This window comes from Kiloniellales bacterium, from assembly GCA_030064845.1.
Classification (GTDB): Bacteria; Pseudomonadota; Alphaproteobacteria; order Kiloniellales; family JAKSDN01; genus JASJEC01.
Genome location: JASJEC010000030.1, coordinates 1 through 56,701, shown reverse-complemented (window position 1 = coordinate 56,701; position 56,701 = coordinate 1). Strand labels below are relative to the sequence as shown.

The following is a 56,701-nucleotide window of genomic DNA, read 5'->3' as shown; positions in this document are numbered from 1 at the left end:
CGACCTTTCCTTCGGCGACCGCCGCCGCCGCCGCGGTTTCCGTGTCGAAAGCCTGGTAGACGGCTTCGGGCAGGTGCCGCTTCACCGCCGCTTCGCCGGTCGTCCCCGGTTTGGAGGCGACGCGGTACTTCGGGTCGTTCAGATCCCGATAGGAGGTCACTTTATCGGCCAGTTTCCCGTTCAGCAGCACCGTCTGGCCGACCTGCATGTAGGGATCGGAAAAATCGACCCGCTGGCGCCGTTCTTCGGTGATCGACATGCCGCTGATGATGATGTCGCAGCGACCCAAAACCAGCGACGGGATGATGCTGGTCCACCGCGTGTTGACCGGCACGAAGTCGACCCCCAGGTCCCGGGCCATGGCGCGGGCCAGGTCGATGTCGAAGCCGCCGAAGCTGGTCTTCTGCCCGCCCTTCCGTTCGTCCGCCGGCCGCAGGCTGCGCTCGCGCAGGCCCGAGCGCTTGCCGACCATCTCGAAGGGCAGGTATCCGGCCTCGAAGCAGACGCGGAGCGCGCCGCGCTCCAGAACGCCGTTCAAGGTCGAGCCGGGGTCGAGCGCCCTGTCCTGGGCGTTGCCGGGCAGGGCCGCCAGGCAGAGCAGCAGGAGGGCGAGACCCGCGCGGATCGGGCGCGTCATCGCCGGCCTCACTTCGCCGGGGCCGCGCCGGCCTCCGCCTCGCCGGCCGCAGTCTCGTCGAGCGGATGGATCGTCCAGCCGGTCCAGCCGAAGACCAGCGTGACCAGCGGCGACAGCCAGCAGAAGAAGGCGAAAGGCAGATAGGCGAGCGTCGCGACGCCCAGCGTGGCCGCCTGGTACACACCGCCGGAGTTCCAGGGCACGAGGTTGGCCGTCACCGTGGCGCTGTCTTCCACCGCGCGCGACAGGTTCTTGGCGTGGAGGCCGCGCTCTCTATAGGCCTGGGCGTACATCCGGCCGCCCATGACGATCGCCATGTACTGGTCGCAGAGAACCAGGTTGGCGCCCAGGCAGGTCAGGACCGTCGAGGTGATCAGCGAGGCGCTGGAGGTCGCCATCCTGAGGATTCTGTCGACGATCACCTTGAGCTGGTTGGTCGCCTCCATGATCCCGCCGAACATCATGGCGCAGATAACGATCGAGATCGCGTAGAGCATGGCGGTGAAGCCGCCCTTGCTGAGCAGGGAATCCACGGCCTCGATTCCGGTGTTGCTGGCGTAACCGCTGTAGGCGACGTCGAGCAGCTTCGGATAGGTGGCGCCCTCGAAGATCAGGCCGAGGATGACGGCCGAAGCCACGCCCGCGACGAGCCCGGGAATCGCGGGCGCCTTCTTGTAGGCGCAGACGATCACGAGCAAAGGCGGGATCAGGTGCCAGGGACCGATGGTGAAGTCCCGGTCCAGGGTGGCCAGGATTTCCTGAACCCTGGCCAGGTCCTCCTCGCCGCCGCCGAGGAACAGGCCGAGCACGACCTCGATGGCGAGCGTGAGCAGGATCGCCACGCCCGAGGTGTAGGTCATGTGGCGGATGTGCGTGTAGATGTCGGTGCCCGCCATGGCCGGGGCCAGGTTGGTAGTGTCCGACAGGGGCGACATCTTGTCGCCGAAGTAGGCGCCGGAGAGCACGGCGCCGGCGACCACCGGCAGGGGGAAGCCCAATCCCGCGCCGATGCCCATGAGGGCGACCCCGATCGTGCCGGTGGTGCCCCAGGAGGTTCCCGTGGCCAGCGAGGTGACGGCGCAGATGATCACGGTCGCGGGCAGGAAGATCTCGGGCGAAAGGATCTTGAGTCCGTAGTACAGCAGGGTGGGCACGACGCCGGACAGGATCCAGACGCCGATCAGGATGCCGATGATGATCAGGATGATGATCGCGTGGAGGGAGTTGGCGATCCCGGTGATCATACCTTCCTGGATCGTGTTCCAGGAGAAGCCGGAGCGGTAGGCGACGAGCCCGGCTACCAGGACTCCGAGCAGCATGGGAATATGCGGATCGGTGCCGTAGACCACGATGGAGAGCATGATCCCGACGACCAGCGAGAACAGCGAGATCAGCGCTTCCCAGAGATAGGGGTCGCGTTGTTCCTTGCTCGCGAACATCGGCGCCTCCCCCTCCGTTCCCCGAGAGCTCGCCGCATCGCCGAATCTGCGAGGTCGAGACCGCTCTCTCGACCAATGGTATCAGACTTGCGTTCTGCGCGCAGCGATCCTTATCGCTGACGGCGCCGGCTCAACCCATCTCCTCCGGCCTACCTCGCATCGCGGGCCGGTCCGAGGGGTACTTGTAGGAGGCATAGCGCAGAACCCAGACGGAGAGCGACAACATCAGGATACCGCCGATCACCACCAGGATCCCCCAGTGGGGGTTCTGGATCGCGTCCATAAGGTCTTCGTGGTGCTCCACGTTGACCATGCCGATCAGCAGACGGGTCATCGCGGTCAGCGCGACATAGATCAGGAAGCGCACCGGCATGTGGTTGGTGGTGAAGTAGATGCCCACCATGGCGCCCAGCTCGAGGAAGATGAACAGCAAGAGGATGTCCTCGACCGTCGCGTGGCCCTGGGACACCATCTTGAAGAACTCGAAGACCGCGGCCCACACGATGGTCCCGCCGATGGCGAACAGGGCCAGCAGGTGAAAGCCGTTGACCAGGCCCGTGCCGAACTTGTCGGCGAGCCGGTGGGCCATGGTGCCGAAGTCTTCGATTCGATCGGTCTGATTGGCCGTCTTTTCGACCTGTTTTTCCTCGTCCGCCATACCTTTCCTCTTCCTCTCTCAGTTGAAGTCCGCGAAGCGTGCAGGGCGCCTAGTCCTCGACAACAACCGCCGTTCCCGGCCCGGCGGCACCGAGCACCGCGAGCAGATCCTCGCGCGCGAGAGCGACACAGCCCTGGGTCGGGCTGTAATCGGGACGGGCGACGTGAAGGAAGATCGCGCTCCCCGCGCCGGGCACCGGCGGGTCGTCGTTGTGCCCCAGGATGACGATCACGTCGTAGATCTCGTCCTCGCGCCAGAGGACCTCGTGGCTCGCCTCGTAGGGCAGAGTCACCGGCCGGTTGTAGTGCGCGTCCTCCGGGTCGTCGCACCAGCCGTCCGCGGGGTCGAGCGCCGCGACGGGCAGAGCGGTGGGCGGCGCCGCCATGCGGTCCGGCCGGTAGAGCACGCGCCGCATGGGCCAGGACCCGATCGGTGTCGCGCCGTCGCCCTCGCGCTTGTCGCGCCGGCACCCGCCGGGCCCCAGGGCGCAGCGGTAGACCGTCTCGCCGAAACGGGCGACCCATGCGCCCTTCTCGCGACAGACGGTCAAATCCAGGCTCATGGCGAAGGGTGTCTCCCGCAAGCGCTCGACGACGCGGAATCGCCCTCCAGACTAACCCGCTTTCGCGATTCTAAGGTTAATGAAAATCGAAGCGGTCACGGAGCGGCGGCTGCACCCTCGTCGCCGCCGGTCTCTTCGCGGGCGCGCGCCTCGGCCATGGCCCGGTACTTGTCCAGGGCCTCGCCCATCTTGCGGGCGAAGGCGTCGCTGACCTGGGCGGGGCGATCCGGCGGCGGCGCGGCACCGAGCAGAGGCCTCGCCGGCTCGATCGTTTCGGCACCCGGCGACCCGCCGCCAACGCGCCCCGCGGCGAGCTGGCGGAGGTCGGCGGCCAGTGCACGCAGCGCCTCCTGGTTCTCCAGGCCGGGCGCCGGCGCGGCGGGTGTGGGCGCGGCGGCTTCAGGCCCGGGTTCGCTCGCCCCGGGTTCGGGCGCGGCGGTCTCCGGCCCGGGCCGGTTCTCGCCGGCGGCCAGGTCCTGGGTCTCGTCGGTCCCGCCGTCGCCGAAGGCCGCCGCGATCAGGGTGTCGCCCAGCGGCCGGCCGCTGATCTCGGCGAACAGGCTGTCGGCGGTCGCGAAGACGAAGCCGAGCGGCCCGGCGTAGATCATCGCGCCCATGATCCGCGCGGCGGCGGTGATCTCGTCGCCCGAGACGCTGCGGTAGAACGAGCCCACGAATGGCAGGTGGTGCAGGGGGTTGATCAGGTCGACCAGGTCCTCGAATCGCAGCTCGGCGTCGACCGTCGCGGCCTCTGCGCCGGGGCCCAGGGTCGTGACCTCGTTGGTCGCGCTGATCCGGTGATCCGCGAAGGCCTTGCGCCCGCCGCCGGGCGGCTCCGGCGGAGGCGGCCTCGAGCGCGCCAGGTCGGCCAGGCTGGGCCGGACTCGCGGATCTATGCCGGTTTCCATGCTCATGCTTCTGGGCTTACTGAAGCAAGAAGGGGGCCAAGAACGCCCCCGCGTGGGCGGCGGCAGGGCGGACCGATTTCGCGCCCGGGCGGCCATTTCGGCCCGGCAAGGCTTGCCGACCCGACGGGATCTGCTCTACCTGCCGGCGGGCTTTCGCTTTAGGGGAATGCCGCTCCACTTGGGCCGGCTCATGACCTCGACGTAGTCGGGGAACATCATGTTGAAGCTGATGCTGATGCGGATCTGGCTGCTCTGGTTGGACGGCACCGAGTGCACCAGCCAGGCCGGGAAGACCACCATCCGCCCAGGCCTGACCGAGATCGGCTGGGACGTGGCATTGAACGGGTTGGTCTCGGTCAGGCGCGGGGCGATGATCTCGGGCTGGGGCCGCGGATCGTGAAACGTGACCGCGTCCGCGCCCGGCTCGGCCATGACGTAGTAGATCCCGCTCAGGAAGTTGTTGGGGTGACTGTGGGCGATATGGAAGGCGCCGCGGGGATTCATGTTCGCCCAGCAGCCTGTGATGACGACGTCCTCGTAGTCGACCGCTAGTCGCTCCAGCACGGTCCGCGCCGCGCTATGGAACAGCGCAACCAGATCCTTGAACTCCTCGAACTCGTGCAGGTTCTGCTCGGTCTGCCAGTTCTGGCCCTGCACGATCCTGGGCCGCGGCGCGGTGAGCGCGTTGAGATCGGCGGCCAATTGCCGGTTCAGGGGCTCTGCCTGAGCGGCCGGCAGGTCGAAGATCCAGGCGGTGGTCGGAAACAAGGCTTGCGGCGTGACGGATTCGAACTCGGCCATGGCCCCCCGCTGAAGAAATCCTCAAAGGCATGCCGGGAGAAGATGCCCCTCCCGCCGTCCGGTTGCAAACCGGCAGTGGCGGCGGGATAGTGAAGCGCGCAGCGATCGTTGGAGAGCGTCATGGCCGGCGCGAAGGTGTTTCTCGACTACGACCAGGAGACGCTCGACGCGCAGCTCAACCTGCGCGCCCGCTGGCCCGAGCACCCCGAATACTTCCGCCGCTGGGCCGAGGAGAGCGCCGCGGCCAGGGCGCGTCTTCCGGCGCGCCTGGATCTCGCCTACGGGCCGACGCCCGGCCAGACGCTCGACCTTTTCCGAGCCGAAACGGAATCGCCGGCGCCCCTGCTCGCCTTCATCCACGGCGGCTACTGGCAGGCGCTCGACAAGGGCGACTTCAGTTACCTGGCGGCGCCCTATCTGGAGGCGGGCATCGCCTACGCCTCGCTCAACTACGACTTGGCGCCGGCCGTTGGGATCGGCGAAATGGTCCGGCAGATTCGCGCCGCCTTCGCCTGGCTCCACCGCGAGGCCGCGGCGCTCGGAATCGATCGGGACAGGATCTACGTCGCCGGGCACTCGGCCGGCGGACACCTCGCCGCGATGACCCTGGAGACCGACTGGCCGTCGCTCGATCGGGACCTTCCGGCGCGGCTGGTCAAGGGCGGATGCAGCGTCTCGGGCATCTACGACCTTGCGCCGGTCCGGCTCAGCTACCACCAGGCGGTCCTCTCCATCGATGCGCCGACCGCCGCCGAGATGAGCCCGGTGGCCGCCCTCCCGGCACCCGGAGCGCCGCTGATCCTGGCGGTCGGCTCCGAGGAAACGGCGGAGTTCCACCGCCAGCAGGCGGACTTCGCCGGGCTCTGTCGGGATGCCGGGCGTGCCGCCCCGACCGTCGATTTGCCGGGGCGCAACCATTTCACCGCAGTGGATGCCATGGCCGAAGCGGATCACGCCCTGTTCCGGGCGGTCCGCGATCTGATCCTGGCGGAAGCCGCTCCTTGAAGCCGCCCGCGCGCGGTGTTATCTGAGACCCCTGATGCAGTCGAGCAGGGCTAACCGCATGAATTGGAACAACAAGCGGTCCGCTCTGGCCGGCCCGGGGCGCACCGGCGACACGGTGCAGGGAAAATGGCCGGCAGGGGTATCCGTGGCATGAACGCCCCGACGGGAAAGAAGATCCTTCTCGTCGACGACGACGACGCCCTGCGGACATCGCTGGGCGAACAGCTGCGACTGCACGAGGAGTTCATCACCAGCGAGGCGGACAACGCCGCGAAGGCGCTGGAAACGGCCAAGGGCGAGTACTTCGATGCCATCCTGCTCGATGTCGGGCTACCGGACATGGACGGCCGCGACGTTTGCCGCCTGATGCGCCGCAACGGCGTCAAGTCGCCGATCATCATGCTGACCGCCGCCGAATCCGATGCCGATACCATCCTCGGCCTCGACGCCGGGGCCAACGACTATGTCACCAAGCCGTTCAAGCTGGCGGTCCTCCTGGCGAGGCTACGGGCTCAGCTGCGCCAGCACGAGCAGAGCGAGGACGCGGTCTTCACCATCGGCCCCTACACCTTCCGGCCAAGCGTCAAGCTTCTGGTGCACGGCGAGAACAAGAAGAAGGTCCGCCTGACCGAAAAGGAAACGGCGATCCTCAAGTACCTCTACCGCAGCGGACACATGGTGGTCGGCCGGGACACGCTCCTGGGCGAGGTCTGGGGCTACAACGCCGGCGTCACGACCCACACGCTCGAGACCCACGTCTACCGCCTGCGGCAGAAGATCGAGGCCGATCCCTCGAACGCCCGGATCCTGGTGACCGAGCCCGGCGGTTATCGCCTGGTGCCCTGATCCGGTGCGGCCGGGGAGGCATGGTTGAAGCAATTCGCCCCTTAAGGGAATCTCAGAGCGGCTCTGCTAGCATGCAATGGTCTGCATCTCGAGGCAGCGGGCCGTCCCGCCCGGCGTCCGGGCGCGATGTGAAATAACCCCTGGGACAGCGGCGCGCGGTGTCTTACATCTAAGGCCGATCAGAGCGAAAAGCGGGAAAACCGACCCTTGACCAAGCAGCGCAGCCTGTCCGTCCGCTTCTGGGGTGTCCGCGGTTCCATCGCCTGCCCCGGCGAGGAGTTTCGGCGCTACGGCGGCAACACCTCCTGCCTGGAGGTGCGCTGTGACGGACATCTGCTGATATTCGACGCCGGCACCGGCTTGCGGGGGCTCGGCGACCACCTCGCCAAGGACGGCGACCTGGTCTCCAACATCTTCCTGACCCACACCCATTTCGACCATATCGCCGGGCTGCCGTTCTTCGGCCCGCTGTTCAAAGCGAACAACCGGCTTCGTCTTTGGGCCGGTCACCTGCAGCCCGAGATGACGCTGCACGAGGCGATCAACCAGTTCATGGTGGCGCCGCTGTTTCCCGTTCCGCCGCAGATCTTCGCCGCCAACGTGTCGTTCCACGATTTCACCGCCGGCGAGACCATCGAGCCCTGCCGGGGGATCAAGATCCGGACCGCCGCGCTCAACCACCCGAACCGGGCGACCGGCTACCGCATCGACTGGAACAAGAAGTCGATCTGCTACATCACCGACACCGAGCACGTCGAGGGCCAACCGGACGAGAAGATCCTCGAGCTGATCGACCGGGCCGACCTGGTGATCTACGACAGCACCTATACCGACGAGGAGTTTCCCGACTACCGCTCGTGGGGCCACTCGACCTGGCAGGAGGGCGCGCGCCTTTGCGATCTCGCGGACGCGCGGCGCCTGGTGATCTTCCACCACGATCCAGCGCACGACGACGACTTCATGGACCGGGTCGCGCGAGAGGCCGAGGCCCTGCGGCCGGGCACGGTCGTCGCCCGTGAGGGCTTGGTCCTCGAGCCGTGAGCCCGTCCCCCACGGGACGGGCCTGGCGCCGGCGCGCCTGGTACGGCCTGCAGACCCTCTTCGGCGGCGCGCCGCGCGGCTTCTTCATCCCCTACCGCTATGCGGCCGACCTGCCCGGCGCGGGCCAGCGCGGACCCTATCCGGCGCTCGAAACGCTGCTCCGGGAGCGGGAGCCGGCGTTTGGGGAACTGCTCGACGAGGTCGACGGTCTGGCCGACGACCTCGAACGCATCGGCGACGCGCCGCCGCCGGCCCCGCGCTGGTCCCAGGACTGGTTCCCGCCCCTCGATGCTGCGGTCGCCTACACGCTGGTGCGCGGCCGTCGGCCACGCCGCATATTGGAGATCGGTTCGGGGCACTCGACGCGGTTTCTCTGCCGGGCGGTCGCGGACGGCGGTCTTGAGACCGCGATCACCGCGATCGATCCGGCGCCGCGCGCCGACCTGGCCGACCTGCCTCTGACGCTGCGGCGCGAGACCCTGCCGCTGGACGACCTGGCGCCGTTCGAGGATCTGCAGTCCGGCGACTTCCTCTTGATCGATTCCAGCCACATCCTGATGCCCGGCAGCGACGTGGACTTCCTGCTCTGCCGCGTCCTGCCTCTGCTGCCCGCCGGCGCCTGGGTGCAGTTCCACGACATCTTTCTGCCCGAGGACTACCCGGCGTCCTGGGCCTGGCGCGGCTACAACGAGCAGCTCGGTCTCGTACCCCTCTTGCAGGGCGGTGGCTGGCGGGTGCGCTTCGCCAGCCACTACGTCTCGACCGCCATGGAGGCGGCCGTGGCCGCCTCGGTTGTCGGCGGGGTGGCGGCCGTGCCGGGGGCCCGGAACAGCGCCTTTTGGCTGGAGAAATTGGCTTGAATCTTCCGCGGTTCACGCCTTTCTGAGATTCGTCCCGGCCGCGTCTGGCCTAGAATGACGTTCCAGCAAACTGCGTGGTGGCCTCCCCGTGCCCATGAAATGGTTCTCGAGCGAGAATGGCGAGGCTCTGCCCGAGCGCGTCCAGCTGGCGATCCGCGATCAGCAGGACCGCAGCGAGCTGCTGATTACCTGGTTCCAGTTCTCCGTGCTGATCGTGATCGGCACCTTCTACTTCTTCTCGCCCAAGACCTTTTCCGACGACGCGACGTTCGAGCCGGTGCCCTGGGTGCTGGCGATCTACCTCGCGCTCACCCTGGTCAGACTGTTCTGGGCGCGGCGGGGCAGCCTGCCATCCTGGTCGCTGGCCGTCTCCGTGGTCTTCGACATGACGCTCTTGATGGCGCTGATTTGGAGCTTCCACCTGCAGTACGACCAGCCGGCCTCGTTCTATCTGAAGGCGCCCACCATCCTGTGGATCTTCATCTTCATCGCGCTGCGAGCGCTGCGTTTCGAGGCGCGCTACGTCGTGCTCGCCGGCGCCGTCGCGGTCACGCTGTGGGTCGCCATGGTGCTCTACGTGGTCTACGGCGACCCCGAGGACATGATGATCACCCGTGATTACGTCACCTACCTCACCTCCAATTCGGTGCTGATCGGCGCCGAGGTCGAGAAGATCCTGACCATCTCCGTGGTCACCGGAATCATCGCCTTTGCGCTCATGCGCGCACGGGACCTGCTGGTGCGCGCCGTCGCCGAACAGACCGCGGCGCAGGAGCTGTCGCGCTTCTTCGCGCCGGAGATCGCCGCCAAGATCAAGGGCTCCGAGCGTGAGATCCGCGCCGGGACCGGCGAGCTGCGCGAAGCTGCGGTGCTCAACCTCGACATGCGCGGGTTCACCCGCTTCGCCGCCGAGGCGCCGCCGGACGCGGTCATGAGCCTGCTCTCCGAGTACCAGGCGCAGGTGATCCCGGTGATCCAGAAGCACGGCGGATCGATCGACAAGTTCCTCGGCGACGGCATCATGGCGACCTTCGGCGCCGCCGCGCCGACCGACAGCTACGCCGCGGACTCGCTGCGCGCGCTGCAGGAGACCATGGCGGCCGCCGGGCTCTGGGCCGAGGCCTGCGCGGCCGAGGGCCGGCCCTGCCCGCGGGTCAATGGCTCGGTCGCGACCGGCAACGTGCTCTTCGGCGCGGTCGGCGACGAGACCCGGCTCGAGTACACGGTGATCGGCGACGCGGTGAACCTCTCCGCTAAGCTGGAGAAGCAGAACAAGGAGCTGGGCGTCAGCGCGGTATGCGACCGCAGGACCTACGACCTGGCGATCGAGCAGGGCTACCGCGACGGTGCGGGCCTGCGCCAGGTCCCCGGTGCCCAGGTGGCCGGGGTCTCCCAGCCGGTCGACCTCGTCGTGGTAAAGGACTGAGCGAGCTGCGCAGTCATTAAGTACATATTTGTTTACCTTAAGAAAATATTTCGCCGTTTACTTATCTTTGCTATTGTAATTCAGGGCTTGTTCAAGTAATAAATTAATCACCCGTTAATAAAAGCACGCACCAGCTGGGAGCAAGTATGCTGAAGGCGGCCGAGAATTTGATCGCAGGAGAGGACGGGGCGATAGACGTAAACGCCGGGCTCTATTGTGCCATGGCTATGACCCTTCTCTTCTCGGTCGTTCAAATGTTTCTGGGAAACTGACCAGATCCAGGAGGCTTCTCGGTTGTTCTTCGAATCTTGCGACAACCTGGTGCTAATCAGCGCAGGGGCACAGCCAAGATCCGACGGAAGCCGGTTATGCAAATACTCTATGTAGAGGACAACCTTTCAGAGGCGCAGTACGGGGAAGCTATGCTGCGCAGCGAGGGGCATTTCTGCCATACCGCGAATGATGGACGGCAGGCGATAGCGCTGGCGAGGCGCAACGAATACGACCTGATTATCGTGGACATCATGTTGCCGGATATCGACGGCTATCAGGTGATCGAGCAGATCCAAGAGGCGGGCGTCACGGCGCCTTTCCTGATCCAGTCGGGGCTTGTTGACAAGAACTGGACGCTCGACGGCTTGGGGTCTGGCGGCGTGGCGGGCTACTTGGCCAAACCCTTTACCAGGGACGAGCTGAAGAAACGCATCGAGCGCGCTACGTCCGGTTCCGTCGAAACCCCGTTTCGGCAAGATCAGGGGCCTCCCAAGCAGAGCGATCCGTGCCCGGCCGGTGCCGAACGCCGGCAGCACCGGCGCTTCGCCACGCTGAAGTCTGCTGAGATCATCGATGGGGAGGACCGCCACGCCTGCATCGTGTTGAACCTTTCCCATAGCGGTGCCGGCCTGCGCCTGCCTCAGCAGAAGATCCCGAAGCGGTCCGTGTTCAAGCTGCAGCTCCAATCGGGACCGGTCCATGAATGCCGCATCTGCTGGAAGGCGGGAGACAAGGTCGGCGTGAAATTCCTGACCACCGGCTCTTGCGCCGAAAAGCCGAAAGCAGAGTGATGCGGCACCGCCGCGGCTCGGAGGTCGCCGGGCGGTAGCGATCGCCGGCGGCCGGACCCCAGTCTTTACTAGGACCAGACATTCCGATTAACTGACGGCTCGCGCGTTCCGGGGGGTGCGCGTTCAGGCCTCGTTGTCGCCGGATGGGGGGGTGAATGCCGAACAGCTGCCGCTTCGGAGACTATCAGCGCGAGGCGCGCTCGACCCACCAGGTATTAAGCTACAGCCGCATGGCCCCCGCCCTGTCCTTCGATTCCGAGGGCCGGGTCATCCCCAAGGCGATACCCAAGTACGACATCTCGGCGGGCGAAGCCCTGCGCATTGTCCGGCCCTACATTTCCGTGCGCCTCATGGAACAGATCAAGGCCGTCGTTCCCTTGGGCCTCTATCTCGCTCTCTTCCAGATCCTCTTTCTGCAACAGTTGGTCGCCGACAGCTGGATCATCACCGGCGGGCTCTTCGCCGTCATCATTGGCCTGATGCTCTTCATGGAGGGCCTCGCCCTCGGGCTCATGCCCTTCGGCACCCTGATCGGCGACAGGCTGCCCCGCAAGTCCAGCCTGCCGGTCGTCCTGCTCGTTACGCTCTTACTGGGTATCGGCGTCACCTTCGCCGAGCCCGCGATCGGCGCCTTGAAGGCGGCCGGCCAGATCGTATCGGTCGAGCGTGCGCCCTACCTCTATGCGATTTTGAACTTCTGGTCCGGGGCGCTCGTGCTGGTCGTCGGTTTCAGCGTCGGGTTGGCCGCCGTGCTCGGGACTCTGCGCTTTCTCATGGGCTGGAGCCTGAAGCCGCTCATTTATCTGTCCCTGCTGCCCGTCCTGGCGCTGTCCGCCGTCGCCGCCATCGACCCGGAACTGCGTAACATCCTGGGCCTGGCCTGGGACTGCGGCGCCGTGACGACGGGGCCGGTAACGGTCCCGCTGGTCCTGGCGCTGGGCATCGGTATCGCGGCCGCGGGTGGGAAGGGAGATTCGGAGCTCTCCGGCTTCGGGATCGTCACGATGGCATCGCTGTTCCCGATCATCGGCGTGCTGCTGCTCAGTTTCTATATCTCCTCGACGGTCGAAGTCGCCGAGATCCTGGAGATGGCCAAGCAGTCCGCGGCGGTCGGCAGCGAAGCGAGCCCGAGCTGGTACCAACGGACGCCGGGCGAGGAAATCGTCCTGGGCGTGCGCGCGATCCTCCCGCTCGTCGTTTTCCTTTTCCTCGTCCTCAAGTTCCTCCTGAGGGATCGTCTTGAGAACCCGGGCTACATCCTTTACGGCATCGGGCTCACCATCGTGGGCATGTGCATCTTCAACGTCGGACTGACCTACGGCCTTTCGAAGCTCGGCGGCGCCGCGGGAGGCCTGGTGCCCTCGGCCTTCATGGAAGTGAACAGTGTTGAAGGTTCGCCGATCTACGAGTTCATTGTCGGCTTGGTCGTGGTCTTGGCCTTCGCGTGGTTTCTGGGCTTCGGAGCGACGCTGGCGGAGCCGGCGCTGAACGCGCTGGGCGTGACGACGGAGAAGCTGACGAACGGCGTCTTCAAGAAGAAGACTTTGGTCTACGCGGTCTCGGTCGGTGTCGCTTGCGGTATCGCCGCCGGCGTCGCCAGGCTGGTGTTCGAACTTCCTCTGATTTGGCTGGTGGCGCCGCCCTATCTGTTTGCGATGCTGCTCACATTCCTATCCACCGAAGAGTTCGTGAACGTCGCATGGGACAGCGCCGGCGTGACGACCGGTCCGATCACCGTTCCCCTGGTCTTGGCGATGGGTCTGGGATTGGGCGAAGCAACCCAGGCCGTGGAAGGCTTCGGGATCCTCTGTCTCGCGTCCATCGGCCCGATCCTCTCGGTTCTCACTGTCGGCCTCTGGGCGCGCTATCAGGTATGGAGACGCCAGCACGAGGCCGACCGCGTCCCGACCGAGTCCCAGAAGAGCGACGAGGGCCAGGTGCTGACATGAGCGACAACGAAATCACCTACTTGACGGACGTGGCCTTGCTGACGGTCGTGTTCCAGGCGGGCCGGGCCGAAGCGATCCTGAAGGCGGCGCGGGAGATCGGCGCCACGACCGGCGCGATCGGATATCGCGTGAACGGATTCGGCGCGCGCGAACTGCTCGGTGTCCTGGGCGTCGCGGTCGAGGTCGAACGGGAGGTGATCAGCATCCTCGTCGCAACCGACCAGGCCGACGCCGTCATGGACCACCTCTACCGCGGCGGGGGGCTCGACACGCCGGGTGCCGGATACATCTACGTAACGCCGCTCGACAAGGCCGCCGCCTACATCCCGAAGAGCATGCGCGAACGCCTGGACGCGAACTGAGCCCGGAGGGGGTCGGATGGACGGGAACGACAGCGGCGCCGCGACCAGCGGGAAGGATTGCAAGCTGATCATCTGCATCTTGCCGGACGACGGCACGCACCGGACCCTGCTGAAGGATCTGCGCGCGAACCGCAAGGCGGTTCGGGTCTCCAGCCAGTCTTGTTTGGGCATCGATGCTTTCGCCGATGCGAAGGCGAAACCCGGAACGCTGCCGGACGCCTATCTGATCAGGTACGTGCAGATCGTCGTGAACGCCGACGAGGCCGACGTTCTGTTCGAGTATGTTCTCGGCGTAGCCCAGATCAATCGGCCCGGCGGCGGCATGGTCGTGCAGGCGCCGCTGCTGGCCGCGAGCCACTACGCGCTTCCCGAAGGTATCCCCGACGAATAGGGCCTAGAGCAGGTTCGGGTTTGTCGGATCGCCTCCGGCGATTCCGTCAATACATGATCCGCTCTGGCGTCAGAGCCCGATCTCGGCGAGGTATCTGCGCACCCCCGGGTGGATCAATTGTGGTTCGAGGGCCGCGGCCTTGGTGTTCTCGGGCGTCGTCTCGCGGCCCTGGGCGAGTTTCGCCGCCAGGGCGGGGTTGCCGCGGTGCAAGGCCTTGGCCAGGCGATAGGCGACGTCGTTGGGCAGGTCTGGACGGGCCAGGATGAAGCTCCAGGCGGCGACCGAGCGCAGCGGCTCGGTCTGCCCGGGGTAGGACGAGGGCGCCAGAACATAGGGCTTGAGGAACGGGAACTTCGCGTTGACCTTCTCGACCTGGTCCAACGTCAGGCCGACCAGGAGCCCGCCGGCCCGCGTGATCTTGGTGAAGTTGGGCCAGCCGATCCCGCCGCCCCAGAGCGCCGCGACGCTGCCGTCCAAGACCATGGGGGCGCCCCGCCCGGCCTTCTCCAGATAACGGGCGTCGAAGTCCTTGTCCCGGTCCAGGCCGAGGGCCTCTGTCACGTAGCCGCCCAGCGCCGTTAGTCCCGAGGACCGGGTGCCCCAGGCGACCCGTTCTCCGATCAGGTCGGAGAAGGTCTTGGCCGAGCTGTCGCCGCGCACGGCGAATAGGCCGAAGCTGGGGTAGATGGCGCTGATGATCTTGAGATCGAGCTTCTCGCGCCCGACCCCGGCGAGCGCCTCGTAGGCCGGCACGCCGGCGACCAGCGCCGTGTCCAGCGCGCCGCTCCGCAACAGCTCCAGGTTCTCCCTCGAGCCCTTTGTGGCCACGGTTTGCAGCGAGAGGGTCGGATCGGTCTCGTTGACCACGGGCGCCAGCGCGCCGCCGAACAACTCAAAGCCGCCGCCGGGCGTGGCGGTGCCCAGGGTTACCTCGGTCTTCTCGGCCGCGGCGGCGGGCAGCCAGACGGCAAGACAGATCGCGGCGAGCGCGGAAAGCCTGAACAAGGTCAAGGAATGCCTCCCATGTGACGGTGGAACCTGCGCCGGCCCGGGCGCGGCCCGGCCGACCCTATGGCAACTCGATACTCGGCCGAAAATGACAATCGCCGTCATCAAAATCTCACGGAAACGGGACGGCGTCACGCCGTCGCCGCTACTTGTAGGGATCCGCGGCGTCGCGCAGGCCGTCGCCCAGGAAGTTGAAGGCGAGCACGACCACCACCACGGGCACCACCGGCAGCATCAGCCAGGGATAGAGCTCGACGATCGAGATGTTCTGCGCCTCGGACAGCAGCACGCCCCAGGAGGTGATCGGCGGCCGCAGCCCCAGGCCTAGGAACGAGAGCGCGGTCTCGCCCAGGATCATGCCGGGGATCGAGAGCGTCGCCGAGGCTATCAGGTGGCTGGTGAAGCTGGGCAGGAGGTGGCGGCCGATGATCCGCCGCGGCGAGGCGCCCATAAGCTGGGCCGCCAGGGCGAAGTCCTCTTCGCGGAGCGCCAGAAGCTTCGAGCGCACGGCGCGCGCCAGCCCGGGCCAGTCCAGGAGGCCGAGGATGATGGTGATGCCGAAGTAGATCAGCAGCGGGCTCCAAGTTACCGGCAGGATGGCCGAGAGCGCGAGCCAGAGCGGGATCTCGGGAAACGAGCGGATCACCTCGATGCCGCGCTGGATCAGGTTGTCGACCCAGCCACCGTAATAGCCGGCCAGCCCGCCGATGACGATGCCGAGCAGGAAGGAGATCGAGATGCCGACCAGGCCGATGGTCAGCGAGATCCGCGCGCCGTAGATCATGCGGCTTAGGAGGTCGCGGCCCAGGCGGTCGGTGCCGAGCAGGAACATGGTGCCGCCCTCGGCCGGGCAGACCAGGCGGAAGCGCCCCGGGATCAGGCCCCAGAACTTGTAGGGCTCGTGCAGGCAGAAGAAGCGCAGCTTCTGGATCCGATCGGGATTGGGCGTGTACTCGCGCCGCAGGTTCTCCATGTTCAGCCGGTAGTCCAGGCCGTAGACGAAGGGCCCGACGAAGCGGCCCTCGTGGAACAGGTGGATCCCCTGGGGCGGGGCGAAGATGTAGTCGACGTGGCGGCTCTGCAGGCTGTAGGGCGCCAGGATCTCGCTGAACAGGATCGAGACGTAGAGCGCCAGCAGGATGGCGCCCGAGATCAGCGCGAGGCGGTGGCGGCGGAACTTCCACCACACCAGCTTCCACTGGGGCGCCATGTAGTAGCGCTCCATCTCCGGCGACATCTCTGTGACGCTGTGCGGATCGAAGGGCGCCGGGTTGACGTAGTGCTCGATCGGCCTGCGGCCACCGCCCATCTGGGTGTCGCTCATTTGGTCGCGCCCCCTTCGAGCCGGATGCGCGGATCGAGCAGCGCCAGCAGCACGTCCGACAGGAACACGCCGATCACCGTCAGGCCGGCCAGGAACATCAGGAACGAGCCGGCCAGGTACATGTCCTGACTGCGCAGGGAGTCGACCAGCATGGGCCCCGTGGTCGGCAGGTTGAGCACGATCGACACGATCGCTGCGCCGGACACCACCTGGGGCAAGAGGGAGCCGATGTCGGCGATGAAGGGGTTGAGCGCCATCCGGAGCGGATACTTCAGCAGGAGACGGCCCGGCGGCAGCCCCTTGGCCCGCCCGGTGATCACGTACTGCCGCTGCAGCTCGTCCAGAAGGTTGGCGCGCAGCCGGCGGATCATGCCGGCCGTCCCCGAGGTGCCGATCACGACCACCGGCACGATCAGGTGCTGCAGCACCGAGACGAACTTGCCCCAGCTCCAAGGCTGGTCGACGTAGTGGTCGTCCATCAGGCCGCCGATCGAGATGCCGAAGTAGACGTTGGCGAAGTAGAGCAGCACCAGCGCCAGCAGCATGTTGGGCGTGGCCAGGCCGAGGAAGCCGATGAAGCTGAAGGCGTAGTCGCCGAAGCTGTACTGGCGCACCGCCGAATAGATGCCGATCGGGAAGGAGACGACGTAGATGAAGATGATCGTCGTGAAGGACAGCAGGAAGCTGAGCCACAGCCGGTCGCCGATCACCTCGTTGACCGGCCGCTGATGCTCGAAGGAATAGCCCAGGTCGCCCTGGATCAGGCCGAAGACCCAGAAGAAGTACTGCTCGTAGAACGGCCGGTCGAGCCCGTACTCCTGGCGCAGGTGCTCGATCTTCTGCGGATCGACCGCCTCGCCCTGGCTCTGCAGCTCGGTGATGTAGGTCTCCAGGTAGTCGCCCGGCGGCAGCTGGATGATGATGAAGATCAGCGCGCTGATCGCGATCAGCGTCGGCACCATGACCATGATGCGGCGGATGGTGTAGCTCAGCATGGCGCGCGTCCCGCTTCGCCGGAAAGGGCCGGAACGCTTTCCACCGAGACGCCGCATCCGGTCATGATGCGGCCTTCAAGCCGGTGAAGCTCGGGTCGCTGCGCACGTAATGCCGGTCGCCCAGGTCGACCATCGCCAACTGGGTCCTCCCGTCGACGGTGAAGGGCCGCGGCCAGGACGCCGGGTCCGAGGCGCGGCCCTCCATCAGCGTCGAGAGGTCGAGCTTGTGGTCGAGGCTCGGCTCGGGCACGGCCGAAACCAGGGCCTTGGTGTAGGGGTGCACGGGATTGCGGAACAGCGTGTCGCGCGGCGCGACCTCGACCAGGCGGCCCCGGCACATCACCGCGATGCGGTCGGCGATGTAGTCGACCACCGCGAGGTTGTGCGAGATGAACAGGTAGGTCAGGTCCATCTCGCGCTTGAGGTCCTTCAAGAGGTTGAGGATCTGCGCCTGGATCGAGACATCGAGCGCCGAGACCGGCTCGTCGCAGATCAGCACGTCGGGCTTGAGCGCCATGGCGCGGGCGATGCCGATGCGCTGCCGCTGGCCGCCGGAGAAGCTGTGCGGGTAGCGCCGGAGGTGGCGGATGTCGAGGCCGACCACGCGCATCAGCTCCTTGACCAGCTCCGCCCGGGTCTCGGCGTCGCCGACCTCGTGGATGGCGAGCGGCTCGCTGATGATGTCGAACACGGTCATGCGCGGGTTCAACGAGCTGAAGGGGTCCTGGAAGATGAACTGGATCCGCTTGCGGAATTCGACGAGCTCCTGGCCGCCGAGCGCGAGGATGTCGCGCAGCGTGCCGTGATCGTTGAACGCGATCTCGCCGGAATCCGGGGTCAGCGCGCGCATGATCATCTTCGAGACCGTGGTCTTGCCGCAGCCGCTCTCGCCGACCAGGCCGAGGCACTCGCCGTGCTCGACCGTGAAGCTGACGTCGTCGACAGCCAGCACCCGCTCGGTCTCCTTGGTGGCGAACAGACCGGACTTCTTGATCGTGAAGCCCTTGGTCAGGCCGTCCACCCGAAGCAGGGGGCCGACCGCCTCGGCCTCGGGCGTCCAGGCTTTCTTGCTGGCAAGCAGAGGCCCGCCCGCCTCGTGGGTGATCTCGCGGATCGGCTGCAGCCGCTCACCGGGCTTCATGTCGAAGCGCGGCACCGCGCGCAGCAGCGCTTTCAGGTAGGGGTGGCGCGGGTCACGGAAGATGTCCTCCAGGCTGCCCCGCTCCATGACCTCGCCGTGGTACATCACGACCACCTCCTCGGCCGCGTTGGCGACCACGCCGAGGTCGTGGGTGATGATCAGGACCGCCATGCCGAGCTCGGCCTGCAGGTCCTTCACAAGCTTGAGGATCAGCGCCTGGATCGTGACGTCGAGCGCCGTGGTCGGCTCGTCGGCGATCAAGAGGGCCGGACGGCATATCAGCGCCATGGCGATCATCGCGCGCTGCCGCAGGCCGCCGGAGAGCTCGAAGGGAAAGGTGCGCAAGGCGCGCTCTGGGTCGGGGAAGCCGACCATGCGCAGCATGTCGCGGGTCAGCTCCTGGCCTTCCTTCTCGCCGACCGTGCGATGCAGATGCAGGGCCTCCGCGATCTGGTTGCCGATCGTATGGACCGGCGAGAGCGAGGTCATCGGCTCCTGGAAGATGATCGAGATCCGCCCGCCCCGGATCGAACGCATCTCCCGGCTGTCCTGATCGAGCTTGGCGATGTCGATCGGCCCGTTGCCGCGGTCGGGATCCGAGAACAGGATCGACCCGCCGTCGATCTTGGCCGTCCTGGGCAGGATCCCCATGATGCTCTGGCTGACGACCGACTTGCCCGAGCCGGACTCGCCGACCAGGGCGACCGTCGATCCCGGGGCGACCCGGAACGAGACGTCGCGAACCGCCTCGAGCCGGCCGCCGGGCAGCTTGAAGCTGATCTTCAGGTCCTTGACCTGCAGCAGATCCTGCATCGCGCCGACTCCCCTGCCCCCGCTTCTTATGCGTTTTCTTCCGGTGGCGGCGTGTCGGAGTCGGCGTCCACGCCAAGCGCCAGCAGGTTGCCCGCCGAGGTCGGATCGACCGGCGCGCCGTTGGCGCGCAGCGCCTTCGCGGCCCGCCAGACGATGTAGTTGAAGCCCTCCATCGTGGATTCGTAGGTGAAGGACACGGTGTCGCCCCTGAGCGTCAACTGCATGAACCCTCCGAGCCCCCTATCCTGCCGCCTGGTCCCGTAATACCGCAACTTCATGGTGCGCAGGTCTTGCCATGGCAGCACCCGCGTCGCGAACCCGGCATCGCAGAGGCCGTCGTCGCTGACCGCCACGCGCGTCACGTGACGCTGGATGGTGCGGTAGCCGAAGAAAGAACAGAGACCCGCCACACTTCCGAAGATCAGGATGATGGCAGGACTGGGCTGCACAGACAACAGCACCCCGAAGCCGACCAGCGCGCCGGTCAGGGACCGCAGGTAGTCGCCCGCCAGGGCGCGGAAGGGGTAACGGTATTCCTTCAAGCATGGCCTCCGTCCGGCGCGGATTGCACGCCCGGGAAGACCTCAGCGGCGTCCAGCAGGCGGCAGGACGGATGGCCGGCGAGCCAGGGAACCAGCCGCCCCAGGAAGCGCCAGGCATCGGCGTCGTGCGCCAGGTGATGGGTCAGCAGGCCGGTCGGCTCGTCCGGATCGACCGCGGGTCCGCCAGTCCGGCGCATCCGCAGATGGTCGCGGATCTGATTCAACACCGGCACCTCTCCCAGAAAGCCCCTAGCCTCGCCCCAGCGCATGATATCGACATGGGTGTTGGTCTGCCACAAGCCCTCGACCGGGCGCGCTTCCGCGCGCGGGCCGTGGGCCGACAGCCCGTGCAGGCCGATCGCGGGCAGCGCCGGCACGAGTTCGGCAGCCAGGCGGTTCCACGGCGGCACCAGAACCGGCAGGGCGTGCGCCTGGAAGTGCCTCAGCATGAGGGCCTGGCCCCGGGCGAGCTCCTCGAGCAGGGCGTTCATGGCGCGGCCCCGGCCGAGCTCGACCTTCTTCTCGCCGGCGGCGGCGTGGTCCAGGTGGGCAAAGCCGTGCTGCAGAATGCCGAGCGTCGCCGGGGCGCGCTGCAGGCGCCGCGGCAGGCTCTGGCCGCAGCGCGCCGGAATGACGGCGAGGCAGAGCGGCGCCCCGTGGTCTTCCGAAAGTTCGAGCAGCCGGTCGAGCGCCCGGCTCGGCTCGACGGCGTCGTCGTCGCGCCACCAGAGAGTGGCCGCGCGGCCGCTCCCGGCCCAGGCGTCCAGCTCGACTTGCAGCGAGGTCCAGGCGTCGGTCACGGCGCACCCGCCAGCAGGCCGGCGACGATCGCGGCGCTCTTCGCCGCGCCGTCCAGGTCGATCGCCCCGGCGGCCCCGCGGCGTTCCGCGGCCCGGTCGACCGCCGCCGCCAGGGCGTCTCCGGCCGCGTCCTCGCCTTCCGGCACCAGGGTGATCAGGCCCTCGGCCGCCAGGCGCTCGGCCCTCAAGGTCTGCTCGCGCTCGCCCTCGGTCGCGAAGGGGACGATCACCGCCGGCCGCCGCGCCGCCAGGACGTCCATCACGGTGTTGTAGCCGCCCTGACTGATCGAGAGGGCGCAGCGGTCGAGCAGCTCGGGAAAATCGGGCCGGTTGCGCTCGACCGTCACCCCGGGCGGGGCCTGGCGGACGAAGCCGCTGAAGACCGGCTCGGGTAGGCCGTGCCCGGCCAGGATCCGCCAGGGCCGGTCGCGGTAGCGGGTCTTGGGCCGCGCCGCCAGCGCGCTCTCGATCAGCGGCGCGGCGACCGCGCCGCCGCCGGTCGACACCAGCACCTCGCCCTCCTCGGCCGCCGGCGGCGCCGCCGGGACCTCCGGCGCGACGTAGCCGGTGTAGCAGAGCAGGTCGGCGATCTCGCGGGCGGCCGGAAAGCTCGTCTCGAGGGGCAGGAAGCGCGGGTCGCCGTGAACCAGGACCCGGTCCAGGTAGGCCCGCGCCTTCTCCAGGATCCAGGCGCGCTTCTTCGGGTCCTGCACCGGGTTCAGCACGTCGCGCAGCGAGCAGAGCACGAGCGGCCGCGGCCGGCATGCGCGCGCCGCGTCGAGCAGGGGCAGCAGCTCGAAGCGGAGCTGGCGCCGGCCGAAGGGAAACAGCTCGATCAGCAGCGCGCGGGGCCTGGTTCGGGCGAAGAGGGCGAGCAGGCGGTCGCGGCGCACCGCCTTCCAGGCCTCGTCGACCGGCCGTCCCGTCTGGTCAACCAGGCCGGAGAAATCCTTGTCCGCGGTCCGCAGGGCGGGAAGCTGGGCGAGCTGCGCGCCGCCCAGATCGAGATCGGGCACCGCCATGCCGCCGGAGGCCAGGACCGTCGCGAGACCCGCCCGGTCCAGGGCCTTGGCGAGCAGCGCCGCCCGCTTCAGGTGGCCGATGCCCAGCAGGTGCTGGACATGGAACAGAACGTCGACCGGCGCCGTCACGGCGTCAGCGGGAGGTTGAGGCGTTTCGCCCGGGGTTCCCCCTGGGCCGTCACCCGGAAGACGTGGGCCGCAGGCCAGCGCAGCTTGTCCGGTGGCGCCCCGGTCATGTCCCAGCCGGCCGCCAGGGCGTAGATCGCCCGGATCACGCCCTTGTGGCAGACCGCCACGGTGGGGGCCGCGCCGGCGCCCAGGCGGCACAGCCAGGGCCGCAGGCGCGCCTGCAGGTCGCGCGGGCTCTCCCCGCCCGGCGGGCGGAAATCCAGGCCGCGGGCCTCGAGCGACTTCATTTCGGCTCCGTAACGCACCCGCAGTTCATCCAGCCTCTCGCCTTCCCAGGCGCCCCAGTCGGCCTCGATCAGGGACCCCTCCGGCGCCGCCTCCGGATGGCCCAGCAGGGCCGCCGTCTGCCGCGCGCGCGCCAGCGGGCTGGTGACCCAGCGATGCCGGCCGAGCCCCGCCGGCAGGCGCCATTGCCGGACCGCCGCGGAGCCCGCGGCGCTCAGCGGACGGTCGCTGCGGCCCTGGATGCGGCCGGCCTCGTTCCAGTCGGTTGGGCCGTGGCGCAGCAGCACGAGCGCGGTCATGGCCGGCCCACCGCTTCGGACAGGATGGCGCCGAGCCGGCGCGCGGCGGCGTCGAGGCCATGCTCCGCCGCGACGTGCCGCCGCGCCGCCCGGCCCATCGCGGCCCGCGCCGCCTCGTCGCTGAGCAGCTCGGTCAGCGCGGCGGCGAAGGCGGCGGTATCGCCGGGCGCGCTCAAGAGGCCCGTGACCCCGTTGTCGACGATGTCCGGCACGCCGCCGGTGCGTCCCGCGACCACCGGCAGGCCGCTCGCCTGGGCCTCCAGAAGGGCCATGCCGTAGGCCTCGTTCACCGCGGGCCAGACGAAGAGGTCGCCGGCCGAGAGGAGATCAGGGGTCTCCGCTTGGCTTGTTTCGCCAGCGAAATGAACCCGTCCCGGCGGGAAACCGGCAAAGGCCGCCTCGACGGCCGGTCGCGCGGGCCCGTCGCCGGCGGCGATCAGGACCCAGTCTTCCCGGTCGATCCGGCCGAGCGCGTCGGCCAGCATCCGGTAGGACGCGAGCTTGTCGCCCGGGCGCATCATCGCTAGGGCGACCAGCCAGGTCTTGGCGGGGTCGAGGCCGAGCCGACCCGCCAGCGTGGCGCGGTGCTGGGGCCGCCGCGCGGCCGCTCGGCCGTAGGGCGCCGGATCAAGGAAGGGCTTCAGGGGCTCGACCCGGCTCCGGTCCGGCAGGGCCAGGGCGTCTTGGGAGTTCAGCGCGATCACCCGCTCGGCCTGATCGAGCGCAGCCAGGGTGGCGCGGTGCCCGGCGTCCCAGGGGCCGCCCGCCCGCTTGTTGGCGACCGACGCCTCGGCCACGATATAGGGGATGCCGAGCGCCCGGCTGACGCCGGGGCCGAGCCAGTCGGGCGCCTTGTAGTAGAGGTGATAGGTAAACCAGAGGTCGGGCCGCTCCGGCGCCGGCCGGCGCCGGTAACGGGCGACCAGCCGCCGGCCGAGTGCGGCGCCGAGAGTCTCGAGCCGCGCCTGGCGCGCCGGGTCGCCCAGGGGATCGCGGCTCCGCAGGTGGCAGGCCAGCTCCACCTCGCAGCCGGCGCGGCCGAGCGCCTCGGTCAGCAGTGCCGCCATGCGGCGGTCGCCCGACGGCACCGGATGGTCCGGCGGCTTCAGCGGCGCATAGAAGGCGACGCGCATCGCTAGCCGGCGCGGCGCAGCGCGGCCGGCTCCGGGTCGAGGCGCGTCATGATGAGGTCGAGGCCCTGCTCCATGCCGAAGGCCTGGCCCAGCCGCTCGGCGCCGGCGTTGCCGAGGCGCTCCCGGCCCGCCGGGTCGGTGATCAGCGACTCGAGCGCCCGCGCCAGAACCGCCGGGTCCTCGGGGTCGACCAGCACGCCGGTCTCGCCGTCGAGGATCAGCTCCGGGATCGCCGAAACGCGGGTCGAGAGGCAGGCCAGCCCCTGGCTCTGCGCCTCCATCAGCACGTTGGGCAGGCCGTCCCGGTCGCCGTCGTCGGCGATCCGGCTGGCCAGCACGAAGAGGTCGGCGCCGCGATAGGCCTCGAAGACCGCGTCCTGGGCCTGGCTGCCGAGCCACTCGATGCGCCCGGCCAGGCCGAGCTTTCCGGCCTGCTTTCGGAGGCCGTCGGCCAGGGGCCCGCCGCCGATGTGGTTGAAGCGCCAGTTGAGCGGCTCGGGCAGGGCGGCGAGCGCTTCCAGCAGGTCGCCGTAGCCCTTCTTGGCGACCGCCCGCCCGACCGACAGGATGCGGACCGGATCGCCGGGGTCGCGGCCATCGCGCGCCGGCCGCCGCGCGGGCCGAGGCGGCAGGCCGGTCGTATCCAGGCCGTGGTAGGCCAGCGCGACCTTGGCCGGATCGGCGGCGAGCGCGGCCAGGTGATCCCGGCCCGAGGCGGTGCAGGTCACCAGCCAGTCGAGGTCGGCGAGCTTCTCGCGCTTCTCCCATTCGGGCGTGGTCCAGATGTCCTTGGCGTGGGCCGAGCAGGACCAGGGCAGGCCGGTCATGGCGGCGGCGTAGCGCGCCACCGAGGCGGGCGTGTGCAGGAAGTGGGCGTGCAGGCGGCGCGGCGCCGGCGCCAGCTCGGCGGCCAGCACGCAGGCCTGTCCGAAGCGGCGCACCCGGTTGCGGGTCGGGTCGCGGGCGAGGTCGCGCAGCCAGAGGGCGCGGGCGGCGCCGTAGCCCGGCAGACGGCGAGCCCGCGCCCAGGCGGCGAGCACGCGGCGCGGCTCCTGGTGCAGGTACTCCGGCAGGTAGTGCACCGGCGCGCGGATCCGGTCGTGGACCGGGTGCCGGGCGCGGTCGGTCGGATGGCGCAGGGAGTAGATCACGAGGGGCACGCCGCGCTGCTCCAGGGCCAGGATCTCCCGCGCGATAAAGGTTTCGCTGAGGCGCGGATAGCCCTTCAGCACCAAGGCGACCGGCGCCGCCGCTTCGGCCGTGTTGATCCGAGTTGCGCTCATGGCGGGACGTTAGGGACCGGGGTCCCGTCGCGTCAAGCTAGAGGCGGAGGAGCGAAGGCGCCGATTCCAGGCCGCTCGCCCCGACGACTTCCGGCCTGCGCGGCCTGCGCCTGGCGAGCCACTGGCGCGCCAGCTTGATCACGTTCTCGCGGCCGTCGAGCAGCCCCGGCACCACGGTGTCGGCCGGCAGCGGCTGCTGGGGCAGGGTCCGCAGCGCCGTTGCCATCACTCTGGCGTCGCGCCGATCGGTCTCGCTGAGCACGCGCACCAGGCCGAGCTGCGCCGCGCGCGTGGCGCGGATGTACTGCTCCATCCTGGGCTCGCGGCGGGGCACCACCAGCGCCCGCTTGTTGAACGAAAGGACCTCGCAGAAGGTGTTGTAGCCACCCATGCAGACCACGCCGACCGCGCGCTCCATCAGGCTCTCGAGGCGCGCCTCGAAGGTGATGGCCTCGACCTTGTCCAGGCGGTGGACGCGCGCCAGGAAGTCGCCCTGCAGTTCCGACGACATGAAGGGGCCGAGCACGAGCAGGGCGGGATAGGGGATGTCCGGGTCCTCCTCGTAGGCGCGCAGTACCCAGTCGACGATTTCCTCGCCGTCGCCGCCGCCGCCGACCGTGATCAGCAGGTAGGGTTCGGAAACCTTCTCGAGCAGGACCTGGGGCGTCGCCTCGGGCACGTTGCGCGGCAGATAACCGGTGTAGGTCACCTTGTGGGCGACCGACGGCGGCAGGTCGATGCCCTCCAGCGGATTGTAGATCTGCGGCAGGCCGTAGACCCAGATGTCGTCGTAGTACTTGCTGAGCGCCGGAATGGATTCCTTGCGCTCCCATTCCGGGATCAGCAGGGCCGGCTCGTCCATCACGTCGCGCAGGCCGAGGATGCAGGGCGTGCCACGGCCCCTCAGCAGCGCCAGCGCGCCCTCCACCTCGCCGCGCAGGCCAAGCGGCTCCTTGTCGACGATGAAGAGGTCCGGGTCGTATATCTTGGCCGTGTGCTCGATGATCGAAGCGCGCAGCGCCATGGTCTGCTCGATGTCGATCAGCAGCTTGAGCGAGGTGTAGTCGCCGTTGCGCAGCTTGATGACGCCGGGAATCCGCACGAAGTCGACCCGGGCGCGGAAGTCGAAGCTGCCGATGATCGGCGATCCGGAAAGGATCAGAACCGAGAGGTTCTTTTCGGCCTCGACCAACGCGTGGGCGATCTCGCGGCAGCGCCGTAGATGGCCCAAGCCGAAGCTGTCGTGACTGTAGATGAGAACGCGTTTGCTCTTCCCGCGCCCGGCCATGCCCCCTCCTTTTCGGCTCCCCCCGACAGGCGACGGCAGACCATGCCACAGCCGGGGCAATTCCGAAAGGTGTCCGGAAATCCGGGGCTTCACACGCCGCCCCGCTGTGAAGGGCTCTGTACCTTCGCAGCGGTTTGGTTAATCTAACGGGCGGCGCTGCCCCTTCGCGCTGGAAAGTCCCGTGGGGTCCGATGGAGCCGAGACTCTTCAAGTATATCTGGCGGTACAGCAGCAAGGAGCAGCTGTTCATTCTGCTGCTGGTCGCCCTTTCGATGCCCTTCTACTTCGTCTCGCTGGACCTGCCGAAATCAATCGTCAACCAGGGCATCCAGGGCGAAGGCTTCGAGGGGCCCGGCTCGACCCGGCCGTTCCTGGGGATCGAGGTGCCCTTCACCGATCCGGTGGTACGCCTGTTCGACGGCTTCAAGCTGGAGCAGGCCGACTTCCTGATGGCGCTCAGTTTCGCCTTTCTCTTCTTCGTGTTCATCAACGGCGCCTTCAAGTTCGTGATCAACACGCTGAAGGGCCGCATGGGCGAGCGCATGCTGCGCCGCCTCCGCTTCGAGCTCGGCGACCGGGTGCTGCGCTTCCCGGTGTTCCACACCCGCCGCGTCAAGCAGGCGGAGGTGGCGACCATGATCAAGGACGAGGTCGAGCCGCTCGGCGGCTTCATCGGCGACGCCTTCGTCACCCCGGCCTTCCTCGGCGGGCAGGCGATCACCGCCATGACCTTCATCATGCTGCAGAGCATCTGGCTCGGCCTGGTCGCCGCCACGATCGTCGCCATCCAGGCCTTTCTGATCCCCAAGCTCCGCCGGCGCATTCTCCTGCTCGGGCGCGAACGGCAGCTGACCGCGCGCCAGCTGGCCGGGCGGATCGGCGAACTGGTCGACGGCGCGACCGAGATCCACGCCCACGACACCTCGAACTACGAGCGCTCGGACCTCTCGTCGCGGCTCGGCAGGATCTTCAAGATCCGGGTCGAGATCTTCCAGCGCAAGTTCTTCGTCAAGTTCCTCAACAACTTCCTGGCCCAGCTCACGCCCTTCGTCTTCTACTCCGCGGGCGGCCTGCTGGCGCTCAGCGGCCGGCTCGACATCGGCGCCTTGGTCGCGGTGATCGCCGCCTACAAGGACCTGCCCGGACCGATCAAGGAGCTGATCGACTGGGACCAGCAACGCCTCGATGTGCAGATCAAGTACGAGCAGGTCATCGAGCAGTTCCAGCCGCCGGACCTGATCGACCCGACGTGCCAGAGCCTCGAGGCGGACTGCGGCCCGCCCCTGGAGGGCGAGCTGGCCTGCTTCGGCGTTTCGCTGGTCGACGACGCCAACACGCGCCTGGTCGACAGCGTCAGTTTTCAGATGGACCTGACCCAGCATCTGGCCGTGGTCGGCAGCAGCAGCAGCGGCAAGGAACACCTCGGCCTGCTGCTGGCCAACCTGATCAAGCCGAGCACCGGATCGATCTCGGTCGACGGCCGGTCGCTCGACAGCCTGCCCCAGGCCGTGACCGGGCGGCGCATCTCCTACGTCGGGCAGGACGCGTACCTCTTTCCCCAATCGGTGCTCGAGAACCTGGTCTACGGCCTGAAGCACCGGCCCGCCGGCCTTGAAGAGGCGCAGGCGTCGCCGTCGCGCGACGACCTCGAGAGCCTGCGCGCCGGCAACGTCGCGCTCGACCCCGAGGCCGACTGGATCGACTACGACTCGGCCGGCGCCAAGGACTTCGACTCCCTCCAGGCGCGCGTCGTCGAGGCGCTGTCAATCGTCGAGCTCGAGGAGGACGTCTATCGCTTCGGCCTGACCGGCACGGTCGATCCCGACGCCCGTCCGGCGGTGGCGGCCGGCATTCTGCGCGCGCGCGAGGCCCTGCTGGAGCGCCTCGCGGCCGAGGACGCGAGCGATCTCGTGGTCCGCTTCGATCCCGAGAAGTACAACGCCAACGCCACCCTGGCGGAGAACCTGCTGTTCGGCACCCCGACCAAGGACAGCTTCAAGGAGGACGTGCTCGCCGAGAACCCCGTGGTGCTGGCGGTGCTGGAGGAAAAGGGCTTGCTCGGCGACCTCACCGCCATGGGCGAGACCATCGCCCGGACCATGGTCGAGCTCTTCGCCGACCTGCCGCCCGGACACCCCTTCTTCGAGCAGTTCGGCTTCATGGACGAGGACGAGCTGCCCGAGTACCGCACCCTGGTGGCGCGGATCGAGAAGGCCGGGCGGGACGCGGCCCCGGCGAGCGACCAGCTGCGCCTGCGCAGCCTCCCGATGCGCTACATCGAGGCGCGCCACCGGCTCGAGCTTATCACCGACGAGCGCGCCACCATGATCATCGAGGCGCGCAAGCGCATCGCCGAGGTTCTGGAGCAGCGCGATCCCGACGCGGTCCAGGTTTACCAGCCCGACGCCTATATCAAGGCGGCGTCGATCCAGGACAACATCCTGTTCGGCCGGGTGGTCTACGGCCGGCCCCAGGCCGGCGAGATCATCGGCCGCGTCGTGCGCGAAGTGCTCGACAGCCTGGATCTGCGCCAGACCGTCCTGGTCGTGGGCCTGGACTACCAGGTCGGCCTCGGCGGCAAGCGCCTGACCCACGTGCAGCGCCAGAAGCTCGCGGTCTGCCGTGCGCTGCTCAAGCAGCCGGACCTCCTGATCATGAACGAGGCGGGCGCGGTGATGGACGCCGCGACCCAGACCCGCGTGCTCGGCCGGGTGCTCGCGACCCGCGCCGGCAAGGGGACGATCTGCACCTTGCAGAGGGCGGCCGCCGCCGGCAGCTTCGACCGCGTCCTGGTCATGCGCGCCGGCAAGCTGGTCGCCGATGGTACCTTCGAGGAACTGAACGAATCGGGTTCGGAACTGAAAGAGCTCGTCGCGGCGGGGTGAAACCGCCGTCAAAAGAGGAGTTAAGCCATGGGTTTGGACGACGAGGTCAACGTGCTTCGCCAGATTCCCCTGTTCTCGAACATCGACACGGCGAAGCTCAAGCTCATGTGCTTCGCCAGCGAGCGTCTGGTCTTCAAGTCCGGAGAGGTCCTGTTCCGTCAGGGCGAGGCGGGAGATTCGGCCTATATTCTGATTGCCGGCGAGGCGGACGTGATCAGCGAAACCGCGAGCGGGCCCTTGACCGTCGCGACCCTGGAAGGCAACGACATCATCGGCGAGATCGCGATCCTCTGCGACGTGCCCCGGACCGCAACCATCAAGGCGGCGACCGAACTGACCGCGCTGAAGGTGACCAAGGAGCTGTTCTTCCGCATGATCCTGGATTTCCCCGAAATGGCTAACGAGATCATGCGCGTTTTGGCCCAGCGGCTGGAGGCCACGACCGCCCAATTGACCGAAGCCCGCGCAGCGCTGACCGCCGCACAGAAGGACTTGGCCAAAGCCCGAGCGGCGGCAAAGTGACCCGCGCCGGCACGACCCCGTGAGCCGGCTCGACAGCTTCATCCGCCGGCTCCAGGCGCAGCGCGCCTGCCTCGATATGACAGCGGCGGCGACCGCGGCGCTGGACGGGCCGATCCTCGAGATCGGCCTGGGCAACGGCCGCACCTACGACCATCTGCGCGAGATCTGCCCGAACCGGGAGATCTTCGTCTTCGAGCGCGAGGTGCGCGCCCACCCGGACTGCGTCCCCGACCCGGAACGTCTGATCCTGGGCGATCTGCGCGACACGCTGCCGGCCGCGCGGGCCCGCTTCCCGGGCTCGGCCGCACTGATCCATATCGACATCGGTTCCGGCGACGAAGCGGCCAGCCGCGCGATCGCGGCGGTCATCGCGTCTTACCTGCCAGGCCTGCTCCGCGCGGGCGGTCTGGTGGTCTCGGACCAGGACGTCGCCTTTCCCGGCGGCACGGCGCTCGACCCGCCCGACGGCGTCCAGCCGGGCCGCTATCACCTCTACCGCAAGGACGATTGAAAACGCTCTGGCGACCGCCAGATTGGACCGGTTAGATCGCTGACGCCTCGACGGGCGACACAGTGCCTGTGGCTGAAGGCTGACTCCTTTTCACCACAGAGACACAGAGAGCACAGAGGAAAAACCAACGAACTTTTTTGGCGCGCTTTGCGCGCAACCAACTTCATTTGGTTCTCTGTGCTCTCTGTGTCTCTGCGGTGAACCCATTTGGTTCTTGTTTGGACCATCTGGCGCCGTTGCACCCTACCCGATCTCGATCATGACCGGCACGTGGTCCGAGGGTTTCTCCCAGGTGCGCGTCTCTTTGACCACCTGGAAGCCGCCGATCGACGCCATGAGCGGGCGGCCGACCCAGACGTGGTCCAGGCGCCAGCCGTAGTTCTTCGCGTAGGACTGGGGAAAGCGGTAGCCCCACCAGGTGTAGAGCGGCTCGGAGGGCGGGACGAAGTGCCGGGCGGCGTCGACCAGACCCGACTCCGCGAGCAGGTGGGCCATGCGTTCCGATTCGCCCGGCGTGTGGCCGACGCTGCGCACAAGCCGCTTGTGGTTCCAGACATCGGTCTCGAGCGGCGCCACGTTGAGGTCGCCCATGAGGACCAGCTTGCGCTCTCCCGCTGCCTGGTCCTTGCCCCAGGCGGCCATCTCTTCGAGGAAGCGCAGCTTGTGGGCGAACTTCTCGTTCTTGACCGGATCCGGATCCGGGCCGCCGGAGGGCACATAGAAGTTGTGCACCTCGAGTCCGCCCGGGAAGCGCGCGGTGACGTGCCGCCGGTCGTCCTTTCCGCACCAGACGATCTTCTCGCTGCTCTCGAAGGGCACGCGGGCGAGAATGGCGACGCCGTTGTAGGCTTTCTGGCCGTGGATCGCCTGGTGGCGGTAGCCCATGTCGGAGAGACGCCCGGCCGGAAAGTCGGCGTCGGTGATCTTGGTCTCCTGGAGGCACAGAATGTCGGGGGCGTGGCCGTCGGTGAAGCGGGCCAGGTGATCGAGCCGCTGGCGGATCGAATTGACGTTCCAGGTTGCGAGCCGCAGCGTCATCGCTTCTCCTCGGGCCGGCCGGTGACAGGGATGCCGGGAGCCTAATGGAGTTTCCGGTTGGATGGAATTCTTCGCGGCGTTCCGCGCTCCGGACCCCGGAAAGGCGGAACGCCCGGTCGGGGGGAGATCCGGGCGTTCCTTCTTTCTCCGCGGAGAGGTGGAGCTACGGCAGGGGACCGTATTCTCCACTTCGGCCGGCCCTCTAATCGGGCCGGCTCTTAACCATATAGGTGGGACTCCCGGGGGAGCGTTGCAACAGGCGATTCCATTAAAGATTTGCAATCTTCCTGGAGCGCCGGCGCAAGTGGCGCCTCGCGGTTTCCGCCCCTGCTAGAGCAAATCCGGGTTTGACTGAATCGCCGGAGGCGATCCATCAAAGCCGGTGAATCTGCTCTAAACATGATCCGCTCTAGGCCGTCTCCAGGTCGATCTTCGACGGCCGGGCCGCACGCCTTTGCGCCCGCCGCCGGCAGGCCTCGCCGAAGCTCTCAAAGAGCTTGGTCGAAAAGGGATTCTCCAGCACCTTGTATTCGGGGTGCCACTGCACTGCGAGGGCGAAGTCCTTGGCACCCGGCACGCTGACCGCTTCGATGGTCCCGTCGGGCGCGACCGCCTCGACCGCCAGCGCCTCTGCCACCCGGTCGACCGCCTGGTTGTGCAGCGAGTTCACCATGACTGTCTCTGCCCTGGCGAGGTCGTGGAACTGGGTGCCGCGGCTCAGCGCGATCTCGTGCTTCGGCCCGTACTGCACGTCCAGGTCGTCGTGCTTTGGCCGGCGATGGTCCATGCGCCCCTCGACCTCGTGGACGCGGGGATGCAGCGTGCCGCCGAGGGCGACGTTCAGTTCCTGCATCCCGCGGCAGATGGCGAACATGGGCAGGCCCTGGTCGAGGACGGCGCGGATCAGCGGCAAGGTGGTCGCGTCCCGTTCCTCGTCGTAGGGCTCGGCCTCGGCGCTCGGTGGCTGCCCGTAGTAGGTCGGATGCACGTTGGACGGGCTGCCGGTCAGCAGCACGCCGTCGAGCCGCGCCAGGAGGTCGGGCAGGTCGTAGAAATCGCCGAACGCCGGGATGACCACGGGCAGGCCGCCGGTCGCCAGGGTGATGGCGCGCAGGTATTTGTCGCCGACCGCGTGGAACGGCATCGCCGTGATCTCGCGGATATCGGCAGGCACGCCGATCAGGGGCAGGGTCGTGCTGTCGCTCATAGGTTTAAGTTAGGGTGGATTCGCGCCCTGGCAACCCGGAGCCGCTTGTCTCGCCGGGCACTGGCGGCCATATGGCCGGGTATGGAAGAGCTGCTTACGTGGAAGGGCGTCGTCATCCTCGCCTGGCTGGCCCTGCTGTTCGCCGGCGAACGCCTTGCGCCCGCCGCCCAGCTCCCGCCCAGCCTTCGTTCCGGTGACGAAACGAAGCCGGCATGGCGGCGGCTCGGCCGGAACCTGGGGCTCTGGCTGCTGAACGTGGGCCTCTCGCCGCTGGTCGTTCTGCCGGTGTCGTACTGGGCCAGCACCCAGGCGCTCGGCTGGCGCCCCGAATGGTGGAGCGGCGCCGGCGGCCTCCTGCTCGATCTGCTGCTGCTCGATTTCCTGATCTACTGGTGGCACCGAGCGAACCACGTGGTGCCCTTCCTCTGGCGCTTTCATCAGGTGCACCACCTGGACCGCTTCCTCGACACCACCTCGGCGCTGCGCTTTCACTTCGGCGAGTTGCTGCTCTCGGCGGCCGCGCGGGCCGTGATCATCGTCCTGCTCGGCATTCCCTTCGAGTCGATCCTGGTGTTCGAGGCCCTGGTGCTCGTGGCGACCATCTTTCACCACTCGAACCTGCGCCTGCCGGCCCGGCTCGAAAAAGCGCTATCCCGGGTCTTCGTGACGCCCTCGATCCACTGGGTCCACCACCACGCGGTCAGGCGGGACACGGATTCGAACTACGCCACGGTGTTGAGCCTCTGGGACCCGCTCTTCGGGTCGCGCAGCGGCACGCGGCGCTCGGCCGATCTAGAGATCGGCGTCGAAGGCCGCGGCGAGCTCAGCCTGCCTCGGCTCCTCTGGGCGCCGTTCCGATCCCGTGCCGGCTAGTCACGAGAGTGCCGGGCGGGGCCGAAGCCTCGAGCGAAACCCGCTTCACTGATCTAGGTCATCGCGGCGGCTAGGCATCGTGTGCAGGGTAGCCGCACCCCGGGCCGCCTTGACGAGCGATCACCTGCCGATCGCAGGCCCTGGTCTGGCGTTACCGGTTCGGCGCCGACTTCCACGGAAGAATCGCTTCTAACGTCCGAACCTTTCGCAGCAGAGGAGATCCCATGACTGAGGTTATGGAGGGAACGAAGTACTGGAAGGCTGGAGACCACAGGCACGTCTGGATCGTCGATGCGGTGGAGCCGAAGACGTCCGACCGGCCGGCGTTCGCGATCCTGGTGAGCGAAGACGGCCTGAGCAGCGAGGACGTCGATCTCTCGCACCTTCTGAACCCGGATCTCTACACGCCGGTCGAAAAGTGATCCTGGCCGTCGCGGCGGCAAACGAGCGCGATTCAGGCGACTTGGTGAGAGTCCGAAGGAGCGCTTTCCGTGACCACACGTTCGATGGGCAGCGCGATCCTGACCGTCGTTCCGGTACCGACGCCGCTCGCAATGGTCATGTCACCGTCGTGCAGCCGTATCAGGCCCATGGCAATTGACAGGCCGAGCCCCGCGCCTTGATGCGTGCGGGAGTAGTGCGACTCCTCTTGTTCAAACGGCAACAGGAGGGAATTGATCCGATCTTCCGGAATGCCCTCGCCGGTGTCGGATATCGAGACGACGGGCTCACCCGCACCGTCGCGTTCCGCGCACACGACGATCGTTCCGCCGGGCGGGCAGAACTTGACCGCGTTATCGAGTACGTTCTCGATAGCGCGCGCAATCTTCTCGCTATCCCCGCGCACGCGAAGATGTTCGATGGGTATCCTCAGGTTCAGGTCGATTTCCTTCGCCGCGACGGCCTTTCTGTATCTTTCGACCGCTTCCAAGACCACGCCACGTAGCAGGAACTCGCTTTCCTCAAGAGCTGCCTCCTTCACGCTCAGCAGCGACATATCCAGGACCTGATTGATCGTGTTCAAGAGTCTCTGCCCACTTTCGGCAATGAACCCGCCATAGGATTTGTAGTTGTCACCTAGGGCGCCGAACTTTGCTTCATTGATGGAGTTCCCGAACCCGATGATGGCGTTGAGCGGCGTCCTAAGCTCGTGGCTCATGTTGGAAAGAAACTTCGCCTTTGCCCTGGATTCTGCTTCAGCCAACGCGGCTTCGCGCGCGAGCTCGGCGAGGCGTCGCTGATCCGCCAGGATCCCGGTGATATCCTCACAGGTCGTGACCGATCGTCCGCCTGCCACGGGCTGATGGCTGACCGCGATCGTGCGCCCATCCTTGAGTTGCTGTTCATAGGTCGACGTGGCGTGCGAAGACACTTGCAGCATGCGCTCCTTCAGGAACCGCTCTGCATCGACGTCGATGTAGTTGCCCAAGGAAATGCTGTAGCGGAGGATTTCTTCGATGTTCACGCCAGGTTTGACGACGTCGGGGCTAAAACCATAGATGGTGTGATACTGCGCATTGCAGGCGATCAGGCAATTCCCGGCGTCAAACATGGCGATGCCGTGTTTGGTGTTATCCAGCGCTGACTGCAGGAGCTCTTTCTGTTCGGAAAGCGATTCTATCGCTTTGCCCAGCTCAGCCCTTTTCTGGCGTAGGGCATGATTCTTTTCTGCGTTCGCCAGAGTATAGCGAAGGGTGCGCGACAAGGTCGCGCTGGTCAGATCGTCCTTGGAGAGGAAGTCGGCGGCGCCGGCCTTGCTGGCCTTGAAATCGATCTCCGGATCATCTGCGCCCGTCAACAAGATCATGGGGACGATGGTATCCGCTTGCGAGGCGGCTGAAATAAACTCCAATCCAGTCTGTCCACCCAAAAAATAATCAACAAAGCAAACAGAGTACTCTCCGGCGACGATTTTCTCGAGAGCAGGTGCGTACTTGGGCTCCCAATGCAGGGTAAAATCGAAGTGCGGCAGAGTCTGAAGCAAGTCCTCTAGGATAAGGACATAGTCCTCGTCGTCATCGACAAAAAGGCACTTAATCTTTTGCTTATAGTTCCTTATCTCGTTCATCCTCTCGTCTCCCCGCAGATGAACGCCGTTTTTCACAAAACGCTCGATATTACGGCTAACAACTTATCACGTTTTTGTAGATAACGGAAAGTATATATCGAATACAATTATGTACAAATTCGAGTTGATTTTTAATAATATTCGGTTTTTCCCTGCCCACCACTTACGAGGCGGCCTTGCCGCAGCAGGGTCAGGCCGCAACGCCTTTCATTTTCAAGAGCTCACGAACCCGTCCGACCGAATTCAGACCGACGATTTCCGCCATTGTGAACTGCACGGAATAGGCGCCCTCGACCGCCATCACGAGTTCCAGGTGCTTGAGGGAATCCCATGACTTCGTGTTCCGCGGACTCGTATCGTCGTTGATCGATTCGAGTGGCTCTTGAAGGAGATTGGCGAAGAGATTTTCCAGCTTCATGAAAACATCCCACTTCTGCATTTACCGAGAACCGGCCGGCTCTCTTCTCTGCTCACGGGGAGCAAAGCTAAAAGACGCTTTCCCGCACGCGCTCCGGCCAACGATCCGGATCGAGGCCGTGCTGGCTGAAGCAGGCGAGAACCCAGCGCTCGATCCCGAGACCGACGCAGCCGGTGTTTGCAGCCTCTCCACTGGAGTCTGCAATCTCGAAACGAGAGCCAAAGAAATCCCCGTGGAGATTGATCGACCCGCAGGCCAGGAGCTTCTCCGTACCGTCAGCCTGGGCAAAGGGGATCAGGATCTCGTTCTTGACCTCCTGGGAATGCTGCCAGTACTTCCTGGCGGCCGAGACAGTCGCGAAGAAGGGGTCCGTCGCGGTCTGGACCACCGCGTCGAGGTCGAAGAACTCGACCAGCTGTCCGACGCATTCCAGGGACTTGCGGCGGCTTTCCTGCGTGAAGGATTCGCTGCCGACGTAGACCAGCTCGCGCACGCTGAACTCGTAGAGGCGCTCGAGCCCCGAGATGTTGCGCGACTCGTAGCGGAACACGCGGCCGAGCCAGCTGAAGCACTCGCCCTCGTCCATGCGCCGGCCTCTCAGGGTTGGATAGCAGGGAAAGCAGGCCGCCGGATTGAGGCACATGCCATCGACGTGCACATGCTCATGCGGTGGCAGCAGCGCGCCTTCCGAGCAGGAATTCGCGACCCGAAACTCCTCGATGGCATCGAAGTCTTCGACCATGTTGCCCAGGAAGGTGACCGCATTGGGATGTGAGTCGATGTAGCCGCACTTGTGCAGCGTCTCGGCATCGACGAGCGCAGGGAAATGGCCGTCCTCCGCGCCGAGAGCCTGGCTGTAGAGCTCGGCCGCCTTGCTGTCGATCAGGCGCGCGAGGTTCAGAACCGGTCCGCGATAGGCGACCTGCCCCTTGCCGTAGTCGTGCAGCCAGCCGGCCTGGGTGAGGGCCGCACCGGCGTCGGCAAGGTAGGTTCCGGGGTCCTTGCGCCGGTTCTCCAGAAAGACCTTGGTCTCAAATCCACTGATCTGCTTGACCATCGTCTCGAGGTAGCGCGACGCCTTGTCCAACACCTCGTCCTGCGGCGCGCTGCTCTTCATCAAGAGGCGCGCGCTCGCGCGGTCGCTCTCTACGGTGATCTTTTGAAGAAAGGGCGAAACGAATACCGATTCCTTCTCAATATCACTCGCCAGGACGTCGTCGACGGTCTTCGGCAGGGGGATCTTTACTTCGATCAGACCTGGGCTCAGCTCATTCATGATGTGCTCCCCGAATCAATGCCTAGAACTGGTAGTACAGAAAGGTCGATTGGCCCTTGATTGAGCCTATGGCGAGGACCACGACGACCGAGGTCGCAAAGGCCCAGGTGGGGGTCGCCTTCCAGACAAGCTGCCAAGCCGGCGCACGATCTTCCGCAGGCTTGGGGTCCGAACTGACCCAATGACGGCGCAGAATCTCCTGCGTGTTCGGCATCAGCAGAACGATGGCGCCCAGCAGCGTGACCAGCGGCAGGGCCCACTGAAGATCCAACTGCACAAACGACGCCGGTTCGGTTAAGAACGCCGCTAGGCCCCACATGCTCGCGAGAATCTGGCCCGCCGTGGCGAGGTCCGGCGCCCGGAAAACGACCAGGCCGCTGACGACGACACACATCGTGAGGCCCCAGCCCACCACGGGATGCAGTGCGGGCATCTTGAATTCCCGCCAGCCGAGATTGACCGCGAGGGCCAGTCCGTGGATCAGGCCGTAGACGACCATGGTCCAGCCGGCGCCGTGCCAGATCCCGGCGATCAGGAAGGTCAGCACGATGGGCCAGGCGGCGGCGCTGAGATAGCGCTGCACCGGGGTATAGCCCTTCGCAAAGGCCCGCCTCGTATTCTTCATCGCCAAGGGGCTGAACAGAAAGTTGGTGAAGAAGCGGGTCATCGTCATGTGCCAACGGCGCCAGAAATCCGATATGCTGGTCGCCTTCAGCGGGGAATTGAAGTTGAGCGGCAGCTTGATACCGAAGAGGTAGCCCAAGCCGAGGGCCATGTCGCTGTACCCGGAGAAGTCGAAATAGAGCTGCAACGTGTAGCAAAGGGAACCGGTCCAGGCCGTCGCCATGTCCAGTCCGGATCCCGCCGCCACGCCGGCAAAGACCTGGTCGGCGTAGGGCGCGATAGTGTCGGCGAAGACCACCTTCTTGAAGAGCCCCATGCAGAACAGCGTCGTGCCGACCATGACGCGCCAGCTGGAGAATGCCGGGTCCTTGCGGTCGCCCATCTGGCCGAACATTTCGCTCTGCAGCACTAAGGGCCCGGCGGTCACGCAGGGAAAGAAGGTCGCGAAGAGGGCGTAGCGATCGAAGGTCGGCCGCGCCGCCGTGCCGCTGTAGGCCTCGAGCAGGAAACCGATCTGGATGAAGGTGTAGAAGGAGATGCCGACCGGAAGGATGAGATCCAGGTGCGAGAAGCCGGTGCCAGCCACCAGGTTGGTCGTGTCGATCAGGAAGTTGGTGTACTTGAAATAGCCCAGCGCGCCGATGTTGCCGGCGACGGCGAGCAGCAGCAGGATCTTCGACAGATGTTTGCGCTCGCGCAGCTCGATCAGCGCGCTGCCGACTGCGTAGTTGCACAGCACGGAGGTTGCCAGCACCGTGACCAGCAGCAGGCTCCAGTGGGCATAGAAGGCGAGCGACACGGCTGCAAGATAGGGATAGACGGCGCGCCAGCCGCCGATCTTGTGGATCAGCAGGAAGCCGATGTAGGCGCCCGGAAAGAAGATCAGCAGAAATTCAAAGGAGTTGAAGGTCATTCCGCCTCACCGCCCTCGGCCATCATCGGCTCGCGGGTCGGGCCCGACGAGATCTCGAAGGCGGCGTCCAGCTTCGCGTACTGCTCCAGGATTCTCTTGAGGCACCGCGGGTTCGAATGTTCGGCGTCTATGTAGAGCTCGGCACCGCAGCCCAGGTCGCGGGGGTTGAAACTGCCGACGATCTGCAAACCGTACTTGGCGGCCAGCGCGCGGGTCTCTTGCTTGACCTTCTCCAGCCCGGCCTCGTAGGGCGTGCCCTGGACCGCGTCGTAGAAAATCGGGTTGAAGGGCGGGTGGGCGAGGAACACCTCGACGCCCTGCTCGCTCAGGAAGGCCAGCACGCGGTCGACCGTGGCGACGCCGAAGGGATCGATCTTCGGCGGGTCGTTGCGCCTCTGCTCGGCGAACTCCATGGCGCGGGCCTGAGCATAGTCCGCCGAGAAGAGCGCGTCGTGCTTGCGCGACCACTTGATCGAGCCGTCGGACAGCAGGATATCCAGCGTGTCGTGCTTCTCGGCGCTGGTGACATGGGGCAGTTCGGGCGCATCGTTCCAGCGCTTGACGTGGGCCCTCAGCAGGGCCAGCGACACGGCCTGGCGGATGTGGGGCAGCGGAATCGTGTCGAACCAGGGATGCATGGGAAACTCGAGACGCTCCGCCATGGCCCGGTAGTGGGGAATGGCCGGCATCCAGAGAAAGTCGGTCCGATCGGCGACCGGCGTGAAGTAGTTGTCCCGGATGGTGATGATCAGCTGTCGGGGCAGACGGTCGGCGCTGACGAACATTTCGGTGACGGCTAGAACGTCCTCGTAGTAGTCCCGGTGGACGTGGGCGTTGTAGAAGTCGCGGTCCGGCAGCAGGTCGCTGTGAGCCTCTTGCCAGTGGCTGGCGCCGATCACGGCAACGTCCGGCGCCTTCGCGAGGCCGGCGATGTGGGCGCGGCGCAGAGTCCGGCTCTCGATGTTGAGGTCGAAGGTCGCGTAGTTCTTGCCCGTGGCCAGGGTGTTGGCGACGGTCTTGACCGCGGTCCGGTCGAACAGCAGCGGCGCATAGCTGGCGTTGGCGTAGAAGATCAGCCCCAGGCCGATGATCGACAAGACCAGCAGGAGCCCTATGTGGACCAGCGGTCGCACGACCTCTTCGGTCTCCTGGCCATGGCTCGCCACGGTAAGACCGGCGGCATCCTCTGCCCTTCGACCCGGATCTGCACGCGGAAGGAACCGGCGATCAATGCCAGCTCGCTCAACGGTCGACTGTGACAAGACCTGCCCCCCCTAACTCCCCGAAGCTATTACCAGAGACTTAAAGAAAATATTCTAATAATGTGTAAATAACATCAAAGAATAGCATACTGTTTTTAATCATAATTATTCACTCTGTTGCTGCTACAGCGCAATTGTCCGAAGTGCAGGCGATTTTCGGCCTTGCTTCTTGATGTTCTTCGAGATGACGGCGTGCTGGGGGAAATTGATCTCGACGGTGGTGCCTTGCTGGAGAGTAGACCGTATCTCCAGCTTGGCCTCGTGCAGCCGGGCCAGGGATTTCACGATGGCGAGCCCCAGACCGCTCCCTTCGACCGTTCGTTTCCCCGTCGCATTGACCTGGTGAAAGGGCTGGAGAACGAGGGGCAAATGTTCCTCGGGGATGCCGACTCCCGTATCCGAGACCGAGATCGAAAGAGAGCCGTCATCCCGCTGATCCGCCATTACCGAAACGGTTCCGTTCACGGGCGTGAACTTCACGGCGTTCGACAGCAGGTTTATCAGCATCCGGCGCAGCGACGTCCGATCTGCGCAGAGATAGCAATCGACGTCGTCGAGGTTCGATTGGAGCTCTATCTCTTTGCCCTCGGCGCTCGGCATCGTGAGCCGCAGGCAGAAATCCAGCTCCGACCTCAGGTCGAGCTTCTCCTTGATGATACCGCTCTGCCCGCCCTCGGCTTTCGAGAACGCGAGAATCTCGTCGATGAATTCTCGGAGGTGACGGCCACTAACCAGGATGTCCTCAATGTACTCCCGATAGGCAACGGGCTGCAGCTGACCCCGGACACCATTCAAGATCAGTTCTGAGAACCCGATTATGGCGTTAAGCGGGGTCCGAAGCTCATGACTCATCGTGGCAAGGAACACGGTCTTGGAGCGGCTCGTCGCCTCTGCCTCCTCTTTGGCGGCTTGCAGGCCGAGCTCGAACTGTCTCTGTTCCGTGATGTCCCGGATCACGATGACGCAGCCGCCTTCGCTCGTCTTGTTCACCGACAGGTCGAATACCCGGCCATCCGCCGTCTCCAGCTCGCCATTCGGCTGCTGTCCGCGTTCAATGCGTCGAAGCACTTCCGTGACATAGGCTCCCAAGGCGTTGTCGCTCTCGCATGGCAGGTCGCGTTGGAGGGCGACCGGGCCCATCTGGTGCCCGAGTTGGCTGAGCATCTCGCCCAGTCGCTGATTGAACGCCACCAGGTTGCCAGAGGCGTCTACGGCGGCCACGCCGGAGCCGGTGTTGTCGAGGGTGGTCTGGAGCAGGCTGCCCCACTCGGCGAGGGAGCGCCGGTTCGCTGCGTTGGCGCAGGCGAAGCGGATCGAGCGCTCGACCACGCTGGGCGTGAGCTCGTCCTTGTTGAGGTAGTCGGACGCGCCTGCCTCGCTGGCGGCAAGGTCGATCTGCTCATCGCGCAAACCGGTCAGCAGGATCATGGGGACATCGATCTCGGCGGCTTGAACCGCCTTCACGAAATCAATGCCCGTCTTGCTTCCGATCCGATAGTCGATGAGCGCCACATCGAAGGGTTCGGCCTTGATTGTGCTGAAGGCTTCGCTGAAAGTCTGACGCCAAGTCGTCTCGAAACGGACCCGTTCAATCGACTTCAATACGTCAGACGTCAGGAAAAAATCGTCTTCGTCATCTTCGACTACAAGAACCCGCATTACTTGCCTGCGCACCGGTGATGCCCCCTCGTGATACCCGCCTGTTAATATTAAGTGTTTTTTTAAATAGACCTAAGAATTTGTAATATAAAACTACTAAAAGTGTGTAAACACCCCAGCACACCTCAATAAAACAAATGTCATTATTTTGTTTTTACAGTTTTCACCAAACTTGGTCAGTTTTTTCCTGGGTTTGAATAGTTGATCCAGCTTTAACCAACACGCAGCAAAGGCATGGTGGGGCTTAGGAGAGACCGATTGGAGCGTCCGCGCCCGCGGCGCTAGATGGAAATGCAGCGATCCGAGTTCGCAAAATCAACGAGGCACGTTAAGCCGTCGGGCGGCAATTCGGGGGTAGCGCGACGATCTCAAACCAATAGTGCTGCAAGGTCTGCACCACGCGGCACAGGCCTTCGAAGGTCACCGGCTTCGTTATGAAGGAACTGACCCCGAGGCCATAGGTTCGGACGATATCCTCGTCGGCCTTCGAGGTTGTCAGCACAACGACGGGAATAGATCTCAGATCCGGGTCGGCTTTGATTTCCTTCAAGGCGACGCGGCCGTCCTTCTTCGGCATGTTGAGATCGAGCAGAATGATCCCCGGATAGGGCTGCCCGGCGAGGTGCCCGTAGGAGCCTCGGCGCTGCAGATACTCCATCAGCTCCTCGCCGTCCTTGACGAAGGTGAGCGGATTGGTGACTCGGTTCTCGTCGAAAGCATCTCCAATCATCAGGCGATCATCGGGGTCGTCTTCCGCGACGAGGATCCCCACCGACTCGGTCATATCTCTGGTTCCTCCTAACTTCGCCTTATCAAAGGGGCCTGCGGGGACACACCCGTCAGCCGGGACGGCGGTTGAATCGAGCCTCGGCGAGATCGTTCTTCGGCAGCGCGACGATCTCGAACCAGTAGTGACGGAGCGCTTTGACGACGGTGCAGAGCCCATCGAAGGTGACGGGTTTGCTGATAAAGGAACTGACGCCGAGACCGTAGCTGCGAACAATATCCTCTTCGGAACGCGAGGTCGTGAGCACCACGACCGGAATTCTCCGCAGAGACGGGTCCGCTTTGATCTCCTGAAGGGCAACGTGCCCATCTTTCTTGGGCATGTTCAGGTCCAGCAGGATGATACCTGGAAGAGGCTCATCGCCGAGGTGGGCATAGGGCCCGCGCCGGTAGAGATAATCCATCAGGTCCTCGCCGTCCTTGACGAAGGTGAGAGGGTTCGAAACGCAGTATTCCTCGAAGGCCTCCTTGATCATAAGGCGATCATCGGGGTCATCCTCGGCAACCAATACACCTATGCTGTCTCGAATCATTGTAATCCTCTCGCCAAAGCCTCTAGACCTGCGATACCGGAAGCGTGACGAAGAACGTCGCCCCGCGATCCGGTTTCCCGTCGGCGTCGATTTCGCCGTGGTGCCTCTCGACGATTTTCCGGCAGGTCGCCAGCCCGATGCCGGTTCCCTCGTACTCACCCCGGCCGTGCAACCGCTGGAAGATGGTAAAGATCTGCTCCTTGTACTTGTTCTCGAAACCAATTCCGTTGTCGCTGCAGGTCAGCCTGCATAGATCCGGCTGACCTTCGTTCGGGGACCGTGACAGGATGGTCGAGGCGATCTCGATTCTGGGTTTCTGCCCCGGCTTGGAGAACTTCAGAGCATTGCCGACGAGATTCTGAAGGAGTTGGCGCATCTGGGTCGGATCCGCGTCGATCGTCGGCAGGTCTTCGATGACAACATCCGCATTGGACTCTTCGACCGCCACCTGGAGATCTGACATGACGCCGGCGATCACCCTGTTCAGGTCAGTGCGCTGAAACGGCCTCGCGTTCGTTGTCACCCTCGAGAAGTCGAGCAGGTCGTTGATCAGATCCCGCATCCGAACCACGGCATGCTGCATCCGCTCGATGAAGTCCTGGGCTTCTTCCGACAACTCTGCTGCGTGCTTGTGGGAGAGACGTCCGCTGAAGGCTTCTATCTTGCGGAGCGGTTCCTGCAGGTCGTGTGACGCCACGTAGGCGAAGTCCTGAAGCTCCCGGTTCGAGATCTCGAGCTTTCTCGTGTACTCCTGGAGCCTCTTCTCGTGGTTCTCGAGATCGGATATGTCCTGATATGTCGCGATCGAGCCGCCGTTCGGCATCGGCTCGTGCATGACGGCGATCACTCGGCCATCTCTGAGATGCTGTTTCAGGGTCGCGCGTTCACGGAGCTTCGCGTGGTCTGGCCGCTCGGCAATCGCCCTTTCCGCTTCTTCAGCGGTGTAGTTTCCGATCGATACGCTGTACTCCATGATTTCTCGAAGCTTGATGCCCGGCTTCACGATGTCCGGATCGAAGCCATACATCTCCAGATATTGCCGATTGCAGACCAGGAGTGTCTGCTCGTCGTCGAACATGCAGAGCCCCTGGACCATGTAGTTCAGAGCCGTATCGAACTCGATGTTCTTTCGGCGCAGCTCCTGGGTCATCCGGAGAATGTCGGATTCCCGCCGCTTCAGCTCCGTAATGTCGGAACGTATGCCGACGATGCCGCCGTCGTAGGTGCGTTTCTCGTGAACCAGGATCCAGCGACCGTCGGCCAACTGCACCTCATAGGGTGCATCGGGCTCGCGGTGCAGTTTCATGCGCCAGTTGAAGAAGTCCTCCTTGGACATCGAGCCGGTATTGAAACCCGCCCGGTCGACGCCTTCGCGCAGCATGGCCTCGAAGCTCGCTCCGGGAGCGATCAGGTCGGCGATATGCGGATTGAATTCGACGTATTTCCGGTTGTAGGTGACCAGCCGATCATCGGCGTCATAGAGAGCGAAACCGTCGGCCATGCATTCCAGGGCATGGGTCATGCGGGCGCGGGCCATTTCTGCCAATTGGGCCGCGTCCGGGTTGAGATGCGGCGCAGACTTGTCTTCGCTGATGCTGTGGACCGTTTCCACCAGGCTGCCGCTGGGCAGACAGTTTCTGGAGATTCTGAGCGTTCTTCCGCGCGACGTTCGAAAGTTGAACTCGAACCTGGTCCCGGGCCTGATCTGCTTTGTGATCAGAGCGGTTCGGCTGACGATCGTCTCTGGATCGATCTTGGCACGCTCTAGCTTGATACGGATCAGTTCCTGGAGCGGCACGCCCGGTCGAACTTCCTCGGGACTGTAGTCGAACAGGCGGGCGTAGCTGCTGTTGGACCGGATAAGGTTAAGGTTGGCGTCGAAGATTGCGAGTCCGGCGTCAGCGCCATCCACCAGGTCAGCCAGGTAGTCACCGGTTGCCTGGGCCGCCACGGGCGTCTCTTCCCTTCTCGCTTCCCCGAGACCCGCTTCCATGATGCCCGTCCTCCCCGAACAGAAATATACCCAGTACACTTCTCACAAGAACGGATTAATATTTTGCGAATATTTTAGAGTGTTGTCGGAATATAGAGAACAATACTTGGGAAGAGCCATATCAGAAATAGCATGACGATCATGATTAAGAACAGCGGCGCAGCGGCGCGCGCCACATAGAGAATGTCGCGCCGCGTCATCGATTGGATGACGAAGAGATTGAAACCGACAGGCGGGGTGATCTGTGCGGTTTCAACCAGGATGACCAGGAAGATTCCGAACCAGATGGTATCGATGCCGGCCTCCCGGATGATCGGCTCGATGACCGCCAGCGTGAGGACGACGGCCGAGATGCCATCGATGAACATGCCGAGGATGATGTAGAACAGGCCGAGCAGCAGCAGAAGCTCACCGGTACTGAGATTGAAATCGGAGATTGTCTCCGCGACGGTCCTGGGGATCCCGGTGTAGCCCATGGACAGCGTGACCGTCGCCGAGCCCGCCAAGATCAAGCCGATCATGCAGGAGGTCTTCAGCGCGCCTTCTATCCCCTGGAAAAGCGATCTCAGCGAAAGGCTGCCGTCCAACCATGACAGGGCCAGGGCGCCCAGCACGCCCAGGGCGGCTGCCTCGGTGACCGTCAGGAAGCCGTAATAGATCGAGCCCAGAACGAGCGCGATTAGGGCGGCGAGCGGGACGAGCCTGAGGGTCTTTGACAGTTCGACGCTGCGTGCCTCCGGGTCGTCCTCGTCCGCAAATCGATGCCGATTGGCCAAAGACCAGGAGGCGACATAGGCGACAAAGAGCAGGGCCAGCGCCATCGCGGGCCCGACGCCGGCCATGAAGAGCCTCGGTATGGATTCGTTGATGCTGACGCCGTAGACGATCAGGATGATCGAGGGCGGCATCAACAATCCCAAGGTCCCCGCGCCGGCCAGACTGCCGACGGCGATCGACTCCGGGTAGCCCCTCCGCCTCAGCTCCGGCAGCGAAATCTTGCCGACCGTCGACACCGTGGCGGCGGAGGAACCGGAGATCGCCGCAAAGAGGGTGCATCCGGCAATGTTGACGTGGAGCAGTCGGCCCGGCAGGCGTGTCACGATTGGCGCCAAACCGGTGAAGAGGTGGGACGAGGTATGAGACCGGGTCAGAATCTCGCCCATCCAGATGAACAGGGGCAGCGCCACCAGAGGCCAGCTGGAAAGCCCGCTCCAGATGATAGTGGCCATGGCATCGCCAGCCGGGCGGGGCGTGAAGAGCAGGATTCCCAGGACGCCAACGCCGAGCAGGGTCAGGCCGACCCAGACGCCGCTTCCCAGAAGGGCGAAGAGGGTCGCCAGGTAGATGATGACGGTGACGGTTTCGCCGCTCATTGGGTCGATGCCGTGGAATGAGCGGCGGAGACGGGACGACGGAAAGCAGCGAGGCATTCAATCAGTGAGTCGGCGATGGCCAAGGCGAAGAGGATGGCCCCTACGGCTAGGCCCGCCTGGGGAATCCACAAGGGCGTCGCATCCGCCCCTTGGCTGATGTCGCCGATCTGGAAGGAGAAGAGAGCCATGCGGCAGATATAGAAGGCCAAGTAGCTCGCGAGGCCGAAGCCTATGGCCAGGCAAATGAGCTCGGCCGCTTGGCGCGCCTTGCCGCTCAGCCTGTCAACGACCAGCGAAATACGGATGTGCGCGGCCTTGCGGAAGGCGTAGGCGAAGGGAAGGAAGAATCCGTTGATCATGGCATAGCCGGCGAACTCGGGTACCCCGGACAGAGGGGTCGCGAGCCAGCGCGAGACCGCCTGGGCCACGACGAGGAGAACGATCCCAACGAGGCACACGCCGCCCAATCCCGCTCCGGCGGCATAGAGCAGATCCAAGCCGCGGCGCATGAGAGAGCACCGACCGCTGTAGGGGCTAGCGACGCTTCGCGAACTGTCGGTCACTGCGAAACACGGAGAGCACCCGTTCGCCAGCAGGACCGACTTCGGCCAACCACTCCTGCGTCATCTGATCGCCGATTTCCTGGACCTCGCGCGCGAGCCTCTCTCCGGGTGGCTGGACGATCATCCCGTTCTGGCGAAGGGTCGCCAGGTAGCGGTCGGCCAAGTCCTCCGAGCGGGCCCAGCCGGTTGCCTCGGCCATGGCCGCCGCGCCGCGGACCAGTGCGCGCGTTCTGTCATCCAGCGAATTCCAGGCCTGTTTGTTGACGAACACCATGTTCTTCGGAAGCCAGGCCTGCAGATCGTAGAAGTGCGAGAGATGCTCCCAGACCTTGCGGTCCACGCCCGTTGCGCCCGAGGTAATGAGGGAGTTCGCGACGCCGGTCGCGAGCGCCTGTGACAGCTCCGCGGTCTCGATCTGGGTCGGCGTCGCGCCCATCAACTGCGCGAGCCGCGACGTCGCCGGATTGTAGGCCCGGAACTTCATGCCCCGCATGTCGCCAACGCCGTTGATCGCGCGGTCGGCGTAGAGGCCCTGGGGCGGCCACGGCGTCGCGTAGAGAAACACCAGGTTCTGCTCGAGCAGGAGCTTTTCGATCTCGGGCTTGGAGGACTGGTAGAGACGCCAGGCCTGGTCGAAACTGGTCGCAAGGAACGGCACCGCATCGATCCCGAAGAGCGGATGCTCGTTCGAGAGGGCGGACATGAGGCGTTCGCCGATCTGCGCCTGCCCGGTCTGAACCGCGCGCTTGATCTCTCCGCCGGCGAAGAGGGAACCGCCGGCGTGAACCACGATCTCAAGCTCGCCGTTGGTCGCCCTGAGAACGGCCTTGGCGAACATCGAGGCATTCTGCGAGTGGAAGTTGCCCGGGGCGTAGGCCATGGGCATGTCCCATCGCTCAGCCGCGGTCAGTGCGGGAATCGGAGCCCAGAGGATCGCCGCAATGGTCAGACAGAGAATACCGAACGAGCGTCTCATTCTTCGATTGTCCGCTGTGCCTTCAAAGAGTTATGGCCTCTTGTATGCGAGACCTACCAAGAACCAATTAAAAAGACCTTAATAATAATTTCGCCAAATATTCGAAAAAACGTTCAATTTAATTCTAAATTCATTTTCCGATACCAACTATAAAGCAATATGGGTTAAGTACTGCGTGGCCATACCGGGGAATTATTCAGTCTAATGCTGAAATCACAAGAAACTGCAACCAGCGCGATCGTACCTGTTATGCTGGCTGTGCTGGTCTGCGCGGCGGTCGTGTTTCCGCCGCTCTCGGCGTTCGCGGCACCCCTCGTCTTTCCGTCCCTTTTCCTGCTCCTGACCTTCTCGCTCTCGCTGTCCACCGACCAGCCGGTGTCGGTCTTGACCAGGCCGGAACCCTCGGTCTGGGGTATCATGCTCTGGCAAATGGCCTTCATACCCTTGCTGGTCATTCTCATGGGCTGGGCCTTCAGCCTGCCGGCCGATCTGCATCTGATGGTGCTGGCGACGGCCGTATCCGGCAGTGTCTTCGCAGCCCCGACCATCGCGCACCTCTTTAAGATCAACAGCCGCTTGCCGATCAACGGCGTGGTCCTGTCGACTTTCCTCATGCCGGTGACCGTTCTGGTATTCGGGAAGGCGCTCGGCGGAGACGGCCTGGATATCTCGATCTCGCAATATGCTTCGCGGGTAGGCGTGTTCCTCCTGACGCCCCTCTTCCTCTCGATCTTCATCAACTGGCTGGTCAAGCGCCTGCCGGCGAGAAGCAAGAAACAGGCCTTCGGCGCTCTTCGCATCGGCGCCGTGGCGGCGCTGCTGATTTTCGCTGTCGGCATCATGGATGGGGTCGCTGAGAAGATCGAGTCCGACCCCGAGCGCGTCATCATCTTCCTGCTGCTCGCCGTCAGCTTCGCGTTGGCCACGGTGATCGGGACCGTCGCCTTGTTCTGGTCGGTCGGTTGGGATCTCATGGTCGCGGCGGCGATCCTCAGCGTGTACCGAAACGTCGGGCTCACCTATGCGCTGATCGGGACCGCCGCCGGTCATGATTTCGCGATCTATGTCGCGATCTCTCAAGTCCCGATGTTCTTGTCACCACTCCTTATCCATCTGCTGAAGATGCTCGGCCTTGTCAGCGCGGACGCGAGGAGCACCACATCAGACGTACCTGGCGGCTGATCTAGGACCGCAGCGGCAATCACCGCGGACCCTGGTCGCACCGATCGGTGCCTCGGCTAGTTCTGCGGGCCGCCGCGGAAGCCGTAGGGGTCGAGCTCGCTGGTGTCGAAGATATCGTCGGGCAGGTCGCGGCCGAGCTGCGCGTCCTGCAGGGTGACCTGCGTGGTGATGCCCTGGGCGTCGGTCACCTTCCACCGGCGCAGCGCGAAAGGCCGGTCGGAGAAGACCAGGGTCACGCGGCCGGTCTCGGGGGCGTCCTTCTCGGCGACGGTCATGCGGACCGTACCGGTCTCCCGCGTCACCTCGGAGACCGAGAGGTTCTGCAAGTCGACCTTCTCGCGGATCAGGAACCAGAGCGGGGTCTCCCACAGCGGCACGAAGGTCGCCTGCTTCAGCTCCTTGTCGTAATAGAGCAGGTTGACCCCGTCGGCGATCATCACGATGGGAACCGGCGGGTCGTACTCGAAGCGCAGGCGCCCGGGGCGCCGCACGAATACTTCGCCGGCGGCGAAGTTGCCGTTCGAGGAGATCTGGACGAAGCGCGCCTGAAGGGTGTCGATCCCGTTGAGGTAACGCTCGGCCTCGAGCACCGCTTCCATCTCGGGCGGCGGCGTGGCGGCCCGGGCGCCGGGCGGGTTCAGGGCCGGCAAGGCGGCCGCCGCCAGAGCCCCGCGGAGCAGTCCGCGTCGCGTGATCATGCCGGTTTCTTCCTCTCGCCCAATCCGGACCCTCGTCCCTGATACGGCGGCCGGCGGCCGGTCATCCGTCCGGACCCTGAACCAGAACCTCGCGCTTGCCGACGTGGTTGGCCGGGCTGACCACGCCCTCGGCCTCCATCTTCTCGATGATCCGGGCCGCGCGGTTGTAGCCGATCTGCAGGTGGCGCTGCACGAAGCTGGTCGAAGCCTTGCGGTGCTGGCAGACCACCGCGACCGCCCGGTCGTAGAGCTCGTCGCCGCTGTCGCCGCCGCCGGCCACGCCCTCGAAGCCCGCTTCCTCGTCCTCGGTGATCGCCTCGATGTAGGACGGCTGGCCCTGCTGCTTCAGGTGGTTCACGACTTCCTCGACCTCCTGATCGGTGACCAGGGGGCCGTGCACCCGGGTGATCCGCCCGCCCTGGGCCAGGAACAGCATGTCGCCGTGGCCGAGCAGCTGCTCGGCGCCCATGTCGCCCAGGATGGTCCGGCTATCGATCCGCGAGGTGACGTGGAACGAGATCCGGGTCGGGAAGTTGGCCTTGATCGTGCCGGTGATCACGTCAACCGAGGGGCGCTGGGTCGCCATGATCAGGTGGATTCCGGCGGCGCGGGCCATCTGCGACAGGCGCTGCACCGCAGACTCGATCTCCTTGCCGGCGACCAGCATGAGGTCGGCCATCTCGTCGACCACCACGACGATATGGGGCAGCGGCTCGAGGTCGAAGGGCTGCTCCTCGGTGATCGGCTGTCCGGTGTCGGGGTCGAAGCCGGTCTGCACCCGCCGGGTCAGCACCTCGCCGTTGCGCCGCGCCGTGGCGATCCGCTCGTTGTAGCCGTCGATGTTGCGCACGCCGAGGCGCGACATGTTGCGGTAGCGGTTCTCCATCTCGCGCACGGTCCACTTGAGCGCGACCACCGCCTTCTTGGGATCGGTCACGACCGGCGACAGAAGGTGCGGGATGTCTTCGTAGACCGACAGCTCGAGCATCTTCGGGTCGATCATCACCAGGCGGCAGGTCTCCGGCGTCAGCCGGTAGAGCAGCGACAGGATCAGCACGTTGATCGAGACCGACTTGCCGGAGCCCGTGGTGCCGGCGATCAGGAGGTGCGGCATCTTGGCGAGGTCGACGATCATCGGCGCGCCGCCGATGTCCTTGCCCAAGATCAGCGGCAGCTTGCCCTTGAAGCGGTCGAAGCTCTGCGCGCCGAGCAGCTCGCGCAGGTAGACGACCTCGCGCTGGGCGTTGGGCAGCTCGATGCCGATGGTGTGGGCGCCCGGGACCACCGCGACGCGGACCGAGATGGCGCTCATCGACCGTGCGATATCGTCTGCCAAGCCGACCACCCGGCTGGTCTTGGTGCCCGGCGCCGGGTCCAGCTCGTAGCGGGTCACCACGGGGCCGGGGCGAACCTTGACGATCTCGCCGCGCACGCCGAAGTCCTCCAGCACCGATTCGAGCAGGCGGGCATTCTTCTCCAGGGCGTCGCGGTTGGGACCGGCGTGCTGGCCGCTTCCTTTGGGCAGCGACAGCAGGTCGAGCGGCGGGAACTCGTAGCCGCCGCTCGGCCCGAAATCGAGGCGCCGCTGGCCTGCCTGCTTCTGCGCCTTGCCGGGCTTTGGGCGGGGCTTGGCCTCGACCAGGTCGGGCGCCGGCTCAGGCCGGGCCACGCTCGGCTCCCGACGCGCGGGCTTCTCCTCGGCCACCCGCTTGGCGGGCCGCGACGGCGCCGGCCGGCCCGGGGCGGGCGCAGAGGGCGTGCTCGCCGCTGCTCGGCCCAGCGCGCCGAGAGCGGCAGTGAACAGCCAGCGCAGGCCGCGGCCGACCGCGCGCCATTCGTCACGGGTGATCGCGACCGTGAGGAGGAACCCGAGGCCGCCGAGGACCGCCGAGCCGGTGATCACGGCCCGGTAGTCCAGCCCCGAGGTGTCGGTCAGCCAACGGTAGACCGTCTCGCCCAAGGCGCCGCCGAGCTGTGTGATGTAGCCCCACTGCGGCTCGGCGACCGCCGCCAGGGCCGCCGCCGACAGCAGCAGGCTGGGCGGGATCAGCGCCAGCTTGAGCAGCCACCAGCGCGGCGGGCGCCGGTCGCGCAGCAGGCGCCAGCCCCAGCCGAACATGGTCAGCAGCAGGAGAAAGGCCGCCAGACCCAGGGACTGCAGCAGGAAGTCGGCCGCGATCGCCCCCAGCTCGCCCAGGAAGTTGCGGGCCGGGCCTTCGATCGCGTGATTCCACGAGGGATCGCGGGAGTCGTAGGTGATGCAGGCGACGAAAGACGCTGCGGCGAGCGCGATCAGCGACAGGCCGGTGATCAGGAGCAGGCCGCGGGCCAGGCCTTGCCTGACGCTCGGCGGCAGAAACTGGGTGCCGCGGGCCCGCTTGCGGGTGATCGTGCCGTTTGCCACGGTCTTGGCCTTTTGCCTCCGAAACTAGAGGAGTTCGGCGGCCCGCCGGAGGGCCGATTCGGTTAACGCGTGATCATAGACTAAAGCCACTCGGATATAGGGATTTCCGGGATTTTCTCCAGTCTTGTCTTGGGCGCCCATATAGCCGCCGGGCAGTACCTTGATGCCGGCACGGGCCCAGAGCTCGCGCGCCGCCGCCTCGCCGTCGCCGACCCGGAGCCAGAGGAAGAAGCCTCCGGCCGGCAGATGGAAGCCGGGATGCCCGCCCAGGATACGCTCGGCGATGGCGAAATTCTGTCGATAGTGGGCCCGGTTGGCGGCGGCGTGGGCGTCGTCGCGCCACAGCCGCGCGCCGGCCGCCAGGACCGGCAGGGGCACGCCGGCGCCGCCGACCCTCAGGATCGCGTCCAGCGCGTCGATCAGCGCCGGGTCGCCGGCGGCGAAGCCGCAGCGCAGGCCCGGCGCGCTGGACCGCTTGCTGAGCGAGTGGAACACCAGAAGGTTTTCCAGCGAGCCGCCCAGCGCGGTAGCGGCTTGGAGCCCGCCTGGCGGGGGCGCGTCGTTGTAGAGCTCGGTGTAGCACTCGTCGAGCAGGAGCACGAAGCCGTGCTTGCGCGCCAGGCGGATCAGGCGCTCGAGCCGGTCCAGATCGGCGATGCTGCCCTGGGGATTGGCGGGCGAGCAGAGCGTGCAGACCGCGGCCCGGTCGAGCACCGCCGGGTCGAGGGCCTCGAAGTCCGGCAGATAGCCGGTTTCTTCCGGAGCGGGAACGAAAACCGGCTCGGCGCCGGCAGCGACCGCCGCCCCGGCGTAGACATGGTAGAAGGGATTGGGGATCAGCGCCGCCGGCTTTTCGCCGCCCGCCTCGGCCGGCGGGATGGCCGCGAGCGCGGCAAAGAACAGCCCCTCGCGGGTGCCCGGCAGCGGCAGGAGAGCCGCCTCGGGATCGAGCATGCCGCCGGGCGCGAGCACCCCTTCGTCGAGCCCGTAGCGCCGCACCAGCCATTCGCCCGCGGCCCGCAGGTAGTCCGCGCTGCCCCGGGCCGGCGGATAGCGCGACCAGCCCGCGGCGTGGCGCGCCAGCTCCTCGGCGACGAAGGCCGGCGGCTGGTGCTGAGGCTCGCCGACCGAGAGCAGGACCGGCCGCCCGTCGGCCGCCGGCGAGGGTCCGGGCGGGATATCCTCGAGCAGGCGGTTCAAACGGGCGAAGGGATGGAAGACTTGAAGATTGCGGCGGTCGATCACGTCGATCACGAAGCCAAACCCGGGTGCGGCGCAGCGCCGCGAAGACAAGAAACGCCGGAAGGCCGGCGGTGGGAACCTAAAGGGGATCCTGTTGAGATGGAAATACTTTCTGGCCCCGCTGCCGGCGCCGGCTCAAGCGGAGCCGAGCGCCTCGGCCAGCCGGTCGAGGGCCGTCGCCAGCCTGGCGCGCGGACAGGCGATGTTGACCCTGGCGAAACCAGTGCCCTCTTGGCCGAAGGCTGGCCCGCGGGTGACGGCCCATTTCGCCTTCTCCCTGAGAAACGCCGTCAGTTCGACCGGCGCCAGGCCGAGATGCCGAAAGTCGAGCCAGAGCAGGAAGGTGCCCTCGGGCTCGATCAGCCGGACGGCGGGAAGCGCCGCGAGACGCTCACGGACCAGCGCCACGTTGCCTTCGAGATAGGCGAGGACCGCGTCGAGCCAGGGCTCGCCTTCCCGGTAGGCCGCTTCCATGGCGACGTTGGCGAAGGCGTTGTTCTTGTTCACCGTCAGCCGGCTGTTCTCGGCCTGGAAGGCGGCGCGCAGGGCGTCGTCCGAGATGATGGTGAAGGCCGAGCAGCAGGCGGCGATGTTGAAGCTCTTGGCCGGCGAGAGGCAGACGACCGCGTTGGCGGCGTAGTCCGGACCGAGCGAGGCGAAGGGCGTGTAGCGGCCGCCAAAAAAGGTCATGTCGCCGTGGATCTCGTCGGAGACGACGAGGACACCGTGGCGCGCGCAGATGTCGCCCAGCCGGCGCAGCTCGTCCGGGCGCCAGACTCGGCCCACCGGATTGTGGGGGTTGCACAGGAAGATCATGCGCGTGCGCGGATCCGCGGTCTTCCTTTCCAGGTCGTCGAGGTCCATGCGGTAGGCGCCGTCCTCGAGGATCAGGGGGTTGGCGACCAGCCCGCGGTTGTTCTCCCGCAGGATATCGAAGAAGTCGAAGAACACGGGCGGCTGGACGATCACGTTGTCGCCTTGTCTCGTGAACAGCGAGGCGGCGACGGCGAGCGGATTGAGGACGTTGGGCGCGCGCAGCACATGCCCTTCCTCGACCCGCCAGCCGTGGCGCGAACGCAGCCATCCGGTGAGGGCCGGGATCAGGCCGTCGGGCACGGCCTCGTAGCCGAAGATGCCGTGCTCGAGCCGCCGCCGCAGCGCATCGAGCACGGGCGGCGGCGCCTTGAAATCCATATCGGCCACGCCGGCGGCGAAGAGATCGGCGCCATCGCGGCCGAGCACACGGGGATGGACCTTCAACGCCGGCACCAAACGGCGGTCGATCTCCTCGTCGAAGGAAAAGAGCCCGCGGTCGTTCACTGCTTCCTCCTCGGATAGAAGGCCTCAATCGGATGTTGGTCCCTTGGGCCAGACAAATCGACCGGCCTCGTCTGCGGTCACCTCTATGACTAGCACAGGAAGGGCGGCATCGGCTGAACCGGCCACGTCGCCGCGCTCTTGCGGGCGGTTCCGCGCTCGGGCCGGGAGCGTTCCGGACGTCGTCGGGTGCCATGGCGTTCGCCGGGCCGGTCCGCTCGCGCTCGAGCGCGCGGCCCGGTTCGAAGTTGTTGATATCGCGTGATTGCCGGGCGCCATCGCGCCGCTTGCCCACGTGGATATCCTGATAGAAGATCAAGCAATTCGACTTTCGAAAGGGCGCTCTGCCTTGTCCTCGCGGCGCGACGGACGCCCGACCGACGGGGGCAAAGGGACGCTGTGGATGTCATCGGCTGACATCGAGCTGGAGCGGGACCACGGGCGCGACGGCCGCTTCGTCGCCTGCCGCGACTGTGACCTTCTGGTGCAGGAGGTTTCCCTCCGTCCCGGCGCCGCCGCCAAGTGCCCGCGCTGCGGCGCGGTCCTCTACCGCAACAAGCCCGACGGCATGGATCGAACCCTGGCCTTTACTGTAGCCGGCCTGATCCTCTTCGTTGTGGCCAATGCCTTTCCCTTGATGGCCTTCCAGCTCCAGGGGCGGAGCGACTCCAACCGACTGATTACCGGGGTTCTCGACCTCTTCGCCCAGGGCATGTGGGAACTGGCATCGCTGGTCTTTCTGACCAGCATACTGGCCCCGCTGGTTTACCTCTGCGGCATGCTCTACGTCCTCGGGCCGCTGCGGCTCGGCCGGCGGCCGCCGGGGCTGGCCGTGGTCTTCAAGTTCGTGCGCAAGCTGCGCTCCTGGGCCATGCTCGAGGTCTACACACTGGGGATCTTCGTCGCCTTCGTAAAACTCGCGGACTTCGGCGCCGTCGAGGCGGGGGTCGCTCTCTACGCCTTCTTCCTGCTGATCTTCGCGCTCTACGCCGCGGACCTATCGCTCGATCCCCGGGACGTCTGGCGGCGGGTCGAGGAGGCCGAATGACCGCCGCGCCCATGACCGCAACGGCACGCGCGCTGCTCTCCTGCGATTCCTGCGCGCTGCTGTCCCAGGCGGTGCCCGTCCCGGCCGGTGCGAAGCGGGTCTGCCCGCGGTGCGGCAGTGCTCTGGAGCAGCGCAAGGCCAACAGCCTCTCGCGCACCTGGGCGCTGGTGCTGGCCGCCTACATTCTCTATGTGCCGGCCAACCTGCTGCCGGTCATGACCGTGATCTCCTTCGGCAAGGGTGAGGCGGACACCATCATGAGCGGCGTGCGGGCCTTGATCGCCGGGGGCGACTGGCCGATCGCGCTCCTGGTTTTCCTGGCCAGCGTCACCATTCCCGTTGCCAAGCTGTTTGCGCTGACCTTCCTCCTGGTCTCGGTGCACCTCAAGTCGCGCTGGCGACCGAAGGACCGGACCTTTCTCTACCGCTGCATCGAGTTCATCGGGCGCTGGTCCATGATCGACATCTTCGTCATCTCGATCCTGGTCGCGCTCATCAAGCTGGAGAACGTGGCGACCATCGAGGCAGGCTTCGGCGCTGTCTGCTTCGCGGGCGTCGTCATCATCACGATCTTCGCGGCCGTGTCTTTCGATCCGCGACTGATCTGGGACTCGCTGGAGGAGGTCGAGGACCATGAGTGACAAGCACGGAAATGAGCCGCTCCAAGCCAGCCTTCCAAAGGTCGAGGACCAGTGGCACAGCCGGATCTCGGTCGTCTGGCTGATCCCCCTCTGCGCGGCCCTAGTCGGCGGCTGGCTGGCGTTCACGACGATCCGCGATAAGGGACCCTCGATCACCATCGCCTTCGAGACCGCCGACGGACTCGAGGCCGGCAAGACCAAGATCCTCTTCAAGGGCCTCGAGGCCGGCCTCGTGGACGATATCCGCCCGACCGAAGACCTCTCGCAGGTGATCGTCTACGCGACCCTCAAGAAGGAAATGAAACCGCACCTGAACGACGGTGTGCGCTTCTGGGTCGTGCGTCCCGAGATCGGCGTCGGCCGCGTCTCCGGCTTGGACACCCTGGTCTCGGGGGACTACATCGCCTTCGGTCCGGGAAGCGGCGCGCCGACCCTCAGCTTCAAGGGCCTGGACGAACCGCCCGTCGAAGAGGGCGACGAAAGGAACCGGAAGTTCGTGCTCGAGACCGATAATCTCGGCTCGCTGGACCGCGGCTCGCCGGTCATCTACCGCGGTGTCACCGTCGGCAAGGTGCTGGACTACACCCTGCCCGAGGACGACTCTCCCCTGACTGTCGAGATCATCGTGCACGATCCGCACCACAAGCTGGTGCGCGAGAACACCCAGTTCTGGAACGC

The 56,701-nt window shown here is 65.9% G+C and carries 54 protein-coding genes (1 of these 54 cut by a window edge); 19 read left to right on the top strand and 35 right to left on the bottom strand.

The features are described 5' to 3' along the window. From QNJ67_12880 to QNJ67_12855, 6 genes are all read right to left on the bottom strand, one after another. Window positions 1-637: the 5' portion of a transporter substrate-binding domain-containing protein gene (locus QNJ67_12880; protein MDJ0609865.1), read on the bottom strand. Its footprint begins 242 nt before the window's first position; the window shows 637 of its 879 coding nt (coding positions 1-637); its start codon is at window positions 635-637; its stop codon lies beyond the left edge, outside the window. 8 nt (window positions 638-645) lie between these two features. Further along, a complete protein-coding gene (gene nhaC / locus QNJ67_12875) occupies window positions 646-2,076 on the bottom strand; it encodes a Na+/H+ antiporter NhaC (GenBank protein MDJ0609864.1) in 1,431 nt (476 codons plus the stop codon). Window positions 2,077-2,206: 130 nt separating this feature from the next. After that, window positions 2,207-2,734, bottom strand: coding sequence for a phosphate-starvation-inducible PsiE family protein (locus QNJ67_12870; GenBank protein MDJ0609863.1), 528 nt, complete (start codon window positions 2,732-2,734; stop codon window positions 2,207-2,209). 49 nt (window positions 2,735-2,783) lie between these two features. Beyond that, window positions 2,784-3,296 carry a L,D-transpeptidase family protein gene (locus QNJ67_12865; GenBank protein MDJ0609862.1) on the bottom strand — a complete coding sequence of 171 codons (513 nt, stop codon included), beginning with the start codon at window positions 3,294-3,296 and terminating at the stop codon, window positions 2,784-2,786. A 95-nt stretch (window positions 3,297-3,391) separates the two neighbouring features. Next, complete coding sequence (locus QNJ67_12860) at window positions 3,392-4,210, bottom strand: hypothetical protein (GenBank protein ID MDJ0609861.1); 819 nt, start codon at window positions 4,208-4,210, stop codon at window positions 3,392-3,394. A gap of 129 nt (window positions 4,211-4,339) precedes the next feature. Further along, window positions 4,340-5,005 (bottom strand): TIGR02466 family protein, encoded by a 666-nt coding sequence (locus QNJ67_12855; protein MDJ0609860.1) that lies wholly within the window; start codon window positions 5,003-5,005, stop codon window positions 4,340-4,342. A 120-nt stretch (window positions 5,006-5,125) separates the two neighbouring features. On the opposite strand from QNJ67_12855, the gene QNJ67_12850 reads away from it, so the two are divergent. The 9 genes from QNJ67_12850 (at window position 5,126) to QNJ67_12810 (ending at window position 13,949) form a co-directional block, all read left to right on the top strand. Next, entirely contained in the window at window positions 5,126-6,010 is an 885-nt protein-coding gene (locus tag QNJ67_12850; GenBank protein ID MDJ0609859.1) for an alpha/beta hydrolase, read from the top strand. 150 nt (window positions 6,011-6,160) lie between these two features. Then, window positions 6,161-6,856: a response regulator transcription factor gene (locus QNJ67_12845; protein MDJ0609858.1), complete on the top strand. Its 696-nt coding sequence runs from the start codon at window positions 6,161-6,163 to the stop codon at window positions 6,854-6,856. 207 nt (window positions 6,857-7,063) lie between these two features. Then, window positions 7,064-7,897, top strand: coding sequence for an MBL fold metallo-hydrolase (locus QNJ67_12840; GenBank protein MDJ0609857.1), 834 nt, complete (start codon window positions 7,064-7,066; stop codon window positions 7,895-7,897). Continuing rightward, on the top strand, window positions 7,894-8,757 hold the full coding sequence (locus tag QNJ67_12835; protein MDJ0609856.1) for a class I SAM-dependent methyltransferase: 864 nt from the start codon (window positions 7,894-7,896) through the stop codon (window positions 8,755-8,757). Before QNJ67_12840 ends, QNJ67_12835 begins: the two co-directional genes overlap by 4 nt. Window positions 8,758-8,851: 94 nt before the next feature. Beyond that, the gene (locus QNJ67_12830; GenBank protein MDJ0609855.1) at window positions 8,852-10,183 is read left to right on the top strand and encodes an adenylate/guanylate cyclase domain-containing protein; all 1,332 of its coding nucleotides are present in this window, start codon (window positions 8,852-8,854) and stop codon (window positions 10,181-10,183) included. Window positions 10,184-10,551: 368 nt separating this feature from the next. Further along, window positions 10,552-11,247, top strand: a complete 696-nt coding sequence (locus QNJ67_12825; protein MDJ0609854.1) for a response regulator — start codon at window positions 10,552-10,554, stop codon at window positions 11,245-11,247. Window positions 11,248-11,402: 155 nt separating this feature from the next. Beyond that, complete coding sequence (locus QNJ67_12820) at window positions 11,403-13,196, top strand: DUF1538 domain-containing protein (GenBank protein MDJ0609853.1); 1,794 nt, start codon at window positions 11,403-11,405, stop codon at window positions 13,194-13,196. Continuing rightward, window positions 13,193-13,558: a P-II family nitrogen regulator gene (locus QNJ67_12815; protein MDJ0609852.1), complete on the top strand. Its 366-nt coding sequence runs from the start codon at window positions 13,193-13,195 to the stop codon at window positions 13,556-13,558. Before QNJ67_12820 ends, QNJ67_12815 begins: the two co-directional genes overlap by 4 nt. Before the next feature lie 16 nt (window positions 13,559-13,574). Next, a complete protein-coding gene (locus QNJ67_12810) occupies window positions 13,575-13,949 on the top strand; it encodes a hypothetical protein (protein ID MDJ0609851.1) in 375 nt (124 codons plus the stop codon). A 69-nt stretch (window positions 13,950-14,018) separates the two neighbouring features. On the opposite strand, the gene QNJ67_12805 is transcribed toward QNJ67_12810, so the two are convergent. From QNJ67_12805 to QNJ67_12755, 11 genes are all read right to left on the bottom strand, one after another. Further along, window positions 14,019-14,960, bottom strand: coding sequence for a TAXI family TRAP transporter solute-binding subunit (locus QNJ67_12805; GenBank protein ID MDJ0609850.1), 942 nt, complete (start codon window positions 14,958-14,960; stop codon window positions 14,019-14,021). A 142-nt stretch (window positions 14,961-15,102) separates the two neighbouring features. Beyond that, window positions 15,103-16,281 carry an ABC transporter permease gene (locus tag QNJ67_12800; protein ID MDJ0609849.1) on the bottom strand — a complete coding sequence of 393 codons (1,179 nt, stop codon included), beginning with the start codon at window positions 16,279-16,281 and terminating at the stop codon, window positions 15,103-15,105. Beyond that, window positions 16,278-17,276: an ABC transporter permease gene (locus QNJ67_12795; GenBank protein MDJ0609848.1), complete on the bottom strand. Its 999-nt coding sequence runs from the start codon at window positions 17,274-17,276 to the stop codon at window positions 16,278-16,280. Before QNJ67_12795 ends, QNJ67_12800 begins: the two co-directional genes overlap by 4 nt. A gap of 61 nt (window positions 17,277-17,337) precedes the next feature. Further along, entirely contained in the window at window positions 17,338-19,230 is a 1,893-nt protein-coding gene (locus QNJ67_12790; GenBank protein MDJ0609847.1) for an ABC transporter ATP-binding protein, read from the bottom strand. A 26-nt stretch (window positions 19,231-19,256) separates the two neighbouring features. After that, window positions 19,257-19,772 (bottom strand): hypothetical protein, encoded by a 516-nt coding sequence (locus QNJ67_12785; GenBank protein ID MDJ0609846.1) that lies wholly within the window; start codon window positions 19,770-19,772, stop codon window positions 19,257-19,259. Next, the gene (locus tag QNJ67_12780; GenBank protein MDJ0609845.1) at window positions 19,769-20,572 is read right to left on the bottom strand and encodes a polysaccharide deacetylase family protein; all 804 of its coding nucleotides are present in this window, start codon (window positions 20,570-20,572) and stop codon (window positions 19,769-19,771) included. The genes QNJ67_12785 and QNJ67_12780 overlap by 4 nt, the downstream gene beginning before the upstream one ends. After that, a complete protein-coding gene (locus tag QNJ67_12775; GenBank protein MDJ0609844.1) occupies window positions 20,569-21,723 on the bottom strand; it encodes a glycosyltransferase in 1,155 nt (384 codons plus the stop codon). The genes QNJ67_12780 and QNJ67_12775 overlap by 4 nt, the downstream gene beginning before the upstream one ends. Beyond that, window positions 21,720-22,307, bottom strand: coding sequence for a histidine phosphatase family protein (locus QNJ67_12770; GenBank protein ID MDJ0609843.1), 588 nt, complete (start codon window positions 22,305-22,307; stop codon window positions 21,720-21,722). Before QNJ67_12770 ends, QNJ67_12775 begins: the two co-directional genes overlap by 4 nt. Further along, window positions 22,304-23,440, bottom strand: coding sequence for a glycosyltransferase family 4 protein (locus tag QNJ67_12765; protein MDJ0609842.1), 1,137 nt, complete (start codon window positions 23,438-23,440; stop codon window positions 22,304-22,306). The genes QNJ67_12770 and QNJ67_12765 overlap by 4 nt, the downstream gene beginning before the upstream one ends. 2 nt (window positions 23,441-23,442) lie before the next feature. Then, window positions 23,443-24,723, bottom strand: a complete 1,281-nt coding sequence (locus QNJ67_12760; protein ID MDJ0609841.1) for a glycosyltransferase family 4 protein — start codon at window positions 24,721-24,723, stop codon at window positions 23,443-23,445. A gap of 37 nt (window positions 24,724-24,760) precedes the next feature. Then, window positions 24,761-26,011 carry a glycosyltransferase gene (locus QNJ67_12755; protein ID MDJ0609840.1) on the bottom strand — a complete coding sequence of 417 codons (1,251 nt, stop codon included), beginning with the start codon at window positions 26,009-26,011 and terminating at the stop codon, window positions 24,761-24,763. A 191-nt stretch (window positions 26,012-26,202) separates the two neighbouring features. On the opposite strand from QNJ67_12755, the gene QNJ67_12750 reads away from it, so the two are divergent. Genes QNJ67_12750 through QNJ67_12740 form a run of 3 tightly spaced genes read left to right on the top strand, consistent with a single transcriptional unit; the run spans window position 26,203 to window position 29,929 of the window. After that, window positions 26,203-28,896, top strand: coding sequence for an ATP-binding cassette domain-containing protein (locus QNJ67_12750; GenBank protein MDJ0609839.1), 2,694 nt, complete (start codon window positions 26,203-26,205; stop codon window positions 28,894-28,896). Window positions 28,897-28,923: 27 nt separating this feature from the next. Further along, entirely contained in the window at window positions 28,924-29,418 is a 495-nt protein-coding gene (locus QNJ67_12745; protein MDJ0609838.1) for a cyclic nucleotide-binding domain-containing protein, read from the top strand. Window positions 29,419-29,437: 19 nt separating this feature from the next. Next, the gene (locus QNJ67_12740) at window positions 29,438-29,929 is read left to right on the top strand and encodes a class I SAM-dependent methyltransferase (protein MDJ0609837.1); all 492 of its coding nucleotides are present in this window, start codon (window positions 29,438-29,440) and stop codon (window positions 29,927-29,929) included. Window positions 29,930-30,172: 243 nt separating this feature from the next. Here the strand turns inward: QNJ67_12740 and xth are convergent, their stop codons facing one another. Next, a complete protein-coding gene (xth, locus tag QNJ67_12735) occupies window positions 30,173-30,967 on the bottom strand; it encodes an exodeoxyribonuclease III (protein ID MDJ0609836.1) in 795 nt (264 codons plus the stop codon). Between the two features lie 409 nt (window positions 30,968-31,376). Continuing rightward, window positions 31,377-32,174: a gamma-glutamyl-gamma-aminobutyrate hydrolase family protein gene (locus QNJ67_12730; protein ID MDJ0609835.1), complete on the bottom strand. Its 798-nt coding sequence runs from the start codon at window positions 32,172-32,174 to the stop codon at window positions 31,377-31,379. An 81-nt stretch (window positions 32,175-32,255) separates the two neighbouring features. On the opposite strand from QNJ67_12730, the gene QNJ67_12725 reads away from it, so the two are divergent. After that, entirely contained in the window at window positions 32,256-33,047 is a 792-nt protein-coding gene (locus QNJ67_12725) for a sterol desaturase family protein (protein ID MDJ0609834.1), read from the top strand. A gap of 224 nt (window positions 33,048-33,271) precedes the next feature. Continuing rightward, window positions 33,272-33,469, top strand: coding sequence for a hypothetical protein (locus tag QNJ67_12720; protein MDJ0609833.1), 198 nt, complete (start codon window positions 33,272-33,274; stop codon window positions 33,467-33,469). A gap of 32 nt (window positions 33,470-33,501) precedes the next feature. Here QNJ67_12720 and QNJ67_12715 read toward each other — a convergent pair whose 3' ends face one another. The 5 genes from QNJ67_12715 to QNJ67_12695 all read right to left on the bottom strand — a co-directional run bounded on the left by QNJ67_12715 (window position 33,502) and on the right by QNJ67_12695 (window position 39,479). After that, on the bottom strand, window positions 33,502-35,115 hold the full coding sequence (locus tag QNJ67_12715) for a PAS-domain containing protein (protein ID MDJ0609832.1): 1,614 nt from the start codon (window positions 35,113-35,115) through the stop codon (window positions 33,502-33,504). A gap of 190 nt (window positions 35,116-35,305) precedes the next feature. Further along, the gene (locus tag QNJ67_12710) at window positions 35,306-35,533 is read right to left on the bottom strand and encodes an acyl carrier protein (protein ID MDJ0609831.1); all 228 of its coding nucleotides are present in this window, start codon (window positions 35,531-35,533) and stop codon (window positions 35,306-35,308) included. A gap of 67 nt (window positions 35,534-35,600) precedes the next feature. Continuing rightward, complete coding sequence (locus tag QNJ67_12705; GenBank protein MDJ0609830.1) at window positions 35,601-36,809, bottom strand: hypothetical protein; 1,209 nt, start codon at window positions 36,807-36,809, stop codon at window positions 35,601-35,603. Window positions 36,810-36,831: 22 nt separating this feature from the next. Beyond that, window positions 36,832-38,346, bottom strand: a complete 1,515-nt coding sequence (locus QNJ67_12700; GenBank protein MDJ0609829.1) for an MBOAT family O-acyltransferase — start codon at window positions 38,344-38,346, stop codon at window positions 36,832-36,834. Beyond that, complete coding sequence (locus QNJ67_12695) at window positions 38,343-39,479, bottom strand: hypothetical protein (GenBank protein ID MDJ0609828.1); 1,137 nt, start codon at window positions 39,477-39,479, stop codon at window positions 38,343-38,345. Before QNJ67_12695 ends, QNJ67_12700 begins: the two co-directional genes overlap by 4 nt. On the opposite strand from QNJ67_12695, the gene QNJ67_12690 reads away from it, so the two are divergent. After that, the gene (locus QNJ67_12690) at window positions 39,462-39,605 is read left to right on the top strand and encodes a hypothetical protein (GenBank protein ID MDJ0609827.1); all 144 of its coding nucleotides are present in this window, start codon (window positions 39,462-39,464) and stop codon (window positions 39,603-39,605) included. The two genes, QNJ67_12695 and QNJ67_12690, sit on opposite strands and share 18 nt — an antisense overlap. A 126-nt stretch (window positions 39,606-39,731) precedes the next feature. On the opposite strand, the gene QNJ67_12685 is transcribed toward QNJ67_12690, so the two are convergent. The 7 genes from QNJ67_12685 to QNJ67_12655 all read right to left on the bottom strand — a co-directional run bounded on the left by QNJ67_12685 (window position 39,732) and on the right by QNJ67_12655 (window position 47,491). Then, window positions 39,732-41,282: an ATP-binding protein gene (locus QNJ67_12685; GenBank protein ID MDJ0609826.1), complete on the bottom strand. Its 1,551-nt coding sequence runs from the start codon at window positions 41,280-41,282 to the stop codon at window positions 39,732-39,734. A gap of 313 nt (window positions 41,283-41,595) precedes the next feature. Beyond that, complete coding sequence (locus QNJ67_12680) at window positions 41,596-42,051, bottom strand: response regulator (GenBank protein MDJ0609825.1); 456 nt, start codon at window positions 42,049-42,051, stop codon at window positions 41,596-41,598. A gap of 55 nt (window positions 42,052-42,106) precedes the next feature. Continuing rightward, a complete protein-coding gene (locus QNJ67_12675) occupies window positions 42,107-42,586 on the bottom strand; it encodes a response regulator (protein MDJ0609824.1) in 480 nt (159 codons plus the stop codon). Between the two features lie 22 nt (window positions 42,587-42,608). Continuing rightward, window positions 42,609-44,579 carry a PAS-domain containing protein gene (locus tag QNJ67_12670; GenBank protein ID MDJ0609823.1) on the bottom strand — a complete coding sequence of 657 codons (1,971 nt, stop codon included), beginning with the start codon at window positions 44,577-44,579 and terminating at the stop codon, window positions 42,609-42,611. 74 nt (window positions 44,580-44,653) lie between these two features. Further along, complete coding sequence (locus QNJ67_12665) at window positions 44,654-45,952, bottom strand: TRAP transporter large permease subunit (protein MDJ0609822.1); 1,299 nt, start codon at window positions 45,950-45,952, stop codon at window positions 44,654-44,656. Beyond that, window positions 45,949-46,449 carry a TRAP transporter small permease gene (locus tag QNJ67_12660; protein MDJ0609821.1) on the bottom strand — a complete coding sequence of 167 codons (501 nt, stop codon included), beginning with the start codon at window positions 46,447-46,449 and terminating at the stop codon, window positions 45,949-45,951. Before QNJ67_12660 ends, QNJ67_12665 begins: the two co-directional genes overlap by 4 nt. A 37-nt stretch (window positions 46,450-46,486) precedes the next feature. Next, a complete protein-coding gene (locus tag QNJ67_12655) occupies window positions 46,487-47,491 on the bottom strand; it encodes a TRAP transporter substrate-binding protein (GenBank protein MDJ0609820.1) in 1,005 nt (334 codons plus the stop codon). A 249-nt stretch (window positions 47,492-47,740) separates the two neighbouring features. Between QNJ67_12655 and QNJ67_12650 the strand changes: the two genes are divergently transcribed. Next, window positions 47,741-48,673 (top strand): hypothetical protein, encoded by a 933-nt coding sequence (locus tag QNJ67_12650; protein MDJ0609819.1) that lies wholly within the window; start codon window positions 47,741-47,743, stop codon window positions 48,671-48,673. 56 nt (window positions 48,674-48,729) lie between these two features. On the opposite strand, the gene QNJ67_12645 is transcribed toward QNJ67_12650, so the two are convergent. The 4 genes from QNJ67_12645 to QNJ67_12630 all read right to left on the bottom strand — a co-directional run bounded on the left by QNJ67_12645 (window position 48,730) and on the right by QNJ67_12630 (window position 54,337). Then, entirely contained in the window at window positions 48,730-49,371 is a 642-nt protein-coding gene (locus QNJ67_12645) for an outer membrane lipoprotein carrier protein LolA (GenBank protein MDJ0609818.1), read from the bottom strand. Window positions 49,372-49,432: 61 nt separating this feature from the next. Further along, a complete protein-coding gene (locus QNJ67_12640; GenBank protein ID MDJ0609817.1) occupies window positions 49,433-51,775 on the bottom strand; it encodes a DNA translocase FtsK 4TM domain-containing protein in 2,343 nt (780 codons plus the stop codon). Window positions 51,776-51,799: 24 nt separating this feature from the next. Then, window positions 51,800-53,029: an aminotransferase class I/II-fold pyridoxal phosphate-dependent enzyme gene (locus tag QNJ67_12635; protein MDJ0609816.1), complete on the bottom strand. Its 1,230-nt coding sequence runs from the start codon at window positions 53,027-53,029 to the stop codon at window positions 51,800-51,802. A gap of 123 nt (window positions 53,030-53,152) precedes the next feature. Beyond that, complete coding sequence (locus tag QNJ67_12630) at window positions 53,153-54,337, bottom strand: MalY/PatB family protein (GenBank protein ID MDJ0609815.1); 1,185 nt, start codon at window positions 54,335-54,337, stop codon at window positions 53,153-53,155. A gap of 400 nt (window positions 54,338-54,737) precedes the next feature. Between QNJ67_12630 and QNJ67_12625 the strand changes: the two genes are divergently transcribed. The 3 genes from QNJ67_12625 to QNJ67_12615 form a co-directional block, all read left to right on the top strand. Continuing rightward, on the top strand, window positions 54,738-55,382 hold the full coding sequence (locus tag QNJ67_12625) for a paraquat-inducible protein A (GenBank protein ID MDJ0609814.1): 645 nt from the start codon (window positions 54,738-54,740) through the stop codon (window positions 55,380-55,382). Beyond that, the gene (locus QNJ67_12620) at window positions 55,379-56,023 is read left to right on the top strand and encodes a paraquat-inducible protein A (protein MDJ0609813.1); all 645 of its coding nucleotides are present in this window, start codon (window positions 55,379-55,381) and stop codon (window positions 56,021-56,023) included. Before QNJ67_12625 ends, QNJ67_12620 begins: the two co-directional genes overlap by 4 nt. Further along, window positions 56,016-56,701, top strand: a 686-nt coding sequence (locus QNJ67_12615; protein MDJ0609812.1) for an MlaD family protein, incomplete at its 3' end; no start/stop codon positions are given. The genes QNJ67_12620 and QNJ67_12615, both read left to right, overlap by 8 nt.

Coding starts and splice junctions, on each gene's coding strand:
- QNJ67_12650 (MDJ0609819.1), top strand. CDS start 47,741: ATGCTGGCTGTGCTGGTCTGCGCGGCGGTCGTGTTTCCGCCGCTCTCG.
- QNJ67_12830 (MDJ0609855.1), top strand. CDS start 8,852: ATGAAATGGTTCTCGAGCGAGAATGGCGAGGCTCTGCCCGAGCGCGTC.
- QNJ67_12675 (MDJ0609824.1), bottom strand. CDS start 42,586: ATGATTCGAGACAGCATAGGTGTATTGGTTGCCGAGGATGACCCCGAT.
- QNJ67_12770 (MDJ0609843.1), bottom strand. CDS start 22,307: ATGACCGCGCTCGTGCTGCTGCGCCACGGCCCAACCGACTGGAACGAG.
- QNJ67_12810 (MDJ0609851.1), top strand. CDS start 13,575: ATGGACGGGAACGACAGCGGCGCCGCGACCAGCGGGAAGGATTGCAAG.
- QNJ67_12765 (MDJ0609842.1), bottom strand. CDS start 23,440: ATGCGCGTCGCCTTCTATGCGCCGCTGAAGCCGCCGGACCATCCGGTG.
- QNJ67_12680 (MDJ0609825.1), bottom strand. CDS start 42,051: ATGACCGAGTCGGTGGGGATCCTCGTCGCGGAAGACGACCCCGATGAT.
- QNJ67_12720 (MDJ0609833.1), top strand. CDS start 33,272: ATGACTGAGGTTATGGAGGGAACGAAGTACTGGAAGGCTGGAGACCAC.
- QNJ67_12665 (MDJ0609822.1), bottom strand. CDS start 45,952: ATGAGCGGCGAAACCGTCACCGTCATCATCTACCTGGCGACCCTCTTC.
- QNJ67_12855 (MDJ0609860.1), bottom strand. CDS start 5,005: ATGGCCGAGTTCGAATCCGTCACGCCGCAAGCCTTGTTTCCGACCACC.
- QNJ67_12790 (MDJ0609847.1), bottom strand. CDS start 19,230: ATGCAGGATCTGCTGCAGGTCAAGGACCTGAAGATCAGCTTCAAGCTG.
- QNJ67_12710 (MDJ0609831.1), bottom strand. CDS start 35,533: ATGAAGCTGGAAAATCTCTTCGCCAATCTCCTTCAAGAGCCACTCGAA.
- QNJ67_12845 (MDJ0609858.1), top strand. CDS start 6,161: ATGAACGCCCCGACGGGAAAGAAGATCCTTCTCGTCGACGACGACGAC.
- QNJ67_12700 (MDJ0609829.1), bottom strand. CDS start 38,346: ATGACCTTCAACTCCTTTGAATTTCTGCTGATCTTCTTTCCGGGCGCC.
- QNJ67_12795 (MDJ0609848.1), bottom strand. CDS start 17,276: ATGCTGAGCTACACCATCCGCCGCATCATGGTCATGGTGCCGACGCTG.
- QNJ67_12825 (MDJ0609854.1), top strand. CDS start 10,552: ATGCAAATACTCTATGTAGAGGACAACCTTTCAGAGGCGCAGTACGGG.
- QNJ67_12645 (MDJ0609818.1), bottom strand. CDS start 49,371: ATGATCACGCGACGCGGACTGCTCCGCGGGGCTCTGGCGGCGGCCGCC.
- QNJ67_12620 (MDJ0609813.1), top strand. CDS start 55,379: ATGACCGCCGCGCCCATGACCGCAACGGCACGCGCGCTGCTCTCCTGC.
- QNJ67_12820 (MDJ0609853.1), top strand. CDS start 11,403: ATGCCGAACAGCTGCCGCTTCGGAGACTATCAGCGCGAGGCGCGCTCG.
- QNJ67_12655 (MDJ0609820.1), bottom strand. CDS start 47,491: ATGAGACGCTCGTTCGGTATTCTCTGTCTGACCATTGCGGCGATCCTC.
- QNJ67_12750 (MDJ0609839.1), top strand. CDS start 26,203: ATGGAGCCGAGACTCTTCAAGTATATCTGGCGGTACAGCAGCAAGGAG.
- QNJ67_12745 (MDJ0609838.1), top strand. CDS start 28,924: ATGGGTTTGGACGACGAGGTCAACGTGCTTCGCCAGATTCCCCTGTTC.
- QNJ67_12800 (MDJ0609849.1), bottom strand. CDS start 16,281: ATGAGCGACACCCAGATGGGCGGTGGCCGCAGGCCGATCGAGCACTAC.
- QNJ67_12815 (MDJ0609852.1), top strand. CDS start 13,193: ATGAGCGACAACGAAATCACCTACTTGACGGACGTGGCCTTGCTGACG.
- QNJ67_12625 (MDJ0609814.1), top strand. CDS start 54,738: ATGTCATCGGCTGACATCGAGCTGGAGCGGGACCACGGGCGCGACGGC.
- nhaC (MDJ0609864.1), bottom strand. CDS start 2,076: ATGTTCGCGAGCAAGGAACAACGCGACCCCTATCTCTGGGAAGCGCTG.
- QNJ67_12860 (MDJ0609861.1), bottom strand. CDS start 4,210: ATGAGCATGGAAACCGGCATAGATCCGCGAGTCCGGCCCAGCCTGGCC.
- QNJ67_12715 (MDJ0609832.1), bottom strand. CDS start 35,115: ATGAACGAGATAAGGAACTATAAGCAAAAGATTAAGTGCCTTTTTGTC.
- xth (MDJ0609836.1), bottom strand. CDS start 30,967: ATGACGCTGCGGCTCGCAACCTGGAACGTCAATTCGATCCGCCAGCGG.
- QNJ67_12760 (MDJ0609841.1), bottom strand. CDS start 24,723: ATGAGCGCAACTCGGATCAACACGGCCGAAGCGGCGGCGCCGGTCGCC.
- QNJ67_12670 (MDJ0609823.1), bottom strand. CDS start 44,579: ATGGAAGCGGGTCTCGGGGAAGCGAGAAGGGAAGAGACGCCCGTGGCG.
- QNJ67_12850 (MDJ0609859.1), top strand. CDS start 5,126: ATGGCCGGCGCGAAGGTGTTTCTCGACTACGACCAGGAGACGCTCGAC.
- QNJ67_12705 (MDJ0609830.1), bottom strand. CDS start 36,809: ATGAATGAGCTGAGCCCAGGTCTGATCGAAGTAAAGATCCCCCTGCCG.
- QNJ67_12730 (MDJ0609835.1), bottom strand. CDS start 32,174: ATGAGCGACAGCACGACCCTGCCCCTGATCGGCGTGCCTGCCGATATC.
- QNJ67_12725 (MDJ0609834.1), top strand. CDS start 32,256: ATGGAAGAGCTGCTTACGTGGAAGGGCGTCGTCATCCTCGCCTGGCTG.
- QNJ67_12870 (MDJ0609863.1), bottom strand. CDS start 2,734: ATGGCGGACGAGGAAAAACAGGTCGAAAAGACGGCCAATCAGACCGAT.
- QNJ67_12755 (MDJ0609840.1), bottom strand. CDS start 26,011: ATGGCCGGGCGCGGGAAGAGCAAACGCGTTCTCATCTACAGTCACGAC.
- QNJ67_12865 (MDJ0609862.1), bottom strand. CDS start 3,296: ATGAGCCTGGATTTGACCGTCTGTCGCGAGAAGGGCGCATGGGTCGCC.